General features: G+C 38.9%; 51 protein-coding genes (2 of these 51 running past the window's edge). 20 read left to right on the top strand and 31 right to left on the bottom strand.

Annotation, left to right across the window (positions count from 1 at the left end; translation table 11 throughout):
- The 4 genes from CHB66_RS01930 to CHB66_RS01915 all read right to left on the bottom strand — a co-directional run.
- Positions 1 to 100: the beginning of a pirin family protein gene (locus CHB66_RS01930; RefSeq protein ID WP_089237389.1), read on the bottom strand. Its footprint begins 779 nt before the window's first position; 100 of the gene's 879 nt are visible here — the first part of the coding sequence; the start codon lies at positions 98 to 100; the stop codon falls past the left edge of the window.
- Between the two features lie 105 nt (positions 101 to 205).
- On the bottom strand, positions 206 to 700 hold the full coding sequence (locus tag CHB66_RS01925) for a hypothetical protein (RefSeq protein WP_089237387.1): 495 nt from the start codon (positions 698 to 700) through the stop codon (positions 206 to 208).
- Between the two features lie 10 nt (positions 701 to 710).
- Positions 711 to 1817 carry a ferredoxin--NADP reductase gene (locus CHB66_RS01920; protein WP_089237385.1) on the bottom strand — a complete coding sequence of 369 codons (1107 nt, stop codon included), beginning with the start codon at positions 1815 to 1817 and terminating at the stop codon, positions 711 to 713.
- A gap of 12 nt (positions 1818 to 1829) precedes the next feature.
- Positions 1830 to 4025, bottom strand: a complete 2196-nt coding sequence (locus tag CHB66_RS01915) for a DUF5916 domain-containing protein (RefSeq protein WP_245812645.1) — start codon at positions 4023 to 4025, stop codon at positions 1830 to 1832.
- Positions 4026 to 4202: 177 nt separating this feature from the next.
- On the opposite strand from CHB66_RS01915, the gene purB reads away from it, so the two are divergent.
- Both purB and CHB66_RS01905 read left to right on the top strand, forming a co-directional pair.
- Entirely contained in the window at positions 4203 to 5549 is a 1347-nt protein-coding gene (purB, locus tag CHB66_RS01910; protein WP_089237383.1) for an adenylosuccinate lyase, read from the top strand.
- Positions 5550 to 6123: 574 nt separating this feature from the next.
- The gene (locus CHB66_RS01905; RefSeq protein ID WP_089237381.1) at positions 6124 to 7686 is read left to right on the top strand and encodes a SulP family inorganic anion transporter; all 1563 of its coding nucleotides are present in this window, start codon (positions 6124 to 6126) and stop codon (positions 7684 to 7686) included.
- Here the strand turns inward: CHB66_RS01905 and ctlX are convergent.
- Positions 7683 to 8618 carry a citrulline utilization hydrolase CtlX gene (gene ctlX, locus CHB66_RS01900; RefSeq protein ID WP_089237456.1) on the bottom strand — a complete coding sequence of 312 codons (936 nt, stop codon included), beginning with the start codon at positions 8616 to 8618 and terminating at the stop codon, positions 7683 to 7685. The genes CHB66_RS01905 and ctlX overlap by 4 nt on opposite strands.
- 219 nt (positions 8619 to 8837) lie before the next feature.
- Between ctlX and katG the strand changes: the two genes are divergently transcribed.
- A complete protein-coding gene (gene katG / locus CHB66_RS01895; protein WP_089237379.1) occupies positions 8838 to 11096 on the top strand; it encodes a catalase/peroxidase HPI in 2259 nt (752 codons plus the stop codon).
- Positions 11097 to 11301: 205 nt separating this feature from the next.
- On the opposite strand, the gene CHB66_RS01890 is transcribed toward katG, so the two are convergent.
- The 6 genes from CHB66_RS01890 to CHB66_RS01865 all read right to left on the bottom strand — a co-directional run bounded on the left by CHB66_RS01890 (position 11302) and on the right by CHB66_RS01865 (position 18270).
- Positions 11302 to 12459: a hypothetical protein gene (locus CHB66_RS01890; protein WP_089237377.1), complete on the bottom strand. Its 1158-nt coding sequence runs from the start codon at positions 12457 to 12459 to the stop codon at positions 11302 to 11304.
- Positions 12456 to 13640 (bottom strand): hypothetical protein, encoded by a 1185-nt coding sequence (locus CHB66_RS01885; protein WP_089237375.1) that lies wholly within the window; start codon positions 13638 to 13640, stop codon positions 12456 to 12458. The genes CHB66_RS01890 and CHB66_RS01885 overlap by 4 nt, the downstream gene beginning before the upstream one ends.
- 88 nt (positions 13641 to 13728) lie before the next feature.
- Positions 13729 to 14796: a DUF6340 family protein gene (locus CHB66_RS01880; protein ID WP_089237373.1), complete on the bottom strand. Its 1068-nt coding sequence runs from the start codon at positions 14794 to 14796 to the stop codon at positions 13729 to 13731.
- Between the two features lie 68 nt (positions 14797 to 14864).
- On the bottom strand, positions 14865 to 15578 hold the full coding sequence (locus tag CHB66_RS01875; protein ID WP_089237371.1) for a gluconate 2-dehydrogenase subunit 3 family protein: 714 nt from the start codon (positions 15576 to 15578) through the stop codon (positions 14865 to 14867).
- Positions 15579 to 15588: 10 nt separating this feature from the next.
- Positions 15589 to 17331 carry a GMC family oxidoreductase gene (locus tag CHB66_RS01870; RefSeq protein WP_089237369.1) on the bottom strand — a complete coding sequence of 581 codons (1743 nt, stop codon included), beginning with the start codon at positions 17329 to 17331 and terminating at the stop codon, positions 15589 to 15591.
- A gap of 252 nt (positions 17332 to 17583) precedes the next feature.
- On the bottom strand, positions 17584 to 18270 hold the full coding sequence (locus CHB66_RS01865; RefSeq protein WP_089237454.1) for an arylesterase: 687 nt from the start codon (positions 18268 to 18270) through the stop codon (positions 17584 to 17586).
- Between the two features lie 311 nt (positions 18271 to 18581).
- Between CHB66_RS01865 and CHB66_RS01860 the strand changes: the two genes are divergently transcribed.
- From CHB66_RS01860 to CHB66_RS01850, 3 genes are all read left to right on the top strand, one after another.
- Positions 18582 to 19259, top strand: coding sequence for an ABC transporter ATP-binding protein (locus CHB66_RS01860; RefSeq protein ID WP_089237367.1), 678 nt, complete (start codon positions 18582 to 18584; stop codon positions 19257 to 19259).
- Positions 19252 to 21777: an ABC transporter permease gene (locus CHB66_RS01855; protein WP_089237365.1), complete on the top strand. Its 2526-nt coding sequence runs from the start codon at positions 19252 to 19254 to the stop codon at positions 21775 to 21777. Before CHB66_RS01860 ends, CHB66_RS01855 begins: the two co-directional genes overlap by 8 nt.
- A gap of 209 nt (positions 21778 to 21986) precedes the next feature.
- Positions 21987 to 22391, top strand: a complete 405-nt coding sequence (locus CHB66_RS01850) for a hypothetical protein (protein WP_245812644.1) — start codon at positions 21987 to 21989, stop codon at positions 22389 to 22391.
- 37 nt (positions 22392 to 22428) lie between these two features.
- On the opposite strand, the gene CHB66_RS01845 is transcribed toward CHB66_RS01850, so the two are convergent.
- The 5 genes from CHB66_RS01845 to CHB66_RS01825 form a co-directional block, all read right to left on the bottom strand.
- Entirely contained in the window at positions 22429 to 23184 is a 756-nt protein-coding gene (locus CHB66_RS01845) for a DUF5995 family protein (RefSeq protein ID WP_089237361.1), read from the bottom strand.
- Position 23185: 1 nt separating this feature from the next.
- On the bottom strand, positions 23186 to 23923 hold the full coding sequence (locus CHB66_RS01840) for a VIT1/CCC1 transporter family protein (RefSeq protein WP_089237359.1): 738 nt from the start codon (positions 23921 to 23923) through the stop codon (positions 23186 to 23188).
- Positions 23920 to 24357, bottom strand: coding sequence for a nuclear transport factor 2 family protein (locus CHB66_RS01835; RefSeq protein WP_089237357.1), 438 nt, complete (start codon positions 24355 to 24357; stop codon positions 23920 to 23922). Before CHB66_RS01835 ends, CHB66_RS01840 begins: the two co-directional genes overlap by 4 nt.
- A 98-nt stretch (positions 24358 to 24455) precedes the next feature.
- Positions 24456 to 24869: a DUF779 domain-containing protein gene (locus tag CHB66_RS01830; protein ID WP_089237355.1), complete on the bottom strand. Its 414-nt coding sequence runs from the start codon at positions 24867 to 24869 to the stop codon at positions 24456 to 24458.
- Between the two features lie 164 nt (positions 24870 to 25033).
- Positions 25034 to 26560 (bottom strand): aldehyde dehydrogenase family protein, encoded by a 1527-nt coding sequence (locus tag CHB66_RS01825; protein ID WP_089237353.1) that lies wholly within the window; start codon positions 26558 to 26560, stop codon positions 25034 to 25036.
- 163 nt (positions 26561 to 26723) lie between these two features.
- Here CHB66_RS01825 and CHB66_RS01820 point away from each other — a divergent pair, with 163 nt between their 5' ends.
- The gene (locus CHB66_RS01820; protein ID WP_089237351.1) at positions 26724 to 27644 is read left to right on the top strand and encodes an AraC family transcriptional regulator; all 921 of its coding nucleotides are present in this window, start codon (positions 26724 to 26726) and stop codon (positions 27642 to 27644) included.
- A gap of 361 nt (positions 27645 to 28005) precedes the next feature.
- Here CHB66_RS01820 and CHB66_RS01815 read toward each other — a convergent pair whose 3' ends face one another.
- The 8 genes from CHB66_RS01815 to CHB66_RS01780 form a co-directional block, all read right to left on the bottom strand.
- Positions 28006 to 29793, bottom strand: coding sequence for an SLC13 family permease (locus tag CHB66_RS01815; protein ID WP_089237349.1), 1788 nt, complete (start codon positions 29791 to 29793; stop codon positions 28006 to 28008).
- Positions 29794 to 29854: 61 nt separating this feature from the next.
- A complete protein-coding gene (locus CHB66_RS01810; RefSeq protein WP_089237347.1) occupies positions 29855 to 30682 on the bottom strand; it encodes a ZIP family metal transporter in 828 nt (275 codons plus the stop codon).
- 56 nt (positions 30683 to 30738) lie between these two features.
- Complete coding sequence (locus CHB66_RS01805) at positions 30739 to 33153, bottom strand: TonB-dependent receptor plug domain-containing protein (protein ID WP_089237345.1); 2415 nt, start codon at positions 33151 to 33153, stop codon at positions 30739 to 30741.
- A 127-nt stretch (positions 33154 to 33280) separates the two neighbouring features.
- A complete protein-coding gene (locus CHB66_RS01800) occupies positions 33281 to 34543 on the bottom strand; it encodes an NAD(P)/FAD-dependent oxidoreductase (RefSeq protein WP_089237342.1) in 1263 nt (420 codons plus the stop codon).
- 141 nt (positions 34544 to 34684) lie between these two features.
- Positions 34685 to 35218 (bottom strand): hypothetical protein, encoded by a 534-nt coding sequence (locus CHB66_RS01795; protein WP_089237340.1) that lies wholly within the window; start codon positions 35216 to 35218, stop codon positions 34685 to 34687.
- A gap of 20 nt (positions 35219 to 35238) precedes the next feature.
- Positions 35239 to 35715, bottom strand: coding sequence for a nucleoside deaminase (locus CHB66_RS01790; RefSeq protein ID WP_089237338.1), 477 nt, complete (start codon positions 35713 to 35715; stop codon positions 35239 to 35241).
- Between the two features lie 154 nt (positions 35716 to 35869).
- Positions 35870 to 36607, bottom strand: coding sequence for a LytR/AlgR family response regulator transcription factor (locus CHB66_RS01785; protein WP_089237336.1), 738 nt, complete (start codon positions 36605 to 36607; stop codon positions 35870 to 35872).
- Entirely contained in the window at positions 36604 to 37680 is a 1077-nt protein-coding gene (locus CHB66_RS01780; protein ID WP_089237334.1) for a sensor histidine kinase, read from the bottom strand. The genes CHB66_RS01785 and CHB66_RS01780 overlap by 4 nt, the downstream gene beginning before the upstream one ends.
- Positions 37681 to 38017: 337 nt before the next feature.
- Between CHB66_RS01780 and CHB66_RS01775 the strand changes: the two genes are divergently transcribed.
- The gene (locus CHB66_RS01775; RefSeq protein WP_089237452.1) at positions 38018 to 40525 is read left to right on the top strand and encodes a TonB-dependent receptor domain-containing protein; all 2508 of its coding nucleotides are present in this window, start codon (positions 38018 to 38020) and stop codon (positions 40523 to 40525) included.
- Positions 40526 to 40689: 164 nt separating this feature from the next.
- On the opposite strand, the gene CHB66_RS01770 is transcribed toward CHB66_RS01775, so the two are convergent.
- Together CHB66_RS01770 and CHB66_RS01765 are read right to left on the bottom strand one after the other, a co-directional pair.
- Complete coding sequence (locus tag CHB66_RS01770; protein WP_089237332.1) at positions 40690 to 41670, bottom strand: pyruvate dehydrogenase complex E1 component subunit beta; 981 nt, start codon at positions 41668 to 41670, stop codon at positions 40690 to 40692.
- A gap of 119 nt (positions 41671 to 41789) precedes the next feature.
- Positions 41790 to 42209 (bottom strand): rhodanese-like domain-containing protein, encoded by a 420-nt coding sequence (locus tag CHB66_RS01765; RefSeq protein WP_089237450.1) that lies wholly within the window; start codon positions 42207 to 42209, stop codon positions 41790 to 41792.
- A gap of 78 nt (positions 42210 to 42287) precedes the next feature.
- Between CHB66_RS01765 and CHB66_RS01760 the strand changes: the two genes are divergently transcribed.
- Positions 42288 to 42788, top strand: a complete 501-nt coding sequence (locus tag CHB66_RS01760) for a metallophosphoesterase family protein (protein WP_089237330.1) — start codon at positions 42288 to 42290, stop codon at positions 42786 to 42788.
- Positions 42789 to 42850: 62 nt separating this feature from the next.
- Here the strand turns inward: CHB66_RS01760 and CHB66_RS16860 are convergent, their stop codons facing one another.
- Positions 42851 to 42988 carry a hypothetical protein gene (locus tag CHB66_RS16860; RefSeq protein WP_170932408.1) on the bottom strand — a complete coding sequence of 46 codons (138 nt, stop codon included), beginning with the start codon at positions 42986 to 42988 and terminating at the stop codon, positions 42851 to 42853.
- Positions 42989 to 43217: 229 nt separating this feature from the next.
- Here CHB66_RS16860 and hisS point away from each other — a divergent pair, with 229 nt between their 5' ends.
- Positions 43218 to 44591: a histidine--tRNA ligase gene (gene hisS / locus CHB66_RS01755; protein ID WP_089237328.1), complete on the top strand. Its 1374-nt coding sequence runs from the start codon at positions 43218 to 43220 to the stop codon at positions 44589 to 44591.
- Between the two features lie 71 nt (positions 44592 to 44662).
- Here hisS and CHB66_RS01750 read toward each other — a convergent pair whose 3' ends face one another.
- On the bottom strand, positions 44663 to 44953 hold the full coding sequence (locus tag CHB66_RS01750) for a hypothetical protein (protein ID WP_089237325.1): 291 nt from the start codon (positions 44951 to 44953) through the stop codon (positions 44663 to 44665).
- A gap of 221 nt (positions 44954 to 45174) precedes the next feature.
- Here CHB66_RS01750 and CHB66_RS01745 point away from each other — a divergent pair, with 221 nt between their 5' ends.
- The gene (locus CHB66_RS01745; RefSeq protein ID WP_089237323.1) at positions 45175 to 45507 is read left to right on the top strand and encodes a YbaB/EbfC family nucleoid-associated protein; all 333 of its coding nucleotides are present in this window, start codon (positions 45175 to 45177) and stop codon (positions 45505 to 45507) included.
- Positions 45507 to 46508, top strand: a complete 1002-nt coding sequence (locus CHB66_RS01740) for a glycosyltransferase family 2 protein (RefSeq protein ID WP_089237321.1) — start codon at positions 45507 to 45509, stop codon at positions 46506 to 46508. The genes CHB66_RS01745 and CHB66_RS01740 overlap by 1 nt, the downstream gene beginning before the upstream one ends.
- Here the strand turns inward: CHB66_RS01740 and CHB66_RS01735 are convergent.
- Positions 46505 to 46723, bottom strand: coding sequence for a PspC family transcriptional regulator (locus CHB66_RS01735; RefSeq protein WP_076498892.1), 219 nt, complete (start codon positions 46721 to 46723; stop codon positions 46505 to 46507). The two genes, CHB66_RS01740 and CHB66_RS01735, sit on opposite strands and share 4 nt — an antisense overlap.
- 79 nt (positions 46724 to 46802) lie before the next feature.
- Here CHB66_RS01735 and CHB66_RS01730 point away from each other — a divergent pair, with 79 nt between their 5' ends.
- The 4 genes from CHB66_RS01730 (at position 46803) to CHB66_RS01715 (ending at position 51019) form a co-directional block, all read left to right on the top strand.
- Positions 46803 to 48596 carry a tetratricopeptide repeat protein gene (locus CHB66_RS01730; RefSeq protein ID WP_089237319.1) on the top strand — a complete coding sequence of 598 codons (1794 nt, stop codon included), beginning with the start codon at positions 46803 to 46805 and terminating at the stop codon, positions 48594 to 48596.
- A gap of 118 nt (positions 48597 to 48714) precedes the next feature.
- Complete coding sequence (locus tag CHB66_RS01725) at positions 48715 to 49695, top strand: isoaspartyl peptidase/L-asparaginase family protein (protein WP_089237317.1); 981 nt, start codon at positions 48715 to 48717, stop codon at positions 49693 to 49695.
- Positions 49695 to 50435, top strand: coding sequence for a copper homeostasis protein CutC (locus CHB66_RS01720; RefSeq protein ID WP_089237315.1), 741 nt, complete (start codon positions 49695 to 49697; stop codon positions 50433 to 50435). The genes CHB66_RS01725 and CHB66_RS01720 overlap by 1 nt, the downstream gene beginning before the upstream one ends.
- Positions 50436 to 50560: 125 nt before the next feature.
- A complete protein-coding gene (locus CHB66_RS01715; RefSeq protein ID WP_089237313.1) occupies positions 50561 to 51019 on the top strand; it encodes a CBS domain-containing protein in 459 nt (152 codons plus the stop codon).
- Between the two features lie 65 nt (positions 51020 to 51084).
- Here the strand turns inward: CHB66_RS01715 and CHB66_RS01710 are convergent, their stop codons facing one another.
- A complete protein-coding gene (locus CHB66_RS01710; protein WP_089237311.1) occupies positions 51085 to 52446 on the bottom strand; it encodes an NfeD family protein in 1362 nt (453 codons plus the stop codon).
- Between the two features lie 229 nt (positions 52447 to 52675).
- Between CHB66_RS01710 and CHB66_RS01705 the strand changes: the two genes are divergently transcribed.
- The 3 genes from CHB66_RS01705 (at position 52676) to CHB66_RS01695 (ending at position 55296) form a co-directional block, all read left to right on the top strand.
- Positions 52676 to 53863: a LysM peptidoglycan-binding domain-containing protein gene (locus CHB66_RS01705; protein WP_089237309.1), complete on the top strand. Its 1188-nt coding sequence runs from the start codon at positions 52676 to 52678 to the stop codon at positions 53861 to 53863.
- A 112-nt stretch (positions 53864 to 53975) separates the two neighbouring features.
- Positions 53976 to 54530: a hypothetical protein gene (locus CHB66_RS01700; protein ID WP_089237307.1), complete on the top strand. Its 555-nt coding sequence runs from the start codon at positions 53976 to 53978 to the stop codon at positions 54528 to 54530.
- A gap of 1 nt (position 54531) precedes the next feature.
- On the top strand, positions 54532 to 55296 hold the full coding sequence (locus tag CHB66_RS01695; RefSeq protein WP_089237305.1) for a TIGR02757 family protein: 765 nt from the start codon (positions 54532 to 54534) through the stop codon (positions 55294 to 55296).
- Position 55297: 1 nt separating this feature from the next.
- Here the strand turns inward: CHB66_RS01695 and CHB66_RS01690 are convergent, their stop codons facing one another.
- Positions 55298 to 56641 (bottom strand): M24 family metallopeptidase, encoded by a 1344-nt coding sequence (locus CHB66_RS01690; protein WP_089237303.1) that lies wholly within the window; start codon positions 56639 to 56641, stop codon positions 55298 to 55300.
- A 35-nt stretch (positions 56642 to 56676) separates the two neighbouring features.
- On the opposite strand from CHB66_RS01690, the gene CHB66_RS01685 reads away from it, so the two are divergent.
- Positions 56677 to 57671: the 5' portion of an amidohydrolase gene (locus CHB66_RS01685; protein WP_089237301.1), read on the top strand. Its footprint extends 667 nt past the window's final position; the window shows 995 of its 1662 coding nt (coding positions 1-995); its start codon is at positions 56677 to 56679; its stop codon lies off the right edge, out of view.

Below are 57671 nucleotides of genomic sequence, written 5' to 3'. Positions count from 1 at the left end.
GTCCCACAGATCGCTTCTGTCTAAATGGCAATAGCCTCCCCACCATAAAGTTCCCAATACTCGCCGCCCGCTCTTCTATGATTAGTTTGATATTCGACATCTTTTTTTTAAGAAAGGTACAAAATTTTGAAGCCATCTCTATCACAATAAAGATGGCTTCTGAATATTATCCGTAGACAAATAAATTTTATATCTTACTTGATGATCAACTTTCTCTTGTCTTGATTCGAATGACTCTTTCTTTTTCTTCACCTTTGAGTCGCATCAGTCTAACCATACGATCAGGAGAAGGCTTGCCAAGAGAGATCAAAACCAAGGTCAGTGCATAAGCGATGATATAGCCATTGTTCTCAAAGATCAAAAGACCAGTGGGGCTAAGGATGCTGCTCAAAAGCAGAAGCTTTAGCCGATTGAGTGTAGCATCTTTGTAGATAATTACTTTGTCAAGTAAGTCCATCGGGTTAGCCAATACCACTTTGATTGCCTTGTGAAAATTCATGTAGCCGACAGCCAATATGGCATAAATAAAACCAAGAAAGACAAAGTCTAGCCAAGCAGGCAAATTAGGTCTATCAAAGTCAAGGGTATTATTTTGACTATAGAGATAAACGATGGCGAAGACTGGGATGGAACAAGCGATAATGATCAGCGATGTTCTCTCCAGTCTATCATAAATGGGTCTGATGGGGTCTTTTTCCAAGGGGATGTTATTATTCTATGATGATTTTAACGTCACTACTTGCAGGCTTTGAGGAACAGCATAGAATGTATCCATCGGCGATTTCACCTTCGCTTAGTCCTGCATCTTCGATCATATCTACTTTACCAGCTATTAATCTTCCTCTACAAGCCGTACATAGGCCACTTTGACAGCTGTAGGGCATGTCAACATGGTTGTCCAAACCTGCTTCTAGAATCGTTTTTTCTGGTGCTACTTCAAAACTATATTCCTGACCTTCTACTTGTACAGTTACCTCACGGGTAAGTGCAGGCGCCATTTCACCAGAAGCCTTTTTGGCTGCTTCTTTGGCGTCGAGGTCTGAATAGAAACTCTCTTCGTGGATCAAATCCTTTGCAATCCCTAGGCTTTCTAAGGTGTTCAAGATGGTATTCATCAAGCCTTCAGGTCCGCAAACAAAATATTTCTTATCTGTCAATTCTTTGTCGTCGCTCCAACTCAATACTTCTTTCAGTTTGCTGCTATCAAGTCTTCCCGACATGCCTGACCAGCCTGCTTCAGGCTTACTGAGGTTGTGAATGATCTCGAGTTGCTCACCGTATTTTTCTTTGAGTGTCTTGAGTTGCTCGTGGAAAATGATTTGATCCTCTGATCTGGAGCAATATAATAGGGTTACTTTAGAATTAGGCTCGTTGACTAAGACAGACTTGGTAAGACCCATGATAGGGGTGATGCCACTTCCTCCCGCTACCATGAAGTATTGGATTTTGTTTTGGGAATGAAAAGAAGTGGTAAAGTTCCCCAAAGGTTTCATGATTTCGATCGTCTTTCCAGGTCGAAGTTGGTCATTGAGGTAGTTGGACACCAGTCCTCCAGTCACTCTTTTGACAGAGATTCCTGGAAATGGATCCACAAAAGGGGAGGTGCAAAGACTGTAAGATCTACGCACTTCTTTGCCTTCAATTTCTAAAATTACGGTAAGGAATTGACCTGGCTTGTAGTCTAGATAAGGCTCAGGCTGCTCAAAGAAGATGCTAACTGTATCAGGAGTTTCTTTGACGATTTCTCTGATTTTGAGCGATAAGTATTGCTCGCCCTTGTTGGGCTCGGATTTTTTCTTTTTGAATAAATTGAACATGCTTCGGATGCTTTACACGTTGATCCAGTAAGTGAGCTTCAAAATTAATGCGCGATTTTTAATTTGTAAGCCTTCTGGATGATAATTGTCTGTGTAAACAACAAAGAAGTCGGAAACAGGTTTGAATCTCCACTGAAAACGTGTATTGATGTTGATATTGTCAATCTGACTATTGTACTGCACAAAGGTACTCAAAAACAATTTGTCAGTGAAAGAAACTTCAGCTCTTGGCCCTACCAACCATAAATCTGCCGAGCTATAGGGCTGAGGCATTTCGATTTTATTGTATTGTGCAAACATGGAAATATTTCCATAAGGTTGGAATCGGTAGTTGACATTGGTATTTACAAATGTCCTAGTACCATTAAAAAAACCTCCATAATAAGTAGTAGCACTGTAATTAAAGAGTTTTCTTCTATCTGAAGTGTAGGTGATTCCTGCTCTCAAATAAGAATAGTCAGTTCCCGCAGCCAATCTTTCCCCTCCTGATCTTGTGGGTTCAAAGGAATTGAATAAATAAATATATTCATTGAAGATTCTAGCCTGAATGGTAGAGGTGTTTTTGAAATAAAGTCTATAGATAAAGGAGATGGTCTCGTCAGTTTTTAAGCTGAAATCATCATTGGTGTACATATCGTACCTGACTTGAAACGTCTGTTGGAAGATCTTATCACTACCAATGACATGCCTGTAAAGTACATTAGGCTCAAACCTCCAGTAGGATCTTCTTGGAACAAAGCCTACTTCCGCATTGTAGGAATCTCCTACATATTCATGATTCCATTGGAATTTCCATGTTTTGGTATTGTAGTCTAAGTAACTCGCATGCGCTTTGGTGTCACCAGTCTGATTTGGACTAAAGGACTGGTGATAAAAAAACTTTCCAGTCCACTTGTTGTCAATAGAAGCCAAATTGTAATCAAGGCCAAGCACCCTGTTATAATCAGGAATTCTATTTGACTCCCCCACATTTCCTGTAGTCTGTCTATTCACAAAAATAGCTGCTACATTAGATCTACTGAATACTTTTTGTTGCACCGTGGCAACAGTATAATTTTGACCAGGATAGCCAACCTCGTCTTCTGTAGCAGTTTGCATATTGAGCAAACCTACTCTTAGGTTGTCATTAAGATTCCCATTGAGTCTGGCTCCATAGAGGATACGATTGTTGGAACTCCTTCCTAAACTGTCTGTGGCGATACCAATTCTTCTAGAGAAAAATGGACGAATGCTTCTGAATCCATAATCTGCAAAGAGATCCGCATTTTCGAGAAAAAATTGCCTTCTTTCAGGGAAAAAGAGTTCAAACCTGTTGAGGTTTGTTTGCTGCTGATCTACCTCTACAGTAGAGAAGTCAGGGTTGAAAGTGAGGTCTAGGTTCATAGAAGGAGTGATGGCAACTTTTGCATCTAACCCAGCATCAAAACCAGTACTCGTAGGGTCGTTAGTTCGGTAATCTTTAGCTGCATTTGTCGCAGCATAAGGGATTACTGCAATATTGGAACCTGGTTTTTTGAGTGGCTTGTCCCAATTTAAATATCCTGTAAATGCTAAACTCCCGATTCTTTGGTTTAAGGGGACTGGTACCCAAGAAGATTGCTCAAAGTTTTTTCTATCGTTTCGGATAAAATTGACCCGCCAATATTCTGATCCTTCGGTATACCTAAGTGTTTTGAATGGGATAGCCATTTCTACCTCCCATCTATCATCATATCGTTGTACTTCGGAAAACCATTTGTTGTCCCAAACATCAGAAACTCTATCGCCATTGTTTACCAGACCTTCCATTTGAATATTATAAGGTGATACGGCAAACATAAAACCATTATTCCCATCATCATAAGGCCCAATGACTATTGCGAAAGCATCATTTTGGTCAAAACTAAAATCCCTTTTTAAGGAGGAAATAACATAATCTCCTGGTGTTTTAGTATACAATGTGGCAGCTACATAAAGGAAATTCTCGTCGTATTTGAGCCTCACTTCTGTATTCTCGGTTGCAGGAAGACCTTCTTTTGGGATTTGCTGGATAAAGTTGGAAATCAATGCTGACTCTCCCCATTCTTCCATATTGATGACACCATCTATGGTCATAGGAGATGTAGCCAGTCCTACTTCCAGTCCAAATTCCTTATCTTTTTTATCATTGGCAAACAAAAAAGAAAGTGATAAAAAGAATGTAATTATACTTGGGTAAATATACTTCATCGGTGCAAAGCTAGACTAATAAGTAGATGAAACAGATCTGTTTTCTTCATTCGGTCAGAACTGAAATCAAATTGGCGAAGATTTGTTTTAAGTGGGTGGGGATTTATATTTCATTAGAAGCCTGTTTTTTTCTTTTTGAAAAGCTAAATTTGCGCACTCTAAACAAAATACAACATCATGAATTTGACTCACCTGACAGCCGTTAGTTCTATAGACGGTAGGTATGGTAGCAAGACAGCTCCCCTTAGACCTTATTTTTCTGAATTTGCTCTGATCAAATACAGGGTACATGTTGAAGTTGAATATTTTATTGCACTCTGCGAGCTTCCACTTCCACAGTTGAAAGATTTCAATAAGAAATTTTTCGTGCAACTTAGAGGTTTGGTGAAGAACTTTTCGATGGAAGACGCAAAGACTATCAAGGAGACTGAGATGGTTACCAATCATGATGTGAAAGCTGTTGAATATTTTCTCAAGGAGAGGTTTGATGAGCTGGGTTTAGATGAATTTAAAGAATTCATTCATTTTGGATTGACTTCTCAAGATATTAATAACACAGCTACTCCATTGATGCTTAAGCATGGACTCGAAGAAGTGATCATTCCCAGCCTAGATTCAGTGCTTGAAAACCTAAGGGCTAAAGTGGAGGCTTGGAAAACAATTCCTATGCTTGCTAAAACTCACGGACAGCCGGCTTCTCCAACCAATCTTGGAAAGGAATTTCAAGTATTCGTTACAAGAGTAGAAAAGCAACTTCAATTACTTTCTCAAGTACCTTATTCTGCAAAATTTGGAGGGGCTACAGGAAATATGAACGCCCATCATGTTGCTTATCCTGATATAGATTGGATGCTGTTCGCCAATGGATTTGTAGCAAATTACCTTGGACTCGAAAGGAGCTATCCTACTACACAAATTGAACATTACGATAACCTAGCAGCACTTTTCGATGGATTGAAGCGAATCAATACAGTGTTGTTGGATCTCTCAAAAGATGTGTGGCAGTACGTGGCGATGAATTATTTCAAGCAAAAAATCAAAGCTGGAGAAATTGGCTCTTCGGCAATGCCACACAAGGTAAATCCAATTGATTTTGAAAATGCAGAAGGAAATCTAGGGATTGCAAATGCCCTTTTGGAGCATTTGGCAGCTAAGCTACCAATCAGCAGATTGCAAAGAGATTTGACAGACAGTACCGTATTGAGAATCATTGGTGTTCCTCTTGGGCATATGTTGATTGCTTTGGAATCATTGGCCAAAGGACTTAATAAGCTAGAGCTCAATCAAGCGGCAATAGATGCCGACTTGGAAGAAAATTGGGCTGTGGTGGCAGAAGCTATTCAGACTGTATTGAGAAGAGAAGGCTACCCAAAGCCTTATGAAGCACTCAAGGATCTTACAAGAACCAACACTAAAATCACCAAGGATTCCATATCTGAATTCATAGATCAGCTTAATGTAAATGACCTTGTCAAAGAAGAATTAAAAAAAATAAGTCCTTTTAATTATACAGGCATTTTTTGATCATTTGTACGAAGATGTAAAATCCCCAAGTCTGTCAATGATGTGCCCCCAAAAAGTTAGACACTTATTGGGGGCTTTTATTGTAGCCTTGAATTTTTCAAAATTTGTAAATCACTTTTTTACCAGTTGTAATACATGATACTAATGCTTGATTGTTTAGATCAATTGTAGTCGATTATTCGCTACAAATCGAGTATTCAGTATAGTCACTCGTTGAATTTTGGTTTGTCATTTTTCAATATATGATTATCCGTAATGACATCAGTAAGGATATTTAACACATATATTCTTGTGGATATTCGTTACTAGACATTAATCGATTAGTTATCAGTGCATCAATTGCTTTAAAACACCCCATTTCGTTTAGCTACTGCTGTGAAAGCAGATATACATGTTTCAATATTCAGAGATCAGTGGTTTTGATACTTTTGAATTATTGTAGTAAGAGTTGTTTCTTTATATTTTTTATAACTGATATAAAATAATTTTATATGTTAGAAATTCTTGATTCCTTTTGTTCTATTTTTACGTAGGATGTTAATCCATTGAATTACTCACCCAGTTTCATTTCACTATGAATAAATCGAAAAGTATTTTTGCCCATTTAGGTTCAGATCTCCCCGCGGGTCTGGTTGTATTTCTAGTTGCTTTACCATTGTGCTTAGGTATAGCATTATCCTCTGGAGCCCCTTTATTCTCTGGCATTATTGCAGGTGTAGTGGGAGGGATTGTGATTGGTTATTTATCTGGATCTGCCACTTCTGTTTCGGGTCCTGCCGCGGGTTTGACTGTCATTGTACTGAATGCGATAAGTGATTTGGGTTCTTTTGATGTTTTCTTGATGTCTGTCTTGTTGGCTGGAATTTTTCAGGTCTTACTTGGGATTGCCAAAGCAGGCGTAATTGGTTATTATTTTCCAACTTCAGTGATCAAAGGGATGTTGGCAGGGATAGGGATTATCTTAATTATCAAGCAAATACCTTATGCTTTTGGGGTGAATGAAACTCAAAATTTGGCACAATACATACCTTTTATCAATGACTTGGGAGCGGTGCTGGATTTGAGGAATTTAGCAAATGAATTTGATTTTGGGGCTTTGATTATCACCACAATTTCATTGACTATTTTGATTATTTGGGACAAACCCATGATCAAGAGTAATAAAATATTGAGGGTTATTCCAGGAGCCCTTATCGTAGTTTTTTTGAGTGTAGGGATCAATAAACTTTTTAAATTCTTATTACCTTCGCTTTATCTTGATATTGATGACAAGGTTGTGCTTCCTCAAGTGGATTCTTTTTCCAGCTTTACAGATCTTTTTATGCTTCCAGATTTCTCTGCCATCACCAATTCAGGAGTTTGGGTTGTGGCTTTTACTATAGCTATTATAGCGAGTTTAGAAACGTTATTGAGTTTGGAAGCTGCTGATAAAATTGATCCCTACAAACGAGTTTCACCCCCAAACAGAGAGTTACTGGCTCAGGGTATTGGGAATATGATCAATGGGCTCATAGGCGGACTTCCAGTGACAGCGGTGATTGTCAGGAGCTCTGCAAATGTCACTGCAGGATCTAGGACAAAGATGTCAGCTATTTTTCACGGAGTATTGTTGGTAGTTACGGTATTGTTGATTCCTAGCTGGTTGAATTTAATCCCTTTGGCTGCCTTGGCCGCGATACTATTGCAAGTTGGTTATAAATTGACCAGAGTTTCTCTTATCAAATCTCAAGCAAGGTTGGGTTGGGATCAATTTTTACCTTTTTTGATTACAGTACTTGGGATTGTAGTCTTTGATTTACTTATAGGTATAGCCTTGGGTATGGGAGTAGCGATTGTTTATATCCTATTACGTAATTTCCAAAACTCACATATCATCTCCAAAGAAAGCAAGGAAGATAAGGATACTTTGAAAATTATCCTTTCAGAAGAAGTGAGTTTTCTAAACAAAGGAGCATTGATCAAAACACTTGAAGAAGTACCAGATGGTAAGCATGTGATCATCGATGGAAGCAATTCCAAAATCATTGATTACGATGTACTAGAAGTAATAGAAAACTTCAAAATCTCAGCTAGGGAGAGGGATATCGAAGTGGATACAATCAAAATCAAATCTGTAAAAGTAGGTGCTCACCATTAAGCTCTTGGTAGGAAAATCTCCGCCATCATGCATCTAGCACTTCCACCTCCTAGTTTTTCGATTACTGGAATTTCTGGGGCAATGATTTTTGTATATTTCTCAATGGTTTTGATTTGGGCTTTGTTCAAAGAGTTATATGCTGTCCTGGACATTACAGTAAACTTCTCATTTTGACCATTTTTGACTTCCAACATATTACCAGCAAATTGAAACTTCTGTTTTGAGGTAATAGGGATGATTTTTTTACCAGTCATTTGTAACTCTTGCTGTAATACTAACTTTTCAGAGGCATTTGGTAAGCTATCTAAACATACCACAGCAATATCACTTCCGACATGCATCATGACATTGGTGTGGTAAATCGGCGATTCTTTTCCATCAATTAATTGTTTAGCATCAAAGTCTATCACTTTGTATGCCAAAAGTCGTCCTAAATATTTTAAAGGAACTTCATGTGTTCTCAATGATCTGCAAGCGTAAGCATTTTGGTTTTCTCTGTCAAAAATTAGACTGCCCGTACCTTCCAAATATTGTTCATGCTGCTCAAAAAAACTCAAATCAATCACTTCGTCAATCAAAAATTTATTTTGCATTAATATCTCAAGGATATCTTTTCTTCGCTCCAATCTTCTGTTTGGAGAAAACATAGGATATAGGATGACCTTGCCATCTTGGTGTGTGGTGAACCAATTATTTGGAAATATTGCATCCGTTTTTAGTGGAGTCTTCGTGTCTTCTACCACAATTACCTCAATTCCTTCTTTACGGAGTAAGGCAACAAAATTATCAAACTCTTTCTGGGCGATTGTATTGATTTCTAAAGCATCACGATCGTCTTTTTTTTGATAAAAGTTGTTGCTAGCTGTTTCTGGGTTGAAGCCAAAGTTTGCAGGTCTTACCATTAGGATTGTGGAGGTAGTAGGTGAAGTCATTATAGTAAATGGAATGATTGCTAAGGAATATTTCATGCGAATTTATCTAAAATGTGACCAGCATATCCCCTTGATAGCTAAAACTTTTAAGATTTTTTTCACTGAGTTATTTACCAACTCGATTGCTTATAGATTTTTTCAATTTCTTTCTAAAAGCAATAGAAAGTAATTTTGAGTTCTTATTTAATCATACCTAAAAAATAAATCAAGCATATTCTTATGAAAAAATTTTTGTTAGCAATTGCGCTCCTAGCTAGTACAGTATTGACGGTAGGGGCACAAGATAAAGGAGGAGTAGACGGTTGGTCTAGCGCTACGAAAAAAAGCCCGAGCAATGCAATGGCTACCCAAAATGCAGAGTGGTGGCCTAATCAGTTGAACTTAAATATTCTTCGTCAAAACTCGTCTCTTTCCAATCCAATGGGAGAGAATTTCAATTATGCCGATGAATTCAATAGTTTAGATTATGAAGCGCTCAAACAGGATTTGAGGGATTTGATGACTGATTCTCAAGACTGGTGGCCTGCTGATTTTGGTCATTATGGCGGCTTGTTCATCCGTATGGCATGGCACAGTGCTGGGACTTATCGTACAGGAGATGGTCGTGGAGGTTCTAGATCTGGACAGCAGCGTTTTGCACCTTTGAATAGCTGGCCTGACAATGGTAACCTTGATAAGGCTAGAAGATTACTTTGGCCGATCAAGCAAAAATATGGCAACAAAATTTCATGGGCTGACTTGATGGTCCTAACTGGAAACGTTGCATTAGAATCCATGGGATTTGAGACATTTGGGTTTGCAGGTGGTAGAGAAGACGTGTATGAACCTGAACTAGATGTGTACTGGGGTAAGGAAAAAGAATGGTTGGCTGACGAGCGCTATAGTGATGGACGTAAACTTGAGAATCCGCTGGCTGCAGTTCAGATGGGATTGATCTATGTAAATCCAGAAGGGCCGAATGGAAACCCTGATCCAGTATTGGCAGCACACGATATCAGAGAGACCTTTGGTAGAATGGGAATGAATGATGAAGAAACTGTTGCTTTGATTGCAGGTGGACACACCTTGGGTAAAACACATGGTGCTGGACCAGCAGAAAATGTGGGCGCTGAGCCTGAAGCAGCAGATATCGAAGAGCAAGGATTCGGGTGGAAGAGCTCTTACAAGTCTGGAAAAGGTGCTGATGCTATTACTTCTGGTTTAGAAGTGACTTGGACATCTACCCCAGCGCAGTGGAGCCATGATTATTTGACATTCCTTTTCAAATATGATTGGGAATTGACTAAAAGCCCAGCAGGCGCTCATCAGTGGGTAGCGAAGGATGCTGGAAATATCATCCCAGATGCATTTGATGCTGATAAAAAACAACCACCTTACATGTTGACTACGGATTTATCTTTGAGATTCGACCCAGAATACGAGAAAATCTCCAGAAGATTCCTAGAAGATCAAGACGCCTTCAATGAAGCATTCGCAAGAGCTTGGTTCAAATTGACACATAGAGATATGGGACCAAATACCACTTATTTAGGTCCTGAGGCACCGAAAGAAGAATTGATTTGGCAAGACCCAATTCCTGCGGTAAATCACCCATTAGTGAATGCTAATGATATTGCAAGCCTGAAAACTCAGATTTTGAATTCAAATCTTTCAATTTCTGAATTGGTCAATACCGCTTGGGCTTCTGCTTCAACTTATAGGGGTTCTGATAGAAGAGGTGGTGCTAATGGTGCTAGAATCAGATTGGAACCAATGAGAAATTGGGAAGTGAATAATCCAGCGCAATTGAATAAGGTATTGGGTACTTTAGAGAAAATCCAAGCTGACTTCAATGCGAAATCAGGAGCTAAAAAAGTTTCTCTAGCTGACTTGATAGTTTTAGCTGGTACGGCTGCTGTTGAGAAAGCTGCATCAAATGCTGGACATCAGATCGATGTTCCATTTACACCGGGTAGAATGGATGCTTCTGAGGAAATGACAGATGTAGAATCTTTCGCTTTGCTAGAGCCAATGGCTGATGGATTTAGAAATTATTTGAAGACAAAATATACAGTATCTACTGAAGAATTGCTGGTTGATAAAGCACAATTATTGACTTTGACTGCTCCTGAGATGACTGTGCTAGTGGGTGGTATGCGTGCTTTGCATGCCAACTATGATGGATCTAAGCATGGTGTTTTTACAGATAAAAAAGACATGCTAAACAATGATTTCTTTGTCAATCTTCTGGACATGAGCACAGAATGGAAAGCTGTTGATGACACCAAAGAGACATTTGAAGGAAGAGATAGAAATTCAGGAGAAGTGAAGTATACTGCTACAAGAGCTGATTTGATTTTCGGATCTCACTCTGAATTGAGAGCTTTAGCGGAAGTATATGCGCAAGCCGACAACAGGGACAAGTTTGTGAAAGACTTCGTAGCAGCTTGGACCAAAGTAATGAATCTAGATAGATTCGATTTGGTATACAAAAGATAATTTTGATTGAGGATTAAATTGATAGATCAAGCCAGCCTTCTATTGGAGGCTGGTTTTTTTTAGATATGCAATGCCTATGGCATCGATGTACTGAGTTTTCGATCAAAATAGAATTTCTGTTACGATCATATGCCTTCATTCATCCTACGATTAGTGAAAGGGGAGGCTATTTGAAAATTAGATAGAAAAGGTAACCTTAGAATCATTACTCCTTTTCCCTTTTTACTAATTTCATCTCGTAGAAAGTGACCATATCAGGTTCAAAGTCTAAGAAAAATGAGTTAGGCTTAACCCATAATCTGCCTTTTTTATCAAATGATTGTAAGGTGAGCTTTGATGAAATGGTAGACGGAGCACTATATGATCCATCGTTTTCTCTTACAATAAGTTTGAGTTTGTCTTTTTCGAGTATTCGCTTCCAATTCTCGGTATTGTCATCTGTTTTTTCAGGAATTTCATATTCTTTCAAACCTGATCTATACAAAATCAAAGATTGACCATCATGTACAAATATATTACTCACATTTCCAGGTCTGTCTTTTTGTGAATTTTCACTCTCTTCTTTTCCAAATTCAAAACCTTTTGGTAAAATAAATTCATCAAAAGGGATTTGTTCTGCAAAATGATTCTCAGGATTCTTGATATCGTAGCGGTAATACATGCTATCCGTATTGTGCACGTAATGGATTTCCTTACCAACTACTTGAAACCATGGTTTGATTTGGTTATATGCTATTTTTGGTTGATAAAATAAGCTTCTTTCATGGAACGGAACAATAGTTTCAAAAGTCTTGGTTGCTGTATTGATGAATTCAAAATTATTATATTCCAAATAGTAATTGGGATCATTACTCTCATAAGTTGTTTGTGGCCCAGCAGAATAGGAAACATAATGGATCTGACCATCTATCTCAACAGGCTGTAGGTGTTCGTATCCTAAGTAGATCATAGAAATACTCACAAGATTATCTTTTTCAAAAGTTTCTAAAAGGTTGAATTCTAAATCATAGATATTGAACTTTCTCAATCCCATGATCGCAATTTTTCCATTGTATACAGATCCGCCCATTGCGAGATTGCCAAAGGAATCCGGAGCATCTGTTGGTTTGTTGTATTCGGAGATAATTTCACCTTGACGATTCACTAACATCAGCTGATCAAACTTAGAACCCATAAATAGGAATAGATCATTTTCGGCATCAATGCTTAATAGATACATTTCGCCTAGATAATCTATGGATAATGAATCTACTATCTCCAAATCATAATAATAATCGGAAGAACTCGCTTCTTTGGTGTCTTTTTGACCACAACCTACTCCTAAGGTCATGATGATCAGTCCTATCAAAAATACATTTCTCATTTTACTGCTTTTAAATTTGCTTTAAAAATCAATTCGTAATCGAGCTCTTCTTCTCTATTGTAGCTAATCCAAATATTTCCTTCTTGATCAATAAATTCAATATTCCCTACTCGTTCTGGAAGTTTGATAGGTTTGATTTGCCCATCTGCACCAATTAGCCCAAATTGGGACTTATTTGCAGCGAAAAGTTTCGAGAAAAGATCCATAGGGTTGTCAAGTCCCTCACTTGCTGCTTTGTATTCCGCCTCAGTCAATCCCTCAGCGTACTGCATGATGATAATATCTTTATGTACAAGTATCTTTTCAATGCTTCCGTAAGTGAAGTCTTTGGAGTTGATTCCAAAATTATCTCGATCTACAGCATCAGGAGAGACCCCTTCTTTTTCGATGAATTTATCAAAGGCAATATTGATTTCTTGCTTTGGTTGGTCAAGATTGTTAAGGTCATAAATCCACAGCTTTGGTTCATTTTTAAATGCGATGTACAATTTGCCATCATAAATATCCATCGCAGGAATTACAGTGAGCACATTGTGGATTTTTTCAGGGTTATTGTATTTTGAATTGCTTGGGATAGGAGCAACTCCTGAGAAATCTCCAGTATTAAAATCAACTTTTTCTAATTGTGTGATTTCTGGATTTACATAAAAAGTTCCTTTCCCATCCCTTCCCATGAAGTGTGCCAAGGCAATATCTTCGTCTAAGAAGTGTAAGATATTTGCATTGGAGATGGTCAAGGATATGGAGACAGGGAAGTCGGGCTTGGCTTTTCTAGTCAGCTGCCCATTAAAGTCATATGCGAAAACGCCATTTTTACCAAGTATGGCCCATTCGTTTTGCTTGACGAATTGAGGTCTAGAAAGTGGGCTACCACCGATTGCATCAGGCTGATCTCCTGTTTTGTTGAAAGCGCCCAATACTTCTCCTTCTTTGGAAAAGAGCATGACATCCATTTTTTGATTGTCATAACCCAGAATATGATTGCCATCACGACTGATATCAGACCAGCTGAGTGCACCCAAATAGTCTATCGTCACCGAATCGATGATTTCTAATTCATAAGATTCTGCTGCTAAGAGGGCTTCTGAACTTGATTCTTTATTCCCACAACTGATTTGTAATAAAATCGCCCCAATTATGATTGCGGCACTGGAAATTCTGGTAAAATAAAGTTTACTCATTGTTTAATTCTAAAAGATCTAAAGTAAATGAATTTTATACTAAAAAATAAAATTAGTTAAAAAAGTAAACTAAGCAAGTCTTGCCTGCTTAGTTTTCTCTAGAAAGTTGTTGGCGAAGTCTTTCTTCTTGTCCCATTCTGACATTGAGTTGATTAGAGTAAGTACGACCTTGCTTGAACCCATAGTCTGTATAGGCTTTCCCTGCCCAGTATTTTGCTGACTCTAGATCTCCCAGCACTTCAAATCCGACTGCAATATTGTAGCAAATTCTTCCTCCTGATTTGTCTCTATTAGGAAAGTTTAATCCGTTTTCCCATACTTCGATGGCTTCTTCCCAGCGATTGACTTCTGCTAATCTAGCACCTCTAGCCAATGCAGGGTTTTCTTTAGGCTTTTGGTAGAGGGTTCTGTTGATGCTAAGGTACATGGGAGCAATCCTTCTCGCATAGCTTGCTCCAGCGACTTGTCCTACATATTGGGTAGCCTTGACCTTATCTATCAGGAGTGCTAGTGCTTGTGTTCTGGTTTCAGCCTCCGCTGACCAAAGGTTGGTTTTTTCAAAATCTCGTTGATCAGCAATATTCTTGGTTAAAGGGTCATAGAATCTGAATCCTACTTGTACAGAAGCAACACCTTCCGCATAGATTCCTTGAACTTCCACAGTCTTCGCATTTCTTCCTTCACCTTCTGTTTTCTTGATAATTTGTCTTTTATCAGTCACGATAAAGTCAGAGCTGAATTTTTCCAAAGCGAGTACAGCATCAGCATTATATTCTCTACATAATGCTTCTATTTGAGGCCATGTCAAGGGGTTTGGAAAAGTCTGTGCAAATAATCCTCCTCTTAGACGTTCTCTAGCTCTGATCACTTCGAATCTAGGTGAGGTGTTGAGCTCTTGCTGAATTGTGGCAATAGTAGCTTCTACAGCGTTGCGAACTTCAAAAGGAGCCTCTCCGGATATCAAGCCTTCCAATACAGCTAAATTTTCATTTTGTGGGGCTGTTCTGTCTACAATTAGCAATCGCTGTACATGATTAGGAACATCGATTTCAGCAGGCATAAGTCTAGACATGCTGATGTTTTTGGTGCAAGCCCCTAGCCATAGGAGTAATCCTAGTAGGGAAATTGAAAGAAAGAAAGGTTTGAGTTTTGTCATATCAATTTTGAAAATCCCTCAAAAATAGAAAAGCCACTGATATGCAATGGCTTTTTCTCTGATTATTTTTATCCTTTCCTAATAATATTTCCTTCATCATCCCATTGCGCTAGTTCTCCTCGTTCTTCTGGTTTGAGATACACGTCTTTGTATACTTCAGGTAGCTCAAATCCATGCGTTTTCATAATATGATCTGGAACGCCATCCCAGATATTCGGTGTATTTCCTACATATCCTAAATATTTGAAGCCGGGCTCAGTGGTGAAATAACCTGTAGCTGTGAGGTTTCGAAGCATATTGAAGAATTTAACCCCTCCTTCATTTTCAGGCTCAGCACGCTCTGGCCATGCTATGGCTTCGATGATTTCTAACTTTTGGGAATCATCCAATTCAAGAAATACTTTCCCAAAGTGATCTTCCCCATAATGATCCAACCACATTAGTCCACCACGCATGGGAGTTTGATATCCGGGGTAGTCTTTCATCATGAATTCGATGAAGTCTACCACGCCCACTTCTGTAGCAGCGGGAGATTTTTCATCCGCTGGTATAATGATATCTACCAATACTTCTAGTTTCTTTTTCTCTTCTTCGGTCAAAAAGGTCTCAGAAAGCAATTTTTGATCGATCAATTTTTCCTCTTCAGTTCTACCTCCCTTGGTTCCTCCAGATAATTGAGGGGAGTAGGTGAGTTGCTTTTCTTCAGGGCTGCAATTGGTCAGCAAGAATCCTGAAGCCAAGGCTCCAGTGAAAAGGAGTTTGAGGTTTTCTCTTCTATTCATGGTCTTGGATTTAGATGTTTTTCTTTTTCAATTCGGATACGATATAGTCTGAAGTTCTCCAACTCAATGCGAGAATAGTCCAGGTAGGGTTTTTGTCTGCTTGAGACACGAAAGGCCCTGCATCCACCACAAACAGATTATCGCAATCATGTGCTTGGCAATTGCTATTCAAAACAGAAGTCGCTGGATCGTTACCCATTCTTGTAGTGCCTACTTCATGAATAATTCGGCCAGGTGTGGCTAAACCATATTTGGATTCTGGACCGGGTTTATTTCCGAGTAATATAGCACCAGCATTGGTTAGGATTTCCTCAAAAGTGTCATGCATGTGTTTGGCTTGCTTGATTTCATGATCAGTCCATTGATAATTGAATCTCAAAACAGGAATACCATATTTATCCACCACATTGGGGTCAATTTCGCAATAATTACTGTATTGGGGAATGCTTTCTCCTCTACCCGACATTCCGAGCGTAGAGCCTTGAATTCTTTTGATGTCTTTTTTCAGTCCTTCCCCATAGCCACCATTTGGACTTGGGTTGCCAAATTCATCTTTGAGATACTTGCGCATCGTGTCCATAGAGAAGCCTACACCATAGGAGGGCATACCCATCCCTCCCCAGTACTCAATATGATAGCCACGAGCAAAATCCAGTTTCTTATTATCCAACCACCAAGGGGTATACACGTGCATACCTCCCACGCCATCTTCATTGTAGCGCTCTCTTTCCATGAGTTCAGGTAGTATACCCATTCTATCAGCTCCTGTAGAGTCATGTAGGTATCTGCCTACCATGCCGCTGCTGTTGCCGATTCCGTCCGGGTGGGATTTAGACTTGGAATTGAGCATAATACGAGCAGACTCACAAGCCGAAGCACCTAGTACTACCACTCTTGATCTCAACTTGTATTCTTTCATATCCACTTTGCTGATGAAGGATACGCCAGTGGCTTTACCAGTATCATCAGTGGTGACTTTTCTAACCATGCTATTTGTGAAAAGATCAACTTTTCCTTTTTTCATGGCAGGGTGGAGCAGGCATGTTCCTGATGAAAAATCTGCATAAGCCTGACAGGCTCTGTTGCATTGCGCACAGAAAAAACAAACTCCACGGTCATTATTGATCGGTTTGGTCAATACAGAAAGTCTGGAAGGAATCACTGGGATGTTTACTTTCTTTGCGCCTTTCATCATGTAGAGTTCATGAAGTCTAGGTTTAGGCGGAGGGAGAAAAAAACCATCTGGCTCGTTGTGCCAGCCCTCTTTTGAACCAAATACACCGATCAATTTATCTACTTTGTCATAGTATGGTTTGAGGTCATCATAGCCTATCGGCCAGTCATGACCTAACCCATCGATGCTTGCTCTTTTGAAATCATCAGGGCCAAAGCGAAGGGATATTCTACCCCAGTGATTGGTACGTCCGCCGACCATTCTGGACCTGAACCAATCAAAACTGGTTCCTCTAGCGCGGGTGTAAGGCTCACCTTCTATATCCCAGCCACCTATGGCTGCATCAAAGTCTCCAAATGGTCTGATTCGTGTGCCACTTCCTCTCCGTGGGGATTCCCAAGGAAAACGCATCTGGGTGCGGTCTTCATCTTTGGCTGGATCGAAGTCACCCCCTGCTTCTATAACTGCTACAGATAGTCCTGCTTCAGATAAAATTTTGGAGGCCATTCCACCTCCTGCTCCAGAACCTACTATAATGACATCATAGGATTCTGCCGTTGATTTGATTTCAAAACTCATGAAATAGATTTATTTTGGGTTGGAGGAGTAAGATTATCAAAAAAAATGAAAAATAGAAATTATTGTGGATAGAACGCGGAACCTGTCCCGAATAGCGGGATGACGCTGATAAGGGAGATATGCGTGGATAAAAAATGTATCTCGCAGATTAAGCGGATTATTGGGGTTTATGGTTACTGTATTTGGATTATTATATTTAATTCTGTGGAGGAGCTTGACACATCGTACTTCGTTCTTTGTTCAAAAAAAAACTCACCCTTCAATCATTGCCTCTATATATGGCCAAATGGTTTCGAATACAATCTCATGTCCTTCAGCTGTCGGGTGGATGCCATCGGGTAGATTTAAGTCAGGATCTCCCGCAACACCTTCAAGGAGAAATGGGATCAGTTTTACATTTTCCTCTTCAGCTATTGTAGGATACATTTCTTGAAACTCTTTTGTGTATTCTTGCCCCATATTAGGTGGGATTTGCATGCCTGCCAACAAGATTTTGGTATCAGGGTAGCGTGTCTTGACAAGGCTGATAATGCTTTTGAGATTTTTCTTAGTTTCGGTTAGGCTGATGCCTCTGAGTCCATCATTACCACCTAGTTCTAGTACGAATATAGAGGGCTTTTCTTCTAGAAACCAATCTAATCTACTCAATCCGCTAGCTGTGGTTTCTCCTGATAATCCTCCATTGATCACGCGATAGGGTAACTCTAGACTGTCAATTCTTGCTGCTACCAAGCCAGGAAAAGATTCTTCTTCCTCAAGTCCATAGCCAGCCGTGAGGCTATTGCCAAAAAACAAAATCAATGCTTTACTGGCTGTTTTCTCAGGGGTATTTTCTTCAGTTCTTTCATTTTCTACTGCTTCATGAGAAGGACTAGAGCAAGAAGAAAATACGAGAAAGCTTAAGCTAAGGTAAAGTGATAGGTCAAATATATATTTCATGATTAGACTTTTTGGAAGCTGAATAAGCGTAGGTTTTTCAAAAGAAAAGACATACTTGATTAACAGGTTTAAGGAAATCAAGTTTTCAAATTTATAATTTTTACTCCAAAAGAAGGCTGAATATGAATTTCCAGTATATTTAAAGTTGTTGTGTTCGGTATGATACACTTTAGTCTTTATGATGCTTTAGGCTATTGATGAATGAGCACTGGTGTATTCATGTTTTCAAAATCATCTAATTCCTATTGTTTTGATCTTTTTTCAAGGCAATTCAGTTTAACTCTATAGCTAATATTTATCAAAGAAAACCCATGGGAATATTATCCATCAAAGATGTCTCCAAAACTTATCAAAGTGGGAGCAGAAAACTTACTGTTTTAGATCAGGTAAATATTGAAATTTCAGAGGGAGAAAGTATCGCTATAGTAGGTCCTTCTGGTTCAGGAAAGACTACTTTGTTGGGGCTTTGCGCTGGGCTTGACTCTCCCTCTACAGGCTCGGTAATACTCAATGGAAATGCTTTTGAGAAATTGACAGAAGATCAGCGGGCTGCTGCTCGGAGTAGGGATGTGGGGTTTATTTTTCAAAATTTTCAATTACTGCCTACATTGACTGCGTTGGAAAATGTGATGGTTCCTTTGGAACTCAAAAAACGAAAAGATGCTAAGTCCAAAGCCATTGAACTTTTGGAGAAAGTAGGATTAAAAGATCGGATGACACACTATCCTACGCAGTTGTCAGGAGGGGAGCAGCAGCGGGTTTCTATTGCAAGAGCTTTTGCCAATGAACCAAAAATTTTATTTGCTGACGAGCCTACGGGTAATTTGGATACAGAAACAGGGGAGATGATCGAGGATTTAATTTTTAACTTGAATAAAGAGCAAGGAACAACACTGATATTGGTGACGCATGATCCTGAATTGGCTAAGCGTACCGATAGGATCATTCATATCAAAGGAGGCAAAATACAGGAGGAGTCACATGGGTAATTTTGCTTGGGTCTGGAAGATGGCCTTGAGAGATTTCCGAAAGAATTTCTCACGTTTGCTACTTTTTGTCTCCTCTATGGTAGTAGGGATCGCCGCATTGGTGGCGATCAGTTCTTTTGGTGACAACCTCAAATCAGACATAGAAAAGCAATCCAAAGAATTGGTCGGTGCGGATTTGGTCTTAGAAAACAGTAAACCGCTAGGAGAGCAACCTACAGACTCTATCGCAATTGCTCAGGCAGATGAAATCAATTTTGCCAGTATGGTCGCTTTTCCAGAGACTGGAGAAAGTAGGCTTACACAGGTTAGAGTGCTGGAAGGGGCTTACCCTTTTTATGGAAACTTGGAGACGGTTCCTGTGAGTGCATCAGAGGATTTTCGATCAGGAGGAAAAAAGGCATTGGTTGAAAAAATCCTCATGGCACAATTCAATGCACAAGTGGGGGATAGCATCAAGGTAGGAGAGGTGACTTTTCAAATTGTGGGTGAATTGCAGAAAGTGCCAGGGCAGACCGGCATTACTGCCACTGTAGCGCCAGCTGTTTATATTCCTATGGAATACGCAGAGGCCACAGGTTTGATTCAATATGGAAGCCGACTTCGCTATGTCAGGTATTATCAAATGGCTGATGAGATCAATCCTGATGAATTGATCAAAAAGTATGAAGTTCAGTGGGAAGAAGATAAGGTCAGTGCAGATTCTGTAGAAGAGAGAAGAAGGAGGACGGGCCGTTCTTTTGATAATTTGGCAAACTTCCTCAGTTTGGTAGCATTTATTGCCTTATTGCTCGGCTGTGTTGGGGTAGCGAGTGCGGTGAATGTTTTTGTTAAAGAGAAACTCCCGTCGGTTGCTGTGCTTAGATGCTTAGGTGTTTCAGCTTGGCAAACTATGCAGGTTTACCTTTTGCAGATTTTGATGATGGGATTTTTGGGTTCAATTGTTGGAGCGATTTTGGGGTCAGCATTACAGTTTGTGCTACCAGTTGTCTTTGAGGATTTTCTTCCTGTGGATGTGACAGTATCACTTTCTTGGTCAAGTATTGGATTTGGATTAATCACAGGAATATTGGTAGCCTTGTTGTTTGCGCTTTTGCCATTACTGAAAATGCGTAAGGTCTCGCCTATGGCTACCCTGAGGCCAGATGATGAAGAGACCAAACTGGGCAAAGACCCATTAAGATGGCTGGTTATTTTGGGAATTCTACTGTTTGTATTTGGCTTTAGCTATATGCTTTTGCCGGGTTGGAAGTCTGCATTGGGCTTTACAGGATTTGTGATTTTTGCTTTTGGAGCTTTGTGGTCTGTAGCCTTGGCTATAATGTGGTTGATTAAGAAGTTTTTGCCTATTGGATTATCTTACCCAATCAGACAATCCCTAGCCAATCTCTACAGGCCCAATAATCAAACTACCTCCTTGATTGCTACCATTGGTCTGGGTACAGCAATGATCAGCACCTTGTTTTTTGTGCAGGGGCAATTGCTGGATGAAGCGAAGTTTGCAGACAAAGAAGATCAACCTAACATGTTGCTTTTCGATATCCAAGATCATCAAGTGGAGGCTTTAGTTCAAAAAGTCAAAGGAGAAGGAATTCCAGTATTGCAGCAAGTACCCATCGTCACCATGGCGCTGGAATCTATCAATGGGCTGACCAAAAAAGGCAATGATACACTCCCTGATGATGATCGTAGATCAAGAGGACTTTACAACAGGGAGTTTAGGGTGACATATAGAGACACCCTGATCAGCTCTGAGAGAATGGTTAAAGGTGCGCTCAGGAAAGTTGAAAATCCAGGAGATTCTATTTTTGTATCTTTTGATCAGAGCTATGCACTCAGGACAGGACTCAAGCTTGGTGATGAAATCCTCTTCAATGTCCAAGGCAGACCCATAAAAACTTTTATCGGTAGCTTTAGAGAAGTGAAATTCAATCAGGTATCCACCAATTTTTTAGTGCTTTTTCCAGAAGGAGTTTTGGAACGCGCCCCGAAGTTTCATGTGGTGGTGACCAAAACCAAAAATGACCGGCAGGCTGCCCAGATTCAGTCTGATATTGTCAGGTCCTTTCCCAATATCTCAGTAGTAAACCTAGGAGCTATTGTGGAGACCTTAGAAGAGATACTGGGTAAAATCAGTTTTGTGATCCAATTTATGGCATTCTTTAGCATAGCAACAGGGATTTTGGTATTGATCAGTTCTCTAATTATCAGCAAATACCAAAGGATGCGAGAAAGTATTTTATTGCGGACATTGGGAGCAGACAGTGGTACAGTTAGGAAAATAAATACTTTAGAGTATTTCTTCCTTGGGTCTTTAGCTTCATTGAGTGGAATTCTACTTTCATTCTTAGCGACTTTCTTGTTGAGTAAGTACGTCTTTGAGTTGCCTTACAGGGGAGCTTACCAAGAGGCTCTGATAGTCTATTTGGCACTAACACTTCTCACCATATTGTTAGGTTGGCTCAACGGTAGGAAGATCATCAACAAGCCTCCTATGGAAATATTGAGAGATGCAGGGTGATTTGCTTAATGATAGATTAAATTCAAGTTGTATGGGTTTTTTTACAGTGTTTTTATAAAACTACTGAATCAAAAATAATCTATGTCAGTCAATTTTAAGTTTTTCATAAAATATGATAATATTTATAAATTATTACCTTTAGACTTTATTAAAAGAATTTAGTTATGAAGATTAGAGTCGTTTTTAATTTAGTGTTAATGTTTATTTTCATGTTACAAGTAGCAAATGCTCAAAGTAAGCTGCGGCCAACGTTTGCGGGAGTTTATCAAAGCGGTTTGGTGGGGCAAGTGGGAATTGGAACTGATAACGAGAAAAAGTATTTTGGAGAGATCCGATTTGGAGCTAATGATGTCTTAGAGACTGGCTTTGGAATTGAGGGGCATTTTAATAGGAATATTTATAAAAGCGATTGGTTTAATTTTCATGCGGGTGCAATGTTCGGGTATGTTTTTTATAGCTCTGCTAGAATCGGATTACCAATTGGGTTTACTATCAAGCCCATAGAAAGCCACAGAAACTTTGCTATTCTGATGGAAGCAACTCCAAATGTATTTACTTCTGATTCTTATGTAAATCTACGAGCTAGTCTGGGGGTCAGATATACTTTTAGATAATTGGTTTTGGGAAAGAATTGATTCTGACTGAGAAATCTTATTTGATTTTTTTAACCACCTCGTCCAATTGAGTCATATTGCTAGATACTGATCGCCACTCTGTTAGGCTGATCAAGCTGATTATTCTACTCAATCTTTTACCTGGATTGATCATGCCTTCTGCTAAGCCTGCGATGATTTGATCTCTTATATTGATGCTATCAGTTCTATTATCAGAAGTTTCGTATGATTGAGCAAATTTCCAAGCCCCGTCACGAGCCAATTGAATACTGAAATTGACTAAGATTTCGTCTCGTCCTTTCGCAAATCGAATCAAAAAGTTAAAAACTGGAGAGAGCTTACCTATGTTAGTTTTGACGCTGTCAACTAACTCAGAGAGTACAGCGTTGATTTTATCAAAGTCATTTTTGATGGTTGCCAATGGCTGACTGCCTACTGTCTGAACTGCGGCTATTCCTAGGTCTAGGTTGATATGAGCATTGATACCCAATAACAAATGTTGCAAAATAATATACTTGCTATTTTCCGTAGCGACAAAAGCCTTTTGCCAGCTTAAGGTAATTGGTTTACCTACAATGTATGCCTCGTATGCGTCAATAAAGCGCTTGGCAAATATCACATCTAACACTTCCATTCTAGCATTGTCTTCAAACTCTCCGCATGAGATTCCTTCTGCTACTCTTATGGTAACTTGCCGATAGAGAATAGCAAAGTATCCCAGTCTAGATTGCTTTTGATGGCATTCTGCGATGATTTGATCCATTCTGTGGATGACATCTGAGATAGTTTTCATTTTAGCTAAAATTGATCAAACCTTCTAAAAAATCCCCCACATAATAAGCAACTAGTGCTGCTAGGAAACCCAAACCCAATGTTTCACCAACGCTTTTGAATACATTGGTTTGATTGACATAGCTCTTCATCCAACCTACTACAGTAAATGCTAATCCCGTAAATACACTTGTCCATAGGAAAACATTAAAATTGGTATCTCTGAAGTAGTCGTATACATAAATCATCAATGGAATAAAACCTACTACGATAAATGAAATTAAAGTCGCAAGTCCGATTTTGAATGGGCTTTTGGTTTCTTCCATCATGTTGAGTTCATCTTTCATCATCTCATCTACCCACCTGTCTTTATCAGCTGTGATTACATTTACTACTTGCTGAAGTAATTCACCTTCAAATCCTTTCTCTCTATATATATCTTCGATTTCTTGCCTTTCTTTTTGAGGTAGGTTATCTACTTCCCAATATTCAACTGCTTTATGTTTGTTATAATTTTCTTGATCAGATTTGGATGAAAGATAGGCTCCTACAGACATGGAGAAGCCATCTGCCAGGAGATTGGCAAAGCCAAGAATGATGATGATCGCTGGGTCTAAGTTGGCACCCACAGCACCAGCCACCACAGCGAATGTGGTAACCGCACCATCTATGCCACCGTAAACAAATTCCCTGAGGTACTCTTGAATATTGCCTGCAAAGGTGATCTCTTGATGTAGTTTTTGCTCTTTTTTAGAATTCATAGGTTGGGGTTTGTTTTTTCTTCATACCAAGTCTTGTGGACAATTTTCCATTGTTCATTTATTTTGATCAAGGTCAGGTAATCGAAATAGTAAATGCCTGGCCAGAATAACTCTGTTTTGGCCAAAGCTGTATATCCTTTGATCTCAATTCCAATGATATGATTGTCATATTCGGCAGGGTTGCGATGGTTACCCTTAGCAGTTCCACTTGCCCATTCTTCATAAGGCGTGATGGTGAATTGCTCTCCTCTATATCCGATTAGTCTCGCAGAGGGGTCAAATGCGCTATCTAATTTGGATCTGTCTCGCTCTATCATTCCCTCGAAATAGAGCTTGATAGTTTGCTCAATGGCATTGATTTCATTGGTTTGACAGTTTGCTTTCTCTATAAAAAACGAGGAGCAAAAAAATGCGAATAATATCAACTTTTTCATACATTGAAGTTAATGAAAAAAGCGACTTACTGATATATTAATGGAGCAGATCTGGCAATTTGGAATTTATCTTAGTCTAATCAATCCTATAAAAAGTTTCAAAGTAAATTTTTCTCCACCATTTCTTCACCTGTCATGGTAGGTTCTAGATTTTCCAATTCCTCCATAGTAAAGACTCTTGAGCGTATAATAAATCGGATTCCCATTGGGATTTCTATTGAAAAGCTACTGCCTCTTCCTGGAGTCACATCTAAGGTCAACTGAGTATGTTTCCAATACTCGAATTGATCCTTGTTCATGAAAAAATCACAGCCGTACACCTTGCCTATCCAAATATCACTTCCACCTACTTTGAAGTCACCTTTTTCGAAACACATTGGAGAGGATCCATCACAACATCCTCCACTCTGATGGAACATCAAGTCTGTGCCAAATCGTTTTCTTAAAGTATCTATGGTATCAATTGCAGCTTCCGAGAGAATTACTCTTGGAATGGTTTTACTTTCACTCATGATTTTCGAATATAGAATTGGAAGCTTGTAAAGTTATTTTATTCAAAAGATAGTCTATATAGGTATATTGACTTCATAATTTGCCTCTGAAAAGATTACAAAAGCAAAAAACAAGAAGCAGGATATTGCTATCATGCTTCTTGTGTGCTGTTATTCAGGATTTTCTAAAAGAACCCTAATTTATTTTTGCTGTAAGAAATGAGCATATTTTTAGTCTGACGGTAATGATTGAGCATCATTAGATGATTTTCACGACCGAATCCAGATTTTTTGTATCCACCAAATGGTGCGTGAGCAGGATAGGCATGGTAGCAATTTACCCAAACACGACCTGCCTGAATGGCTCTAGGTACTTGATACAATTCATGTGCATCTCTTGACCAAAGCCCGGCACCTAGGCCATACATGGTATCATTGGCGATAGCGATTGCCTCTTCCGTGGTCTTGAAAGTAGTCACTGAAGTAACTGGCCCAAAGATTTCTTCTTGGAAAATCCTCATTTTGTTATGGCCTTTAAATATAGTAGGCTGTATGTAGTAGCCCGTTTCTAGTCCTGAGTTCAGGCTGGCTTTTTCACCCCCACAGAGTACTTCTGCACCCTCTTGCTTACCAATATCTAGGTAGGAGAGAATTTTTTCGAATTGATCATTAGAAGCTTGTGCCCCCATCATGGTATCTTCTGCGAGTGGGTGACCCATTTTGATGGCTTTGGTACGTGCGACTACTCTTTCCATGAATTTGTCATAGATGTCTTCGTGTACCAAGATTCTAGATGGGCAAGTACATACTTCTCCTTGATTCAAAGCGAACATTACGGCTCCTTCTACTGCTTTGTCGAAGAATTCATCATCGGCATCTCCCACTGATTTCATGAAGATGTTAGGAGATTTCCCTCCAAGTTCCATGGTCACTGGGATCAAATTTTCAGAAGCATATTGCATGATCAATCGACCGGTTGTTGTTTCACCAGTGAAGGCTACTTTAGCAACTCTGTCCGATGTAGCCAAGGGCTTACCTGCTTCTGGACCAAAACCTGTCACTACGTTCAAAACACCCGGAGGAAGCACGTCAGCAATCAATTCCATCAGAACCATAATACTAGTAGGAGTTTGCTCAGCTGGTTTCACTACGGTACAGCATCCAGCAGCAAGAGCGGGAGCTATTTTCCAAGTGGCCATCAATAGTGGGAAATTCCAAGGAATGATCTGTCCAACCACGCCAAGTGGCTCGTGCAGAGCAATACTTACGGTAGTTTCGTCGTGTTCTGAGATAGAAGATTCATCCGCTCTAATCACACCTGCGAAATACCTGAAGTGATCTACACATAGTGGCAGGTCTGCTGCTCTAGTTTCTCTCAAAGCTTTGCCATTGTCTATGGTCTCAATCCTAGCAAGCAATTCCAGATTTTCTTCGATGATATCAGCGATTTTATTAAGCACTCGGCTACGTTCTGCAGCCGAGGTCTTTGACCAGGTAGCAAATGCTTCGTGTGCTGCATCTAGCGCTTTTTCAATATCTGCTTTATTACCTCTTGCGGCTTTTGAAAAAGCTTTGCCGTCTATAGGAGAGATGTTGTCAAAATACTCTCCAGAGCTAGGAGCTACCCATTTACCTCCGATAAAATGGTCATACTTTTCTTTGATCTGTGGCCTATCCACAGGCTTTGATTGGGATAATGTTAATGTTGACATATTTTTTTATTTTGGGTTTTTGTCAAATCTCTTTATTATATTTTGAAAAAAATCCACTTATCCAATCAAGCAATCCACTTGGCGTAACATCCACGATTATATCTCGTTGTTTTTAAAAGTGAAGCTTTATTAATAACTTTAAGAGAAACCCAAAATAAAATCCATGAGTCAAAATTTCATTGCAGGTGTGCCTTGGAGAAATGAGAAGGATCTGAAGACCTTAGTGGAGAATAGGACTACCTATACTTTGAATAATTGTGAGCTCAATATTTTTGAAACCCATCAACAAGCAGCGGATGTGAATTTGGTTTTTGGTGATTTGGTTTTGACGACTATGCTCAAAGGGAAAAAGGTAATGCACCTATTTGATAAGCCAGGTTTTGATTACCTTCCTGGAGAGTCGGTAATCGTCCCGCCGAATGAGTTGATGAAAATAGACTTTCCTGAAGCACAAATTGATAATCCTACTCAATGCATTGCGCTGTCTATTTCTAAGGAAATGATTGAAAATACTTTCAATCTCCTTAATGAACGCTTTCCAGATAAAGTGATAACAGATGAATGGGGGCTAGATCTTTCGAATTTTCACTTGATCAATACACAGGATCTCTCTGAAATCATTAATCGCTTTATCAGAATAGGGGTAAAGGAAAGATCTAAAGAAAAAGATGTCATCGCTTCTTTAGCGCTGAAAGAACTTTTGATAAGATTGACTCAGACACAAGCTAGGGATATGCTACAGAAGACTTACAAACTTTTAGCGTCAAATAATAGACTGGCACATGTAGTGGACTACATCAAAAATAATATCAGAGAGGAGCTAAACTTAGATATTTTAAGTCAAAAAGCTTGTATGAGTAAACCTCATTTTTCAAGAAGCTTTAAGCAGGAACTAGGACTCAGTCCGATGGAATTTGTGCTCAAAGAGCGACTCAGCCTTGCTAAAAATTACCTCAGGATGGCGAATTACCAAATTCAAGAAGTTTGCTATATGGCTGGCTTTAATAATATTACCTACTTCATTAGAGCTTTTAAGTCAGAATTTGGAATGACACCGAAGGTTTATCAAGCTAATTTACACTGACCAAATAATATCAGGGGATTCTTTGCTGCTCGAAAAATTTATTAAAAGATTTATTGCCATTTATTATGTTTTTGTTATGTTTAGGAAATTTTGGTAGTAAAAAAACAACAAAAGTTTAAAAAATACCAAAGTTAATATGGCTGAGGTCAGTAACAAATAAACCCATCAAAGGAATCTTTTACAAAGATTCCTTTTTTTATGGTATAAAATCAAACCAATTTTTTTAAAATTTATGTTTTTTATTAAAAAATAGCTTTGAAATTAAGCTTATTTTTCGGGATTCTTATTTTTTCTTTCTAGAAAGGGCTTTGTTCTACTGATAAAGCGTAGAAAATATGTTATTTATTCAAATAAGCCATAATTATAGAGGCCAGAAGAACAAAATCAAAGGAATACCAGCAATGATCATTAAGATGGAAATAGGTAAACCCATTTTAAAATAATCTTTGAAGGCGTATCCTCCCGGCCCCATGACCAAAGTGTTAGATTGGTGACCGATAGGCGTGAGGAATGCAGCAGAAGCACCCACGGCAATAGCCATCAGAAATGGATCTGAGGATACCTCAAGTCCGTCAGCAATATTGAGTGCAATAGGTGCCATCAATACAGCAGTGGCTGCGTTGTTGATCACATTGGACAGCAGCATGGTAGTCACAAAAAACAAAGCTAGACTGGCTTCCGCAGGTAAGCTTGAACCTATTTCCAGCATCAGATTGGCAATAGTGTTGGCACCACCAGAACTCTCTAGTGCCGTTCCTAGAGGAAGCATGGCTCCCAAGAGTACAATGACGGGCCAATCTACCTTTTGATAAAGTTCCTTGAGATCCAGTGTTTTGGTAAGCACCATCGCCAAAGCAGCCAAAGTGAAGCTAATCTGAACTGGTAAAATATCGGTAATGATCAAAGCGATAGAGGCTATAAAAATGCTGAGGGCTACTACGATCCTTTTTGGTTTTCCTATGGAAAAACCCCTGTCAGCTAGTGGTAAGCAGCCCATGGAATGTAAGCTCTCATTTATTTTTTCTGCATTTCCCTGAAGGAGCAGGACATCTCCAACCTTGAATTTTACATGATCAAGGCGCTTTTTGATTTTTTTATCTTGCCTTGAGACTGCCAGTAGATTTACCCCAAATCTATTGCGCATGCTTAGGCTTGCAGCTGTTTGATTTGAAATAGGTGCATCAGCCATGACTACTGCTTCAACTATGGAGATTTCTTCACTTCCAATGGCTTTTTTCTCTTTCTCCTCTTGGTTCTTTGGCTTATTGGCAACTAGCGTACATTTACTTTTTTCAAGGAACTTCTTGAGGTCATCCCCGTCACTTTCGATAGAAATAATGTCTCCCGCTCGTAATACCATATTCATATCAGGAGCATGCATCAGGTAATTACTTCTGATGACATTCAAAACTTGGATGTCTCCATCACTAATGCTTTGGATTTCTAAAATTGGTTTGCCTTCTAGTTTAGAGTCTTGTTCTACTATGATTTCTGTAATATAATCTTCGATGTCAAAATAGTTTTCATCTTTTTTGTTTCCGCTGATTCGTTTTGGGATCAATCTCCAGCCTAGAAAAACAATAAATAACAATCCGATAACTGTCACCCCCATCCCTACTGGGGCAAAGTCAAACATGGAAAAGGAGCCTTCCATTTCTTTGCTTCTGAAATTAGCGATGATAATATTTGGGGGTGTCCCAATCAAAGTGATCATACCGCCTAAAAGGGAAGCAAAAGCTATAGGCATCAATAGGGAAGATGGTGAATTGCCACTTTTTTTGGCGAGATGAAGTGCCACCGGCATCATTACAGCAAGTGCACCGACATTATTCATAAAAGCAGAGGCTATACTCACAATGATACATAGAACGGCAACTTGTAAGGTGAGATTATCACCTAACTTGACCACCCACTTACCAATCAAATCTATGAGTCCAGAGTTTTGCAAACCTGCACTGACGATCAATATAACTGCTACTGTTATCACAGCAGGATGTGCAAAGCCATAAAATGCCTCGTCCACAGGAGTGATACCAGTTATTACTAAGATTAGTAAGCAAGTGATTGCCACAATATCATAGCGAAATTTCCCCCAGATGAAAAAGGCCAAAGCAAAGACTAAAATACCAAAGACAATATATTCTTGCATATGGAAAATTATTTGAGTTAATGTCTATTTAAAAATAATTCCAGTCAAAGCCAAATCTGACTTAACCCAATGCTACATCAAGAATCATCATAATAGTGAATCCAGCCATAAAACCCAAAACAGCCAAATCAGTGTATTTATCTCGCTGTGTCTCAGGAATCACCTCTTCTACTACGACGAAAATCATAGCGCCAGCAGCAAATGATAGTGCATATGGTAAAATATTCTGCATGTAAATGACCGAAAAGGCTCCTATGACGCCCGCTACGGGCTCTACTGCTGCAGAAAGTTGTCCATACCAGAAGCTTTTTCTCCTGCTGGCACCATTTCTTCTCAATGGCATTGCAACTGCCATGCCTTCGGGAAAATTTTGAATACCAATTCCAATGGCTAAGGCTATCGCAGCTGTGATACTAGCTCCTTCCATACCCATGGAGGCAGCCCCAAAAAGAATGCCTATAGCTAGTCCCTCAGGAATGTTGTGTAGTGTAATGGCTAGTAATAGCAATGTGGACTTATGCCATTTGGTTGCTACTCCTTCGGATTCTTCTTTATTGAAATTGATGTGAAGGTGTGGCATGAATTTATCTAAAGCAAAAATGAATAATCCTCCAGCTAAAAAACCAACTGCCGCAGGAACCCAAGGCGCTGTGGGAAACTGAGACTCTGCATGCTTTATACTTGGGGCCAAGAGTGACCAAAAACTTGCAGCGATCATCACTCCTCCAGTGAAACCAAGTAGTGTATCAAAAACTGATCTTTTGATTTCTTTGAAAAAAAACACCAAAGAAGCGCCGAGCGCTGTAACCATCCATGTGAAACAGGTAGCTATAAAAGCCGACCAAACTGGCCCAAGTTCTATGGCGTAAGCTTCCAGTATTTCTATCATAGGTTGAGATTTACACAAAAGTATTCATCTTTTGCTATATACTCTTGATTAAGTGGTTAAAATCTTCCTGTGATGGAAAAGACAAAATTTCTACCTGGAGCTACGATTCCAGAACTGTAGGTTCTATATCGGATATCAGCTAGGTTTTCTACTCCTACATTAACAAAAAAGAAATCGGAAATCTTGTACATTCCCTTAATATTTAATGTCAGCCATCTTGGTGAAAATGGGTTGCCATTAGTATCTATGGCATAAAGTTCTGGTTTTCCTCTTTCCTCAAGTGGCAGCTGTTCAAAGCTCATCTGACCAGCATATTCTGAATATAGCTGAGCATTCCATTTGTTTTTTTTGTAAATCAATCTTGTCACCCCAAATGCAGGGGGTGCATGTCTACTAGGATTTACTTCACCATCGTCAGTTTCTTCTTCACCACGCTGAATATTGTAGCGGGAAGATAAAGAGAAGTTATAAGGAAGCTTGATTTCTATGGCAGCTTGGATGCCCATTACAGTAGCTTGGGCAGCATTTTGTAGTGCTAAGACTCTGCTCAATTCCCCATCGTAAATAATACTATCTTGACCATTGAGCATGAAGTCCCTCCTGACGATAGCATTGTCCAGAAGGGTGTAATATGCAGAAAAATCCATCAGGACATTTTCTCCAAAAACTTTACTGATGCCGACCTCTGCATTATATGCATATTCTGCATCCAAATTAGGATTGGGGATCAGCACTGTACCTGGTTCAGAATCGAAGATTTTACCAATATCATCTACATTTGGAGACCTAAATCCGGTAGATGCATTGATATGGATGGTGTAACTATCTTGTGGAGTGTACACTAATCCAATATTCCCTGTTAAAGCAGAATTTCGAAGTTCGGCTTTTCCGAAAGGTAGTGGATAGAAGTCTAGATTATTTGAAAAATCAGCATCTATGGCAAAGCTGTTCAACCTAACTCCTGTTTGAAAAAGGAGATTTTTACCCAGCTTATTTTGATAACTGAGGTAAACTGCCGCAGACGACCACGAGGCTTGAGGATATCTAGCAGGCCCTGGCATAATTTGATTTTCTATGATGTTTTCATTGATTCCTTGTGAATTTACATCATTAAGAATCCACTCAAAACCGTAAAAAAGCTTAGATGAACCATTCAAATTTTTCATTAAGTCTATATTTGCCGAATAGGCATTCACCTTCTCTATCCGAGTTCTGCGGGTAGCATCGTTGAAGTTTCTATCAATTCTGCTTTCTTCAAAATTTTGAATTGCTAGTCTTAAAGAAGCTTCGTCAAATAATTTGTTATCGGATTGATGAGTGATCTGAAGATTGTTCATCATCCATATTTGAGGTCCATAATCCCATTCGCCACTACGTGGGGTTCCATCAGGTCTTAATCTGATATGTCGATCATAACGGGAGTATGCAGATGTTTCTGAATAATGAAAGCCATATTGAAAATCCCAGTTTTGCTGAGGTTGATATCTGATTTTTTGCATTAGGTTGGATTGAGAAAAACCACTTGGGTTTTGAATCCTAGGATCAGGATTAGTTATGATTTGATCGACACCATCTATTCTGTCTACATAGGTTCTTTTGAGGTACTCATCTGGCCCATGTTTGCCCATCCTCAGGTCACCATAATTGCTCCTGGTAAAGCTTGTTATGGATGCCCACTTTTCTCCACCTATACCGACATGAATATGTCCAGTCTGTTCTCCATTTGCAGTGGAAGTTCTCAAAGTGGTACTCCCTGAAATTTCGGGCTTTGCTGAGGTTGAGAATTTAGGAGTGAGGGTCTGAAAACTCATCACAGCTCCGATGGCATCACTCCCATAGATAATGGAACCTGGCCCAAATAAAACTTCGGTGCTTTCCGTGGCAAAGGCATCTAAGGAAATGACATTTTGTAAATTACCACCTCTAAAGATTGCGGTATTCATTCTTACCCCATCTACAGTATACAAAAGTCTATTGGCAGAGAATCCTCTGATCATAGGGCTTCCACCACCTTGCTGGCTTTTCTGAACAAATACTTCCCCTGATATACCAAGTAAATCTGCTGCTGTTTGTGGATTGAGTAATTCCCTTTCTTCCTTACTGATACTTGAGATTTTGGAAGGTATTTCTTGTCTAGATTGAGACCATCGTGTGGCTGAAACTACCGCCTGCTGAAGTGAAATGGCGGTAGGCTGAAGAAATACCTCAAAATTTAAAGCTTCTAATGCTTCAAAGGAAAAAGATTGAGATTTATAACCAAAAAGCCTGATTTGAATGTTTTTTTGCCCCTTCATTTTACTAATATCAGCTTTGCCGCTAGCGTTGGTATTGACTAACAACTTTTGTGATTGGCTGTGAATAGACACAAAGTCCAAGGGAGCTCCAGACTCCTTATCTTTGATAGAGATGGTCTGTGCAAGACTTTGGAAACAGGTAAAAATAAGAAAAAGAGATAGACTAACTAGTTTCATATTTCTTGTATTCAAGATCTAATTTACTTGAAAGAAACAGAATTAAGGCATGCTTTCATATAAGCGGATGAAATGCCATTTAGAATGAAAAAATAAAGCCCAGCATTGCTGGGCTATCGAACTATTCTTAGGCTCGTCCTTTGAGCATCATGTCCCAATACATGATTGGAAGACCATATTTCTTGAGAAGCCACATAGAGTATTGCTCCTTGGAAGTATCTACAAATTTGCTTATCAGCGGATCGCTATCTCTGACATTGTTGTATTTGAATTCAGCAAGAACCATTTTACCATAGCCAGTCACCAATGGGCAGGAAGAATAACCTTCATAGATATTTTTATCCAAATTACCTTTTTTAATTAGGTGCAGAATATTCCCGCTGACTACAGGCGCTTGTTTTCTTATTGCTGCTCCTGTCTTAGCTGTAGGCAGAGCGGCAACATCTCCAAGAGCAAAGATATTCGGAAAGCGAAGATGTCTTAAAGTATTGACATCCACATCTACCCAGCCTTTATTTGAACCTTCTTTGATCGATACTTCAGAGTTTCTGATAAAATCAGGGGCTTGCTGAGGAGGGGCTATATGCAACATGTCATATTTGATTTTGATTTCTGTGTCTCCAAATAGTTCTTCTCCAATGCTTGGTCTAAGGTTTTTGGCACATTCTTGAATATCGCTATTGATATATCTGAAAGTGATCTCTTGCTTCTCACCATCAACTTTGATTGGAGCGTAATATGTCTTGAGAATAATATCTCTATCAATGACGATCTTATTAAGTGTTTTGGCAAAATCAGGAACTCCAAAGATTACCGTACCCGGTGTTGCGAAGATCACATTAGTTTTTTCTCTTAGTTTTGATTTTCTAAAGTAATCCTCCGCTAGATACATGATTTTTTGAGGTGCTCCTCCACATTTGATCGGTGTAGTTGGCTGTGTAAAGACAGCGTTGCCACCTTTGAAGTTTTGAAGTACTTCCCAAGTTTTTTCGGGATCGGTGTAATTGGAGCAGACGTTGTCTTTCTCCATCGCCTCAGTCAACCCTGGGAGTAATTCAGGAGCCATGACCAAGCCAGGAGCAATGACTAAATAGTCAAATGTAAGGTCTCCATTTTCAGCTGTTTTTACTTTGTTTTGCTCTGGGATGATATCTGTAGCACTATCTTTAATCCAACTGACATCCTTTGGGATATAATTTTTTTCCTCTCGTTCGGTGTCTTTGAAGTCAAAAGTTCCAGCACCTACCAAAGTCCAAGCAGGCTGATAGTAATGTTTTTCAGAGGGCTCTATGATGGCAATCTGAAGGGTTTTGTCTTTTTTACGAAGTTGTGCTGCTACTGTGATACCGGCTGTTCCTCCTCCGATGATCAATACTTGATAGTGGTTCATAGTGTGTGATTATTGTTTGTATTCTAAAAATAGCCACACAGCGATTATAAAAAGGTGATGTAAGTCACATTATAAAAAAACCTAGCCGATGTCGACTAGGTTTCACTTTGAAAATATGTTGAATTTAGATTTATTCAAATTTTACCTGCTTTCAGGCGCTTCAATTTCAATATCGAAGTTGATCAATTCTGGGTCTATTTCCAAAAGGTCTGGAGCATCCTCGTCTGAAATGGCGCCTCTTTCTACTAATTCAGCGATCAAATCCATCTGAAGTGTCATGTCCTCCTTGTCGTTATGCATTTTCTGAAATTTATCCATCAATTCTTCATCCGTAAACTCGGCATACCTTGCTCTTCTAGCGTCTTTCAGTTTGTTCTTTTTCTCTTCTAGGAGTAGGTCTTTTCTTGCCTCAAGACTTTTTTTCCAATCATTCACATATTCATCAGATAGCGTAGTGCCAAAGAATGGAGTTTCTTCCATAGGAATAACTTCTGTGCTGCCATCTTTGTGAACTAATATAAATTCTTCTTCACTTTCTTCCAGTAAGTATTCATCACCAGTTTCTACATCTACAATTTTATCGCCTTCGTAGAGATATCTTTCTTCCACTGATTTTTCTTGACTACATGCAAATAATAGCGATGCACTCACTAGGGCAATCATTAACTTTTTCATAATAGGTTCTTTTTTTTGTTTTAATATAAAGTTTTATTTTCTTTCTTTTTCCAGTTGTCAAATACCACCTTAGCATCATTGTTTAATAGCTGTTCAAATGGGATTGACCGTTCGTTTAAGGGTAGATCTAACTCTTCATAAATAAATTGGTCATCGAATCCAGCATTTGCTGCATCCCTTTTGGTGTTAGCATAAAACACCCTCGCAGGTCTTGCCCAATAGATGGCTCCAAGGCACATAGGACAAGGCTCACATGAAGTATATATTTCACATCCATCTAGCTGGAAATTTTTAAGATTTTGACAAGCATCTCTAATGGCTACTACTTCAGCATGAGCGGTCGGGTCATTGGTCGAACTGACGGAATTGGAACCCATGCCTATCACTTCATCATCTTTCACTACTATACAACCAAATGGGCCGCCTTTACCCGCGTCCATTCCACTTTGAGAAAGCTCAATGGCCATCTTCATAAAAGATTTTTCTCTTTCCGTCATTTGAATTTTTAATATTTACACTTAAACTATCAAAAATCGCACCACCGTATTATCAACGGCTTTTATTATTCAAAGTTTAATATAATGAAAGAAATCAGGATTTTGAAATTAAGAAACAATAAGAAAATTCTGTTTTAAAATATATAGCTAAGTTTCAAGCTATCCATTTATTTAAAAAATCTAAAAATCCCTCCTTGTAATTTTCGCTGACAGTAATCACTGTATCACCTATATGAACAGTATTTCTTACTACTGAATCAATGTGATCTAAACCTATGATAAAGGAGCGGTGAACACGCATGAATTTATCTGAAGGGAGCATTTCCTCCATGCTTTTCAAGCTTGTGAGTGACAGCATTGGGCTATTTCGGTCTATCAGGTGAACTTTGATGTAATCCTTATAAGCTTCTACAAATTTGATGTCTTTCAGCATGATTTTCACCAACTGATATTCTACCTTCAAAAAAATATACTCTGGAGATGCTTGTCCTTGGTTGTTGCCAAGTTCTTTAGTTTTTGATTCGTAAAACTGATATGCCTTAGTGGCAGATTTCATAAATTCCTCGTAGCTGAAAGGTTTGAGTAGGTAATCAAGAGCATCTACCTTGTAGCCTTCAATGGCAAATTGATTGTAAGCAGTTGTAAAAATGATTTTAGGTTTGGCATCTCCTTGTTTTCCGTCGAGAATTCTAGCGAGCTCCATTCCAGACAGATCAGGCATCTGAATGTCTAAGAAAATCAATTGAATTTCATTTTGATTGAGGTAGCCCAATGCTTCTATGCCATTATCAAATGCGGCAGTTAGTTCCAAAAAAGATGTTTGCTTGATGAATTTGGACACTAACTCAAGAGCTAACGGTTCATCGTCTACTGCTATGCATTTGATTTTCATTTCAAGTCGATTTTGAGTAAGACTTTGAATTCATTTTCTGGGTTTTGATCATCAATAAATAGATTATACCGATGGTCATATAGCAAAGCTAACCTTCTTTTTGTGTTTTGTAAACCTATGCCACTCGCGTTACCTTCTGGCGTATTTTCACTGGATTTGAATATAGCATTACTCGTTTCCAGAGTCAATTGCTTATCAGATATATCAATTTTTATTGCAATAGTACTTTCTTTCTGCGAACTGATGCCATGCTTGAAGCAGTTTTCTATAAATGGCAAAAGTAGCATGGGTGCAATACTGGCATCGTGGAATTTCTCTGGTATATCGATTTCCAATTTCACCTTTGTAGAAAGTCTCATTTTCATCAACTCTACAAAATCATTGATGAAGTCGATCTCTTTAGAAAGTAAAGTATGTGTTTTCTCAGTTTCGTAAAGTACATATCGCATCATTCTACTCAGTTTGAGCAAAGCAGTTTTAGCTTTCTCCACATCGATATTGGTAAGAGAATAAATGTTATTGAGTGTATTGAAGAAAAAATGTGGATTAATCTGAGCTTTGAGGTAGGTGAGTTCAGAATTGATTTGTTGCCTTTTTTGCTCGAGTTTTTCAGCTTCATCAGCTTGCCATTTTTGGACAGAAGCTATACTGGTGCTGATTCCGATTACCATAAAGAAAATCAGAAGTTGAGAAATATCCCAATAATAATTTCTAGGTCTAGGTGTGTAGGGTACATCTGGTCGATAGGCCTTGTGCATCAATTCCTGCATATTGACCCAATCGTCAAACAAAATTAGAAAAACAATACAAGCAACACCTGTGAGTAAGTTGATGGTAAGAAATAGGGGAATTCTATTTTTGAAAAGAATTCTAGGGATAAAATAAAAGTAATTGATATAAAATACCGCTATCAGCAAGGATAAGTTAATGCCTTGCTTCAGCCAAAATTCAAAAGGTCGTTCAACTCCTGATGAAAGAGGGGATAGAATGAATATCACTAATCCGAATAAAGCCCACCCGAGAAGATGAATTAGGATAGAAAGATTTTGCTTGTAGTTTGACTGAATGTCCATATGTGGGTGTTTTTGCCATGTAAACAAAAATAAAATTTTGAAATCTACCTAATTTGATCTGCCAATACGCGGATTTTGACGATGGAATGGGTGAAACGGAAGATTAGTCTGTTTTTCCTTTTGTATAATCTGATTCATCGTTGAATTCGGCTCTTTGGTCGATGAATACATACTCTCAGTCTATTAGATTTTTTTTTGGATTTGGCTTGAACTTCCTTTGTTACCGAAAACTGTCTGAGGCTTTTGAACAAAAATACTGAAAATGTGTAATGTTCTAGTCTTTAGGCTAAAAATCAGGAAGTTCCAAGAATTTGATTATTTGAAATCTACCAATAAAATGAAAACACAATACCAACTATTCTTATTTGTACTGCTTATATGTACACTCTCATTTCAGAATGTATTGGCGCAAGACAAAGCTATTTACAAAATTTCCGGCAAAATCATGGATGGAGGTTCCGGGGAAACGATTCCTTATGCAGCTGCAGCTTTGCTCAATGCTGAGACCATGCAAAACGTGGCAGGTGCTGTTGCAGATTTAGATGGTGAATTTATCATTACAGGCTTCAAGGATGGTAATTATGTTTTGCAGTTGAGTTTTCTTGGTTATGAAGCGTACACTTCTAAAGCAATTGAAGTAAAACCTGGAAACACAGAAATCAATCTTGGTGAAATCAAACTTCAGCAAGAAGCCATGGCGCTACAAGAAGTAACTGTACAAGGTCAGCGTCAATTAATTGAAGAAAAAGTAGACAGAACCATTTACAATGCTGAAAATGACAAAACCACCATCGGTGGAGATGCAAGTGATGTTTTGAGAAGGGTACCGATGCTTTCGGTTGATTTGGATGGTAATGTATCCATGAGGGGTAGTTCCAATATTTTGGTACTGATCGATGGAAAGCAATCTGCCATCGTAGCAAATAATATCGCAGATGCGCTCAAGCAAATTCCTGCAGAAGAAATCAAATCTGTGGAAGTGATCACTTCTCCATCAGCAAAGTACGATGCAGAAGGTACAGGTGGAGTCTTGAATATCATCACCAAAAAGAATAACCTGCAGGGAGCTTCTCTCAATGTAAATAGTAGTGCAGGGTTTAGAGGATCCAATTTAGGTTTAAATGCTAGCTTGAAAAGAGGGAAAATGGGATGGACGCTTGGTGGGTATGGTAGGGCAGGATATAATATTTTGGGTTCTTTCGAAAATACTCAGACACTCATGACTCCTGATGGTAGCACAGCCTTGATCCGACAAGCCGCGGATACCAGAAACAATATGCTTTTTGGTAGATATAATCTGGGTTGGGATTATGAATTAAACAAATATAATTTCTTGACTGCCTCTGTAAGTGTAGGCTTAAGGAATATGCGAAACAAGCAAGATGGTTTATTCACAGAGACCTTCATAGAAGATGCATTAGTAAGTGCTTTATTGAGAGATGTCAATGTAGATAATCTTTCTAATAATGTGGATATGAACTTCAACTATACCAAGACTTTTGATAAGCCACAAAAAGAATTTAGTGTGTCTGGTCTGTATAGTAGAAGTAACAATAACAATGATTTTGTCAATAGTCTTTATAATGGGACTTTTACGGATATCATCAGTAGGGTGAAAAATGAAAACCTAGGGATCAACGAGGAATTCACAATACAACTTGATTATGTGACCCCTTTGGGTAATACTGATAGTCAGATCCTTGAATATGGCGCAAAAAATATTTTGAGAAAAGCGACTTCTGACTTTGCATATTTTACAGCAGAAGGATCTTCAGGTGAGTTTCAGCAGGTAGATGATATCCTATTTTCTAATGAATTCACCTATGATCAAAATGTATCAGCTGCTTATGCTTCTTACACTTTAGGCTTGGGCAATGATTACACCTTGAAAGGTGGATTGAGATATGAGTATACGACTATCAATGCAGACTTCAGAAACTCTGAATTACCTGCAGACATTCCTTCTTATGGCGTATTCGTTCCAAGTTTCAATATTGGTAAGAAATTAACCAATGGTAATATGATCAAAGCTGCTTACAATAGAAGAATCCAAAGACCTTCTTTGCAGTTTTTAAATCCTAACATCAACCAAGCTAACCCTCAACAACAGTCCCAGGGTAACCCGCTCTTGGATCCTGAATTGACAGATAATTATGAATTGGGATACAGTACGTTCGTTGGAGGAAGCTCTTTAAACTTCACTTCTTACTTCAGAAATACGACGGGTTCTATTCAGCCTGTGAGAACGGTAAGTGAAGAAGATGTGATTTTCACAAGCTTTGAAAATATCGGTAGAGAGCAAGCAGTTGGGTTTAGTGTCTTTTCGAATATCAATGTGTCAGGCAAGTTTTCCTTAAACGGAAGTGTGGATACTTATTATGCCATGCTGACCAATGGCTTGGATAATCCGATGTTTGCCGCTTCCAATGAAGGTTTTGTCATTAGCGGGAGGTTGTTTGGGAATTATACCTTGCCAAAGAATTGGCAAATTCAAGCCTTTACCTTTGCTAGGGGTAGACAGGTGCAACTTCAAGGCTCAGCAGGTGGCTTCGGTATGTACGGTATGAGCATCAATAAGCAGTTCAATGAAAGAAGAGGAAGCATTGGGTTTGGTGCAGACAACTTCTTTACAAGAGAATTCCGAATCAATAATGAATTGATCACACCAACCATCATGCAGCAGAGTACAGTCGGTATGAGAAATATGAATTTCAAGATCAACTTCTCCTACAGAATCGGAAAACTTAGCGTAGAAGGAAGTAGAAGAAAGAAAAGAGGTGTTACCAACGATGATATGAAAGAGGGTGGTGAAGGCGCTGCTGGTGCGATGATGAATAATAATTAAACAAAATCAGTAATAGGATGTGTCCGATGACACGAATTGGAAATATTCATTTATAAAAATCAAAAGAGGGACTGCTGATCATTGGCAGTCCCTCTTTTGATTGTCATAGAATAGAACAAAAAAATCCCACTCAATCATTTGAGTGGGATTTTTTAAATGTTTTTTTACTTCTTATACATCACCTGCTTTACCGCATCCAATGTACGGGCTACATTTGGAATAGTCGCATCAATGTAAGTAGGAGCATAACTCAAAGGTACGTCCATAGAGTTGACTCTGATCACAGGTGCGTCTAGGTAGTCGAAAGCATTTCTCTGTAAGTGATATGCGATCTCAGAAGAGATAGCTGCTAGTGGGTTGGCTTCTTCCACTACCACACATCTATTGGTTTTCTTCACTGATTCTACTACTGTAGCGTAATCGATAGGTCTTACAGTTCTTAAGTCGATTACTTCAGCTTCAATGCCGTCTTTAGCTAATTCCTCAGCTGCATCCAAAGCCACTTTCATCATTTTGCCGAAAGATACGATGGTTACATCTTTACCTTTTCTTTTGATATCAGCCACACCAATTGGAAGTAGGTATTCACCCTCAGGTACTTCACCTTTGTCCGAATACATCAACTCTGACTCCATGAAGATCACCGGGTCATTGTCTCTGATGGAGGCTTTGAGCAAACCTTTGGCATCGTAAGGGTTAGATGGAACGACTACTTTCAAGCCAGGTGTGTTGGCAAACCAATTCTCAAAGTTGGAAGAGTGTGTAGCACCTAACTGCCCGGCATTACCTGTAGGTCCTCTGAATACAATAGGTACATTGTAAGCACCGCCTGACATTGCTAGCATTTTCGCTGCAGAATTGATCACTTGATCAATTGCTACAAGGGAAAAGTTGAAAGTCATAAACTCGATGATAGGTCTGAGTCCGTTCATTGCTGCACCTACACCCAAGCCTGCAAATCCAAGTTCGGCAATCGGAGTATCATATACTCTATCAGCACCAAACTCGTCTAACATTCCTTGGGAAACTTTGTAAGCTCCATTATATTCTGCCACTTCCTCACCCATAAGAAACACGTTTTTGTCGCGTCTCATTTCTTCAGTCATGGCCTCTCTTAATGCTTCTCTGAATTGTATAACTCTCATTTCTTCTTCAAAATTTTCGTGCGTAAAAATAGAAAGTAATCGGGCAATTCCAAAACAGTATTAGGAAGAACAGTATTTATTTTAACAATGATTTTAAAGTTTTAAAGCCGTTTTAGAGCTTATTCGGGTTTGACCAATTTCATTCCTGATTCCATCCAGTTGTTGAGCCCACCTTCAAGCATGTACACTTTTTTGAATCCCATTTCTTTCATTTTTTCAGTAGCAGGGATGGTACGCTTAGCTGATCGGCAATAGACGTAGTATGTTTTCCTTTTGTCCAGCTTGGTTAATTGTTCTTCAAAAGACTCGTCTAGAAAGTTGATAAAATCAGCGCCTTCTATATGACCCTCAGCGACTTCTTCAGGAGTACGAATGTCCAGAATAATATTTTTCTTATTTTTATTAGCTTGTTTTTGGAATTGTTCAGGTGCCAACTTTGGTGCTCCGTTTTGAGCAAAAACATTGGATGGAAATATTAAGAGGAAACCTACTGATAAGATGATGGCCAATTGGTAACTATTATCGATTAATCTTTTCATGGTTTTAATTTTTGATTCGGAATTGATTTCAACTCGATCAAAGCTATTAAATTTAACCTTTATAAAAAATATTTGATCTTGAAGAAAATTGGATTGATCTCGGATTCCCACAGCTATATTGATGAAGGTGTTTTAGAGCATTTAAAGGATGTGGATGAGATATGGCACGCTGGAGATATAGGTGATTTAGGCGTCATTGATGCTTTACCTACTGATAAGCAGCATAGAATAGTGACTGGAAACATCGATGATGAAGATGCAAGGAGAGTATATCCAGAAGAGCTTTGGTTTGAGGTGGAGGGTCTGAAAGTCGGTTTACTTCACATTGGTGGTAAACCGCCCCGATATGCCAAGGGTTTAAAAGTTAAGATAAAGGAAAAAAATGCCAGATTATTTGTCTGTGGTCATTCTCACATTTGTAAGGTGGAGTTTGATCGGCAACTTAACTGTCTCTATATGAATCCTGGTGCGATTGGTAGGCATGGCTTTCATGTGATCAGAACCATGCTTTTGTTCGAAATATCAGCTGGTAAGCTTCAAAATCTCAGAGTGGTAGAGCTTGGAAAAAGGGCAAAATAAAAAGGGCAGCTATCTGATCGTTGCCCCTTCTATTTCTTAAAGAAAAGAAACAAGTGTCTCGATTAGAAGTTTTTCTTCAATTCTTCAATATCTACATTTTTGATTACCGGCTTGGCACTCAATTGTTTGATCTTGATAACTCTTGTGTTCTGAGCTTGTCTTTTTCTTCTTAGTTTTCTTTTTAATGTAGTAACAGCCATCGTATTATCTGTTTATGTGATTCCAAATGAAGCGCAAAATTAGCATAATATTTTGAAACGACCCCGAAAGTTTAAGAATATTTTTTGATTTAGTAGATCTGCTTATTCCTCAGTTTGTTTAGGGATTTCTAAATTAAAAAGTGAATGTGATTATTTATGGCAATAGTTGAATTGAAATTCTTTTCTTCCCGTCGATCTGTTAACTTTGCGCAAAATTTAATATTAAGCTATGGCAATTCAAAAACCTACTTTACCTAAAGGCACACGTGATTTTGGTCCTCTTCAAATGGCAAGGAGGAATTATATTTTTGACATCATCAAGGATACTTTTAAGCTTTTTGGATATCAGCAGCTAGAGACTCCTTCCATGGAGAATCTCAGTACTTTAACAGGTAAATATGGTGATGAAGGTGATCAATTGCTTTTCAAAATTCTCAATAGTGGAGATTATTTAAAAGATGTAGCTCCTTCAGATATAGAAGCTGGAGCAGCTGCGACATTAGCTAAGGTGTCAGAAAAAGGCTTAAGATATGACCTGACAGTACCTTTTGCAAGGTATGTGGTCATGAATAGAAATGAGATCACTTATCCATTTAAGCGTTTTCAGATTCAGCCTGTATGGAGAGCCGATAGACCGCAGAGAGGAAGGTACAGGGAGTTTTATCAATGTGATGCTGATGTAGTAGGTACCGATAGTCTTGTTTGCGAATTGGAGATTTTGCTGATGATCAAGCGAGTTTTTGCTTCGCTTGGATTGAAAGATTACGCGATCAAGTTGAATAATAGAAAAATCTTGACAGGGCTTGCTGAAGTAATTGGAGCTGCAGGGCGAGAAGGGGAACTCTGTGTGGCAATTGACAAACTTGATAAGATTGGATGGGCTAAAGTGCAGGAAGAATTACAGCAGCGGTCTTTTACGCAGGAAGCTATTGGAAAACTCAGCCCAATTATAGATTTGCTTGGGTCCAATCGAGAGAAGCTAGATTTTCTAGAGTCCTTCTTGAAAGACTCTGAAATTGGCCTCAAAGGTATTGCAGAACTCAGAGAAGTTTTGGAACTTTTGAGTCAGTATGGCGAGTCAGAGGACTTTGTGGATTTTGATGTAGTTTTGGCGAGAGGATTGTCATATTATACAGGGGCGATTTTCGAAGTAAAAGTCAACCATGTTTCTATTGGTTCCGTGAGTGGTGGTGGTAGATATGATAATTTGACAGGCGTATTTGGCTTAGATGGTGTATCAGGTGTAGGTTTTTCATTTGGTGTAGATAGAATCTATGATGTTCTTGAAGAGCTCAACCTTTTTCCAACGGAACAATTGGAAGGCACTCAGGTGCTAATCACCTACTTTGAAGAAGAAGGGAGAAATTATGGCTTACAGGTTTTGAATAAACTGAGGACAGCAGGAATTGCTTCCGAGCTTTATCCCGATGTAATTAAAATTAAAAAGCAGTTTACCTATGCAGATAAAAAGCAGATACCTTTTGTAATGGTTTTGGGCTCTGATGAAATCAATGCTAAGCAGGTAAGCTTGAAAAATTTGATTTCAGGGCAGCAAGAATCAATGGATTTAAGTGATGCGATAAAAATGATTCAAGGCCAATAAAAAGATATGATCACTACAAAAAAAGCCCTTCAAGTTTTCAATCTTGAAGGGCTTTACTTTTCACTCAATCCTCAATCAACTTCTATCACAGCGCCGACTGGTATATGGATTCCACCTTTAAGAGTAATGAAATCTTGTCCAACGGCCCAAATGGTAGTATGAACTTTATAGGTTTTTTGATCTGCAGTTTCGAAAGTAATATGTACCTTACTTTGCAACAAATTACCCAATGCTTGCGCTCTAAAAAGGTCATTCCATCTCTTCTTGATATCATCAGTATTTTCTAATACTTCAGCTTTATTGAACTTCAAATTTTTGATATCCTCTTTCTCTATTTTTTCTATTTTTTCTATGGTTTTCATGGGTTCTTCGTACTTTAAAATTCGTGGTTTATAGAGATTATACATGAAAAATACTAAAAAAGTTTCGATCGCATCATTTATGTTTCATTAATAATTTTAAATCAATATATATTTTTATTTAATACGAAAGTGTAAAATAATCTTCTGCATTGTCGGTGTGGTTCCTCTGTTTGAAAAATGTATATTTGCGAGTGTTCTTCAACAAATAAAGGAATTAGAGTATGTTCGATTTCATGAATATAATGAATAAGGTGAAAGAAGCCCAAGCCAAAATCAAGGAAACCCAGGCTAGGTTGGTTCACTTAACTGCCACTGGAGAATCTGGAGCAGGAATGGTCAAAGTAGTGGTCAATGGCCATAGGAAAGTTGTCTCAATTGAGATGGATGAATCTTTGATCAACCCCATTGACAAGGAAATGCTTTCAGACCTTACTGTTGCTGCTATCAATAAAGCAATGGAGGCTATTGAATTCAAAATCAAGGATGAGATGAAAGCAGCCACTGATGGTATGCTTCCAAACATTCCTGGAATGGATCTTGGCAATATGTTTTGATGCAGGCAGCAGCCATAGTCATATTGAACTATAATGGGAAGAAGATGCTAGAGCGTTTTCTTCCTTCTGTTTTATCAAATTCTATTTTTCCAATCATTGTGGCAGATAATGCCAGCACGGATGATTCCATTGAATTTTTGAAAAGCCATTACCCTCAGATTCAACTTTTACATTTAGCCGAGAATACAGGTTTTGCTGGAGGATATAACAAGGCATTGAGGCAGTTAGAGGGTGAGTATGAATATTATATTTTATTAAATTCTGATGTGGAAGTTACCCAAGGCTGGGATAAAGGATTAATTGAATTTTTGAGTCAAAATCCTGAGGTCGCTTCTGTTCAGCCAAAAATCACTTCTGCTCAAATAGCAGGCTTGTTTGATTATGCAGGTGCAGGAGGAGGGTTTTTAGATGATCTGGGTTACCCTTATTGCCGAGGTAGAATTTTTGATTCTATTGAAGAAGATATGGGACAGTATGACGATACGATTACAGTAGATTGGTCATCCGGAGCTTGCATGGCGATTCGAGCAAGTGATTTTCATGATCATGGAGGTTTTGATGATCGTTTTTTTGCGCATATGGAAGAGATCGATCTTTGTTGGCGAATAAGGTCATCTGGTAGGAAAATATACTATCTGGGAAGTGTTGAGGTCCGGCATTTAGGGGGAGGGACTTTAGCTAGAAATAGCCCTAAGAAGACTATGCTCAACTTTAGAAATTCACTCTTGATGCTGCATAAAAATTTACCAAAAAGTAGATTTCTTAAGGTTTATGCGACAAGGCTGATTTTAGATCTTTTGGCTATGCTTGTATTTGTAGGGAAAGGCAAGCTCGGAGATGCTAAAGCTATCCTAAAAGCGCACATAGGGTTTTTCAATTTAAAAAATATGTATAATAGACATTCAATGGCATCAAACTTGCCATCAGGATCGAATAAAAATATAAAGTCAATTCTTTGGCATTATTATGCCAAAGGGAAAAAGCAGTTTACCATGCTTTAGTCAAACCAAACTGGGTTGTTCATCTTTCTGAGGTATTTCCTGATTTTCATCATCATGGCCATACTGACATAAATGATAACTGGAGATCCTAGTGTGATAAAGGAACTATATATGAAAAATAGCCTTATGCTATCAATTGGGAAATGTAGCTTTTCTCCTAATCTGGAGCAAACTCCAAAAGCACGGTCTTCAAAAAAGAGTTTAAGTTTATTCATATTAGATTTTGCTTTAAGTAATTTGAAATCAATATAATAAATATTAACAATAAATTGAATAATCTATTTTAATGCCAATATGTTCAGATTCATAAGAAATATTTTCTCACTGCTATTTGCCACCTTCCTATTTTGGAATTGCACACCAAAGCTAAGCAAATTTGATAACTTATTAGAAGGTATGGTGGCTAAGCCTGAGGCTTTGACCATGCACAGAGACTCAGTGCGGTTTAAGTTGGATGGAGCCATTCCTTTACAATACCTTAGAAGCGATGTGAAAATCCTCCTCTATCCTGAGTATAGCTATGGAGAGGGAGCTCTTCGACTTGCAGAAATCGTAGCATTTGATGGTGCCTATACCAAGGTCATCAATCAGGCGAAAGTAGAAGCAGATTTTGTTTTTCCGTATCTGCCGGGTATGGAATCAGGCGAATTACTGCTCAAAGGCTTGGTGATCCAAAATGGAAAAACCAGAAATATTGCTGCGAAAAAGATCGCTGATGGATTATATACTACACCGCTGCTAGCAAGGACAGGACAAGTGACTCCAGATGAGCCGATACCACCAATTGGCGTTTACATGAAAACAGATTTCTCTGAACTCCAAAGGGAAGTAAGCAAAGATTATACGGTGTCTTTTCCATTAGCAAGCAATGCCTTGAGAGATAATACACTTACTACTACAGACGGAAAGCCTATCCTGAGCTTTATTGAGTCAGGCACTGTGTTGAAAAAAATCACAGTTACTGGTATTCATTCATTCGAAAGTCAAGAAATCAACAGTACAGAACTTGCCCAAAGAAGGGCGGAAGTGGTGAGGCAAAAAATCAGAAGTATGTTGAATAACCCAAACATTCCAGTAGTCGCGACATCGAGACAAAAAGACTGGTTTGATTTTAGGGTACTTTTGGGCGAATATGATGGAATTACTATCCCACAAAAAGAAGCCTATTATGATATAATTTTAAGCGATAAAGCTTTTGATACGCAGTTGAGAGAAATACAAAGACTCCCTACTTATGCCAAAGTATCAAGAGATTTGTTTCCAAAACTAAGACAAGCTAAAATACAAGCAGTATATGAAAATACAGGTTTTTCAGATCCCGAAGTGGCTGCTAATGTTTATAAACTGCTGCAAGAAGGTAAAGCGATCAATGAACTGAGTAAGGAACAGTTGATCTATGCAGGAGAAGTGTCACCAAGACTTCAAGAAAAAGAAAGGATCTATGCTAAGCTGGTTGAACTTTATAATTCTGAGTTGGCTCAGAATAATTTAGGAGTGGTTTACTTGAATATGGCACAGCGTGAGTTGAACCTGAGAGAAAAAAACCAGCTGATTACAAGAGCCATTAGTCATTTTAGACAAGCAAATAGAATGAACCCTACTTCTTATGCCTTTCATAATTTGGGGCAAGCTTATTTACTTCGAGGAGATTATTTTGAGGCTTATGTGGCTATTTCTGAGGCTTCTTCTCTCGAGAGAGATGAAACCAATGAATTTCTTAGATTCAATGAAGGGCTCCGAGGAGCTATAGATATCATCAATGGAGATTACAAATTAGCTACAATTCGACTCAATAGAGCTCCAGAAACAGAAGCTAACCTATTCAATAAAGGTCTTGCATACTTCTTAGCGGAGGATTATAAAAATGCCTTAGAGGCATTTGAGGAGTCTGTTCAGTTCAATAGGGAATATGGTTATGGTTTTTATGGGCTTGCTATGGTTGCGACCATTACAGATGATAAGCAGGCTTTGTTCGAAAACCTAGCAAAAGCTGTCGAACGAAGCGAGTATCTCAGAGAGCGTGCTATGACAGATCTAATGTTCAAAAAATACAGAGGTGACCAAGCATTTTTGGAAGCACTCAAATAGAAAAGTAATAGAAGCTACTCAATTTGGGTAGCTTTTTTTTGAAAGGTATTCAGTCCAACTTGTTTTCTTTTTAATTTGTAAACTTGCTAGCCATACAAATTGCTAAAATTCATCAAATATGTCTAATCGAAGATCATTTCTAAAAAAGACGGTGATTGGATCCTCTGTGATCCTTCCATCTTTAATTCATTCTGCTTGCCAATCCGATATCAGGGAGATTGGCGAAAATTACAAACCCTTGATTCTTTCTACTTGGGAGCATGGAATGGCTGCCAATGATAAAGCCTGGGATATTCTGACTAAGACAGGGGATATTGTAGAAGCAGTAGAGCAGGGTGTGAAAGTGACAGAATTGGATTTGAAAAACCTTTCGGTGGGGCTTCAAGGCTTGCCTGATAGAGAAGGTATAGCAACTTTGGATGCGTCCATTATGAAAGGTGATGGATCATGTGGTTCTGTGGCGTTTGTTAGGCAAGTGAAGCATCCTATTTCCTTGGCAAGGAAAGTAATGGAAGAGACACCTCATGTGATGCTTGCTGGGGAAGGGGCGAGGCAGTTTGCCTTGGCTCAAGGATTTCCGATGGAAGAGGAAACCCTTAGCCCAAGAGCAGAAGAGCTCTTTCAGGAGTGGAAAAAAACTTCTGAGTATAAACCAATAATCAATATTGAAAACCACGACACCATTGGGATGATTGCTTTGGGAGCTGATGGGAAATTGGCAGGATCGTGTACCACCTCAGGATTGGCTTATAAAATGCACGGCAGAGTTGGCGATAGCCCAATTATAGGAGCGGGTCTTTTTGTGGATGATGAAGTAGGAGCCGCCACAGCCACAGGTTTGGGTGAGTCTATCATCAGGATTTGTGGGAGCTTTTTGATTGTGGAGCTGATGCGTCAAGGCCGTAGTCCGCAAGAAGCCTGTGAAGAGGCAGTCAGAAGATTGATTTCCAAAAATAAAGACATTGATAATATTCAAGCTGGTTTTATAGCCATCAACAAAGACGGAGAGTATGGTGCATACGCGGTAAGACCTGGTTTTAATTTCGCTAGGCATCATTTCGAAAGTCAGGAATTGGTAGATGCTAAAAGTAAATTTTGATGAAGAAGTTGATATTAGAAGCTCCTGTTTTCACTATAGAAGCTGCCCTGAAAGCTGCCGAAGTTGGTGTTGACCGGTTAGAACTCTGTGCAGATTTTGGATCAGGAGGGACTACGCCAAGTGCAGGAACGCTAGCAATGCTCAAAGAGCAAATCGATATACCCATTTTTGTCATGATCAGACCTAGAGGGGGAGATTTTTTGTACAGTGATCAAGAGATTTCAGCCATGATCAAAGATATAGAGCTATTGTCTTCATTGGGTGCTGATGGGTTTGTTTTTGGGGCATTGACTTCTAAAGGAGAAATCGATAAAGTAACTTGCAGGAGGCTATTGGAGATAGCTGGATACAAGTCATGTACATTTCACCGGGCATTCGATATGTGTGTATCCCAAGAGAGCGCTCTGCTGGATTTGATTGCTTTAGGGTTTGAAAGGATTTTGACTTCTGGAGGAGCAAATGATGTGACAATAGGTCAAGATCAAATTTTGAAATTATTGGATTTGGCCAAAACTCAAATTAGCATCATGCCAGGGGGAGGCTTGAAGCCAGAGCATGTGTTACGATTTCGAAATACTGGCTTTCTTCAAGAAATACATGCGAGTTGCAAGACTACCAGAGCTAGTCAAAGTATCTTTAGATCCACTACTGTGAATCTATCGAGCGATCCAGCTAGTTTTTACCAGCATTTGACTATTGATGAAGAAGTGGTGAGTGCATTTAAGGTTGCATTGATGTAAAATAATTTTGTGTTATAGATTTTATGAAGAATAATAACCTGAAAAATATCCTATAAACCAGTTATAAATTTTTATAATTACCAAATTATCTCTATTTTGTAGATTCACTTAAATCTAAAATAGCCATGGTAAAGAGTTTTCAAGGAGTAAGGGCAGCAGAGCCAAAGAAAATGGCAGCCCCAATTATGGTAGAGGATCATATGTCCACCAATTTAGTCACTTTTTATCCAGAGGATACCATTGATCATGTCTTGGATTTATTGACAAAAAGGAAAATTTCTGGAGCCCCAGTGGTGGATCATCAAGGAAAATTAGTTGGTATTATTTCCGAGGTTGATTGCCTGAAAGAAATCATCAAAGGTAAATACTCCAACACACCTTCATTTCCTGGAACAGTAGCAGAGCATATGTCTACAGATGTGATTACAATGCGCCCAGATTTATCACTTTTCGACGCAGCACAACAATTTTTGGAGATGAAAATCAGGCGATTTCCTGTGATGAAGGATGGTAAGCTAATCGGCCAAATAAGTTTATCCGATGTGATCCGAGCATTTCCCAAACTAAAAGAGACCACTTGGTGAGCGTTCAACTCAGTGCTTAATCAAAAAAGAGAGGTAAGTTATTCTTATCTCTCTTTTTTATAATTTTATGAAATTCCTTTTTTGACTTTGATTGATGTGCCCTCCGTACTGATGACAATGATAGGCTCTCCTTTGTCAATGAACTCTCCGCGGGAATAAGCATCATATACTTCATCTTCAATCACTACTTTCCCACTAGGCATAAGGCGTGTATGCGCTACACCAGCCTTTCCGAGTAGCGAGTCTTGATAATTGGAAGAGGTATAGCCATCGGTTCTTTTCTGAGTAGTGGCCAGAGAAATTGCACTGAAAGCTTTCCATTCATTTACCTTTGGAGCAAAGAAAAATATCAGCCCAATTGCTACAATTGCAGCCAATACGACCGTAAGCAAGGCTACAAATAAATCTCCCGATGGTACAAAAGTAAAATCAAAAGCATCATTGGGGACCATTCCTAATGTCAACCCTGTCAATATACCTATGATTCCTAGAATCCCAAAAATCCCAAATCCAGGAATAACAAAGAGTTCTACCGCGAGCAAAAGAACTCCAGCTACGAATACAGCAATCTCCCAATTAGAAGCTAAACCCGTAAGATAATAGGGTATAAAATAGAGTACTACAGCGACGAGTGAAGCAGCTAATGGAAAGCCAACACCAGGAGTTTGAATCTCGAAGTAGATGCCAGCAAAAATCACTAAAATAAGGAATCCACTTACAGCTGGATTCAAAAAGAAAGCAATTACTTTTTCTACACCTGACACGGTATAGGCGATAATTTCAAAGTTAGTGATTCCTTGTTTTACGATCACTTCCTCGATGGAATTGACTTGGCCTTCGCTGAATCCATTGGCTACAGCTTCTGAAACAGAAAATGTAATCACACTACCCTTTTCACTCACGCCATCCACTTCAAGATTTTGATCCACCATAGCTTCTGCAATTTTAGGATCTCTTCCCTTGGCTTCAGCGGTACTCCGCATCATTGATCGCATGTAGGACTGATATTTGTCTGGAGCGGCTTCTCCACCACCTCCCATCACTACAGTGGCCGCACCAATACTCGAGCCTGGAGCCATGTAAATACTATCACAAGCGATTGAAATAAGTGCTCCTGCAGAAGCAGCGTCTTTATTGATCCAAACATGGATAGGTACCTTGGTTTCTAGGATCATCGTACGGATATCATCTGCGTCATTGACAGCTCCACCATAAGTGTCCATTTCAATGATGATCATATCTGCTTCTTTGGCTTTTGCCTCCTCCAGCGCAAGTCTTACTTTGCGATTCATTCTTGGATCGATATCATCTTTAATCTCAAAAGTGAATACCTTTTTTTTCTCAACTTGTGTGCTGTCTTGAAGTGCAAATCCAATAGTTATAGAACTGATGAACACACCTAGGAAAAACAAAAAGAAATTTTTCATAAACTTGACTATTTGACTTTCAATATACCAATAAAATTAAGACCTCTGGAGGTTTTTTGAATATCTGCTATAAAATAAACATCCAAATTTGATTCTCGAATCACCTATTTGTCTCAACTGAATTCCTTTATTCGTTAGTATGGAACGATTTATGGAAGTCTCCGTATCAATACTTGTAATTGAAGAAATTAATAAGAAATTTGTACGAGAGAATCTATCAGTAAACAACATGAAGAGAATTACCCTAATCGCCTTATTTATAATCTTTAGTCTACAGTTGCATGCAGAAGGATTGATCCGACTAGATTCTGTAGGAATTGAAAAAGTAGGTGGCAAAACATTTATAATTCACCAAGTAGAACAGCAAGAGACTTTGTTTGGAATTTCAAGAAGGTACGCTGCATCTGTCAATGATATCGTACAAGCCAATGAAGCATTGAAGGATGGCTTGAAAATGGGACAGAGAATTCGAATTCCCTATATAGAACCTGCTGCTTTACCAACTGGATCAGTGGTTCATAATGTCGCACAAGGAGAAACTCTTTTTGCAATTTCAAAAAAATATGGTGTCAGTGTAGGTGATGTCATGTCTTGGAATGATCTCAAAGGTAATGACCTAAGCCTAGGTCAAGCATTGGTAATTAAGGGTGTGGCAGCGAAGGAAGAACCAAAAGTAGTAGCTGAATCTAAATCAGAAATTCCAACTGTGGCTCAAGAAAATAAAGCAAGAGCTGAGGAAAAAAGATCAGAATCCATAGCCAAAGCAGAAGAAAAGAAAGCAGAAGCAAAGGCAAAAACAGAAGAAATAAGACCAAGAGAAATTCCAACAAGAGAGGAAAATAGACCTAGAGCCGCAGAATCTAATGTTGCGAATAGCGAGTTGAGTTTTCCGGGTGAGTGGATCACACATACCGTAGAGCAAGGTGAGACACTTTTTGCAGTTGCTAAGCGATATGATTCTAAAGTAGAAGACTTGATTACTTGGAATGGTTTGTCTTCTAATAATCTCTCTGTAGGTCAAAAGCTTAAAGTGGGTCGTGGTCCTTCTGGACCATCTACAGTTCCTGTAGTCAGCTCTACTGTACCAGTGATAGTCAACAATGAAAGGTCGGAAGCTACTTTGACTACAACCAAAACAGAAGATACTTCCTATAAGAATATCAAAGAAACCGGTTTGGCTGAAGTCATCGATGGAACAGGCAATCATAAAAAGTATCTTGTACTTCATCGAGATGCCCCAGTAGGTACAATCATGCGAGTAAGAAACGAAGAGAATGATATCACGATTTTCGCTAGAGTAGTGGGTAAGCTACCAAATACAGGTGACAATAGTAGGTTAGTTGTGAAAGTGTCTAAAGCGGCCTTTGATCAGTTGAGAGCTGTAAACTCCAGATTTCCAGTAGAAGTTTCTTATTGATACATCGTTTATTTAGTTTAAAAAAGCAGGGTATGAAGCTACCCTGCTTTTTTTATGCCTTTGTTTCATTTTGGTATTCTAGGGATAAGCAAGTACTTTTGTCTCTGTTCTTATGAATAAAATACAAATTATATTGCATCATGCATTCCGATATGTTTGGAATGCGCTTTTCGTTATCAGTTACCCTATTCTTGCAACTTTTGGGCTGTTGTTCATTGGTGTGACTTATACTTTTTCTGCACTTTCTAGATTGTTAGCAAGCTTAGGTCCTAAACAGGAAACTAAAACTTTCCATAAATCAGACTGGGAGGTGCTTCCCAATTCCAATGAACTGATTGAAGCAAAATTGCATAAACAAATCATGTTTGGTCCATCTTGCTATCAATTGAGAAGAAAAGATGGGGTACCTTCTATTCTTCAAGATCATTATTTTGGAGGAAAAGTCAGGTTTCTAGACGAGGGTATTTTATTAGAAAAATGGAATGCAACTGACTCTAAGTTGTTGCCTGATTTTGATATTTGCCTTTATGATCCAGATGAAGACAGTTTGACATCGCTTACGAATATCAAATGTTACGATTGGCATATTTCCGAAATTGAAGAAAAATCACTTTCCTTCAAATGGTTTGATGGGACGCAGGGAGGAGAAGTGACAATTGCACGCTAATATGGACTTGAAGGACTTTTTGGATGCAAAGGTTGAGGAATACAATCAGCCTGATTTCATTACTTTGGATCCTATCTCTATTCCTCATAAGTTTTCCAAAAAGCAGGATATTGAGATTTCAGCCTTTATTGCTTCTATATTAGCATGGGGACAGCGCAAGACTATCATTAATAAATGCTTGGAGCTTTTTGCCATGATGGACAATGCGCCCCATGAATTTATGCTAAACCATACAGAAAATGACCTTAAGCCTTTTCTTAATTTCAAGCATCGGACATTCAATGACATCGATACACTTTATTTCATTGAATTTTTCACTTGGTATTACAGGAACTACGAAAGCTTAGAGTTTGCCTTTTTACAAGGGTTTTCTGAAGATGTAAATGTAATGGGTAAATTACTCACCAATTTCCATGATTTTTTCTTTCAACTTCCTGACGCCCCACAAAGAACCAGAAAACACATAGCTACACCTAAAAGAAAAGCTGCCTGCAAGCGTATCAATATGTTTCTCAGATGGATGGTCAGGCAGGATGACAAGGGAGTGGATTTTGGAATTTGGAAAACAATACAACCCAGTCAATTGATTTGTCCTTGTGACTTGCATGTAGATCGGGTAGGGAGGAAGCTTGGGCTGATCACCCGAAAACAAACCGACTGGATCACATCCATAGAACTTACTGAGAAGCTCCGCGACTTTGATCCAGCCGATCCTGTTAAATATGATTTTGCTTTATTTGGCTTAGGTGTGGAAGAGAAGTTCTAAATTATTTTATTAAAATCAGCTCTTTCTGAGGCTCTATCAGATACCTAGCACCATCTGCAGTAACTACAGCTGTTTCTTCTACTGACATAGTTTTGGTACCACCTTCGGGTAGATTCCAAGCATGGAACCCGTCAAAAGCGAACAGCATACCTTCTTTCAGTGGTTTCACAGCAGCAGGTCTGCTAGCTGGATTTTCTAACATGCCGCCACCTAAATTTGGTCCAATGTCATGGGCTACATATCCCACAGGATGTCCGGTGCTCCACATGACATATTCAGAACCACGCTCTGTCATCCAATCACGTTGAGCTTTGTCCACTTGGTAACCCAAAACGCCTGGCTTCATGGCTTCCAAAGCAATTCGATTTCCCCCAATAGACGAGTCAAAATAGAACTGAACAGAGTCAGGCGCCTGAGTTTCTCCTTCTCTTAGGACATATGCGAATCTTTGGATATCGGATACCCACATGTCAAAAACGCGGATACCAAAATCAATTTGAATCACATCACCTGGCATAATTACTTTCTCAGTGGAATGAGAATGGCCACGATCTGGACCTGAATTTACATTTGGGTTTTGATCAGGCGACCAAGCATCGGTAACGCCATATTCTTCCATTTTCTTTTTAAGAAACTTCGCAATATCAGCATCGGTGCTTTTCCCTGGGATAATCTCTGCATAAGCTTCATACTGCCAGTCAGAGGTGAATTGAGCAGCTTGAGTCATGATTGCAACCTCAGCAGGAAGTTTGATTGCTAAGAATTCATAAACCAATTCATTTGAAGAAATTAACTTTGAAGCCTCACTTCCTAAAGCTTTTTCAAAAGCTATTCTTTGTGTATAGCTCAAGCCATCAGCGAGTTCGTTCTCCGAGGAACTGTTGATCGCTATATTTTTGAAGTTTTGTGATCTAATAAAGTCAGCTGCTTGACTGATGGCTGAAGCACCACGTTCCACAGGTATAACTTCATCATGGATCTTTAGATCTGCCAAAGCAGTAGCTTCACCTATGGGAGAAAAAACAGTGGATTTGATTCCATTTGCGGATTTGTGAAAAAGAAAGACGGCTGTTCCTCCAGCATTTTCTCCACCTACATGATGCGCAATGGGGTCATTGTTGTTTTCCCGACAGATCACAGCCCAAGCATCTACATCAGCAGCTTCCATGGCTTGTGGAAGGAGTTTCTGTAACCTTTCTTTTCTGATTTCTGGCCAAGGACTAGGTCCTGTAAAAGGATTTTCGAATACTTCAGTTTCTTGCATGGAAGGCTGGCAGGCAGCAGCCATTGAAATAATAATCAATGCAAAAAACATGGATTTCAATACAGGGAACAACTGTTTCATTTATCTTAGGGGGTTAGTCTTTAATTCAAATTCAAATGAAATTAAGCATTATAAAATTGAAAATAAAAATCCTTTTTGTAGTAACGGTAAGCTGTCTTTTGATTTCTTGTCAGAAGGAAGAATTGGTCACGCTGTATTTCAATGGAGAAATTATCACCATGTCAGCAGAAGAACAAGTGACTGACGCTATGGCTATACAATCTGGAATGATTGTAGGGATAGGTACTTATGATTTGTTGAAGTCTAATTTCCCAAAAGCCCAGCAAGTGGACCTTGAAGGTAAAACAATCATCCCTGGTATAGTAGACTCACATGTACATGCACACGAGTTTGGTCAGCAAACGCTAAAAGCTAATCTGGAAGGGACGAATACTGTAGAGGAAATGGTAGAACGACTGAAAGCATTTTTCCCTAATCCAAAAGATGGAGAATGGCTTTTAGGATTTGGTTGGGATGAAGGAGAATGGGCCAGCAGAGGCTATCCTGATAGAGAATTGCTAGATGCTGCTTTTCCAGATAATCCTATCAAACTACAAGCTTTACATGGTTTTGCTGGATTCTACAATGGAAAAGCACTTGAAATAGCAGGAATCGATAAAGACACATCTGATCCAGAAGTTGGGACGATCATTCGGAGAGAAAATGGAGAACCAACCGGAGTTTTAGAAATTTCAGCTCAGCAATTGGTCAATAAACATGTTCCAGAAGAAACTGTAGAAGATGCCAAAAGAGCCATTCTTTCAGGATTAGAAACTTTAAAGTCTAAAGGAATCACCTCGGTCCACGAAGCTGGGATGACTAAGATTTCACTTCAAGCCTATCAAGAATTGGACGAGGCTGATTTGTTACCTATTCGCGTCTATGGCATGCTCAATGGGAATGATGACGAAATGATGGAGACATGGTTTGAAAAAGGACCTATGATGGATCTAAATGGGAAGTTCCTAGTCAAAGGTATCAAAGTCTTCTATGATGGATCTTTGGGGTCTCGGACAGCATTGCTTTTTGGACCTTACTCTGACAATCCCAA

The organism is Belliella buryatensis (assembly GCF_900188245.1).
GTDB classification, from domain to species: Bacteria; Bacteroidota; Bacteroidia; order Cytophagales; family Cyclobacteriaceae; genus Belliella; species Belliella buryatensis.
Note: the sequence above shows the minus strand (reverse complement) of the source record. Positions and strands in the feature narration are given on the sequence as shown.

Excerpts from the sequence above, each read along its gene's own strand:
- CHB66_RS01920 (WP_089237385.1), bottom strand. The coding sequence starts at position 1,817 with ATGTTCAATTTATTCAAAAAGAAAAAATCCGAGCCCAACAAGGGCGAG.
- CHB66_RS01915 (WP_245812645.1), bottom strand. The coding sequence starts at position 4,025 with ATGAAGTATATTTACCCAAGTATAATTACATTCTTTTTATCACTTTCT.
- purB (WP_089237383.1), top strand. The coding sequence starts at position 4,203 with ATGAATTTGACTCACCTGACAGCCGTTAGTTCTATAGACGGTAGGTAT.
- CHB66_RS01905 (WP_089237381.1), top strand. The coding sequence starts at position 6,124 with ATGAATAAATCGAAAAGTATTTTTGCCCATTTAGGTTCAGATCTCCCC.
- ctlX (WP_089237456.1), bottom strand. The coding sequence starts at position 8,618 with ATGACTTCACCTACTACCTCCACAATCCTAATGGTAAGACCTGCAAAC.
- katG (WP_089237379.1), top strand. The coding sequence starts at position 8,838 with ATGAAAAAATTTTTGTTAGCAATTGCGCTCCTAGCTAGTACAGTATTG.
- CHB66_RS01890 (WP_089237377.1), bottom strand. The coding sequence starts at position 12,459 with ATGAGAAATGTATTTTTGATAGGACTGATCATCATGACCTTAGGAGTA.
- CHB66_RS01885 (WP_089237375.1), bottom strand. The coding sequence starts at position 13,640 with ATGAGTAAACTTTATTTTACCAGAATTTCCAGTGCCGCAATCATAATT.
- CHB66_RS01880 (WP_089237373.1), bottom strand. The coding sequence starts at position 14,796 with ATGACAAAACTCAAACCTTTCTTTCTTTCAATTTCCCTACTAGGATTA.
- CHB66_RS01875 (WP_089237371.1), bottom strand. The coding sequence starts at position 15,578 with ATGAATAGAAGAGAAAACCTCAAACTCCTTTTCACTGGAGCCTTGGCT.
- CHB66_RS01870 (WP_089237369.1), bottom strand. The coding sequence starts at position 17,331 with ATGAGTTTTGAAATCAAATCAACGGCAGAATCCTATGATGTCATTATA.
- CHB66_RS01865 (WP_089237454.1), bottom strand. The coding sequence starts at position 18,270 with ATGAAATATATATTTGACCTATCACTTTACCTTAGCTTAAGCTTTCTC.
- CHB66_RS01860 (WP_089237367.1), top strand. The coding sequence starts at position 18,582 with ATGGGAATATTATCCATCAAAGATGTCTCCAAAACTTATCAAAGTGGG.
- CHB66_RS01855 (WP_089237365.1), top strand. The coding sequence starts at position 19,252 with ATGGGTAATTTTGCTTGGGTCTGGAAGATGGCCTTGAGAGATTTCCGA.
- CHB66_RS01850 (WP_245812644.1), top strand. The coding sequence starts at position 21,987 with ATGTTACAAGTAGCAAATGCTCAAAGTAAGCTGCGGCCAACGTTTGCG.
- CHB66_RS01845 (WP_089237361.1), bottom strand. The coding sequence starts at position 23,184 with ATGAAAACTATCTCAGATGTCATCCACAGAATGGATCAAATCATCGCA.
- CHB66_RS01840 (WP_089237359.1), bottom strand. The coding sequence starts at position 23,923 with ATGAATTCTAAAAAAGAGCAAAAACTACATCAAGAGATCACCTTTGCA.
- CHB66_RS01835 (WP_089237357.1), bottom strand. The coding sequence starts at position 24,357 with ATGAAAAAGTTGATATTATTCGCATTTTTTTGCTCCTCGTTTTTTATA.
- CHB66_RS01830 (WP_089237355.1), bottom strand. The coding sequence starts at position 24,869 with ATGAGTGAAAGTAAAACCATTCCAAGAGTAATTCTCTCGGAAGCTGCA.
- CHB66_RS01825 (WP_089237353.1), bottom strand. The coding sequence starts at position 26,560 with ATGTCAACATTAACATTATCCCAATCAAAGCCTGTGGATAGGCCACAG.
- CHB66_RS01820 (WP_089237351.1), top strand. The coding sequence starts at position 26,724 with ATGAGTCAAAATTTCATTGCAGGTGTGCCTTGGAGAAATGAGAAGGAT.
- CHB66_RS01815 (WP_089237349.1), bottom strand. The coding sequence starts at position 29,793 with ATGCAAGAATATATTGTCTTTGGTATTTTAGTCTTTGCTTTGGCCTTT.
- CHB66_RS01810 (WP_089237347.1), bottom strand. The coding sequence starts at position 30,682 with ATGATAGAAATACTGGAAGCTTACGCCATAGAACTTGGGCCAGTTTGG.
- CHB66_RS01805 (WP_089237345.1), bottom strand. The coding sequence starts at position 33,153 with ATGAAACTAGTTAGTCTATCTCTTTTTCTTATTTTTACCTGTTTCCAA.
- CHB66_RS01800 (WP_089237342.1), bottom strand. The coding sequence starts at position 34,543 with ATGAACCACTATCAAGTATTGATCATCGGAGGAGGAACAGCCGGTATC.
- CHB66_RS01795 (WP_089237340.1), bottom strand. The coding sequence starts at position 35,218 with ATGAAAAAGTTAATGATTGCCCTAGTGAGTGCATCGCTATTATTTGCA.
- CHB66_RS01790 (WP_089237338.1), bottom strand. The coding sequence starts at position 35,715 with ATGACGGAAAGAGAAAAATCTTTTATGAAGATGGCCATTGAGCTTTCT.
- CHB66_RS01785 (WP_089237336.1), bottom strand. The coding sequence starts at position 36,607 with ATGAAAATCAAATGCATAGCAGTAGACGATGAACCGTTAGCTCTTGAG.
- CHB66_RS01780 (WP_089237334.1), bottom strand. The coding sequence starts at position 37,680 with ATGGACATTCAGTCAAACTACAAGCAAAATCTTTCTATCCTAATTCAT.
- CHB66_RS01775 (WP_089237452.1), top strand. The coding sequence starts at position 38,018 with ATGAAAACACAATACCAACTATTCTTATTTGTACTGCTTATATGTACA.
- CHB66_RS01770 (WP_089237332.1), bottom strand. The coding sequence starts at position 41,670 with ATGAGAGTTATACAATTCAGAGAAGCATTAAGAGAGGCCATGACTGAA.
- CHB66_RS01765 (WP_089237450.1), bottom strand. The coding sequence starts at position 42,209 with ATGAAAAGATTAATCGATAATAGTTACCAATTGGCCATCATCTTATCA.
- CHB66_RS16860 (WP_170932408.1), bottom strand. The coding sequence starts at position 42,988 with ATGGCTGTTACTACATTAAAAAGAAAACTAAGAAGAAAAAGACAAGCT.
- hisS (WP_089237328.1), top strand. The coding sequence starts at position 43,218 with ATGGCAATTCAAAAACCTACTTTACCTAAAGGCACACGTGATTTTGGT.
- CHB66_RS01750 (WP_089237325.1), bottom strand. The coding sequence starts at position 44,953 with ATGAAAACCATAGAAAAAATAGAAAAAATAGAGAAAGAGGATATCAAA.
- CHB66_RS01745 (WP_089237323.1), top strand. The coding sequence starts at position 45,175 with ATGTTCGATTTCATGAATATAATGAATAAGGTGAAAGAAGCCCAAGCC.
- CHB66_RS01740 (WP_089237321.1), top strand. The coding sequence starts at position 45,507 with ATGCAGGCAGCAGCCATAGTCATATTGAACTATAATGGGAAGAAGATG.
- CHB66_RS01735 (WP_076498892.1), bottom strand. The coding sequence starts at position 46,723 with ATGAATAAACTTAAACTCTTTTTTGAAGACCGTGCTTTTGGAGTTTGC.
- CHB66_RS01730 (WP_089237319.1), top strand. The coding sequence starts at position 46,803 with ATGTTCAGATTCATAAGAAATATTTTCTCACTGCTATTTGCCACCTTC.
- CHB66_RS01725 (WP_089237317.1), top strand. The coding sequence starts at position 48,715 with ATGTCTAATCGAAGATCATTTCTAAAAAAGACGGTGATTGGATCCTCT.
- CHB66_RS01720 (WP_089237315.1), top strand. The coding sequence starts at position 49,695 with ATGAAGAAGTTGATATTAGAAGCTCCTGTTTTCACTATAGAAGCTGCC.
- CHB66_RS01715 (WP_089237313.1), top strand. The coding sequence starts at position 50,561 with ATGGTAAAGAGTTTTCAAGGAGTAAGGGCAGCAGAGCCAAAGAAAATG.
- CHB66_RS01710 (WP_089237311.1), bottom strand. The coding sequence starts at position 52,446 with ATGAAAAATTTCTTTTTGTTTTTCCTAGGTGTGTTCATCAGTTCTATA.
- CHB66_RS01705 (WP_089237309.1), top strand. The coding sequence starts at position 52,676 with ATGAAGAGAATTACCCTAATCGCCTTATTTATAATCTTTAGTCTACAG.
- CHB66_RS01700 (WP_089237307.1), top strand. The coding sequence starts at position 53,976 with ATGAATAAAATACAAATTATATTGCATCATGCATTCCGATATGTTTGG.
- CHB66_RS01695 (WP_089237305.1), top strand. The coding sequence starts at position 54,532 with ATGGACTTGAAGGACTTTTTGGATGCAAAGGTTGAGGAATACAATCAG.
- CHB66_RS01690 (WP_089237303.1), bottom strand. The coding sequence starts at position 56,641 with ATGAAACAGTTGTTCCCTGTATTGAAATCCATGTTTTTTGCATTGATT.